The organism is Burkholderia sp. A2 (genome assembly GCF_001729305.1).
GTDB lineage: Bacteria > Pseudomonadota > Gammaproteobacteria > Burkholderiales > Burkholderiaceae > Burkholderia > Burkholderia sola.
Window position 1 is genome coordinate 113,112 of the sequence record NZ_LZXX01000091.1, and the last position, 57,671, is coordinate 170,782.

Consider the following 57,671-nt stretch of genomic DNA (forward strand, 5'->3'; position numbering starts at 1 on the left):
CACGCCGCGCCGCCCGTCGCCGCGCTGTCGCACGACGACGCGCTGGCCTGCCCCGGCACGCTGCTCGCGCCCGACGGCACGCTCGTCGCGCCGTACGACCTCGAATACGGCGACGTGCGCGCCGAAGGCTACGTGGCGGCGGCGCCGGCGCTCGGCCTGCTGCACGCCGCGCACCGGCCGTTCCGGCTCGATCACGGCGATAAGCGGCACGTGCACGTGATCAACGGGATGGGTGTCGCGCTCGGCGATTCGGTGATCGGGCTGACGGCCGTCGCCGCGCTGCGTGCGACCCATGCGGATCTCCGCTTCACGCTGTACCGGCCGGCGCGCGCGCCGCGCTACGTCGATGCGCTGTATGCGCTCGCGGCCGACGTGGTCGCGCCGTCACGCGCATTGCCGTGCCCCGCCGACGCGCTGCCCGCCGACGCGCACTGCATCGACGTCGGCAATCACCTGTACTGGCCCGCGTTCGCGCGGCTGCCGATGATCGATTTCTTCCTCGACGCGCTCGGCGTCGATCCAGACGCCGTGCCGGTCGCCGCGAAGCGCAATCGCTGGCTTGCGCGGCTATCGCTGCCCGCGCTGCCGGCCGGGTGGCAGCGGCCGTACGTGCTGTTCTGCCCGAATGCGAGCACCGCGGTGCGCAGCGTGCCGCCCGCGCTGCGCGTCGCGTTCGTGGAACGGCTCGCGCGGCGTTACGGGCTGCCGGTGGTGGGGTTCGGCCCGATCGCGCATCCCGCTTACGTGGATGTGAGCCGCGACGCGACCGACACCGCGCGCTTCATCGCGTGGGTCAAGGGCGCGAGCCTGCTGTTCGCGCCGGACACGGCGGCCGTGCACCTCGCCGACGGTTTCGACGTGCCGACAATCGCATGCTTCACGACGATCGGGCCGGCCTTGCGCGTGCGCGACTATCCGCATTGCGTGCCGGTCACGCTCGACGTGCCGGCCGCGTTGCACGGGCTGCATCGCAGCGAGCGGCCGGACGATCTCGCGGCGGTCGAAGCCGCGTATCGCGCAATCGACTGGGACGCGCTGGCGTGGCCCGCCCCGCGCGACGGGGCAGCGCCAACCATCTGAGCAAAGCGGCGCGGCGCAAGCGCGACGATCGAACCGGCGGCAGCCCGCACGCCGCGCCAGCACCGGTGCCGCTTCGCCCACCCGCCTGATCCCGCCAGGCTTTTACCGGCCACGCGAGCGAAGTGGGCGCGGCGGCAAGCGGAACGGTCGAACCGCCAACGCCGCTCCGGCCGCCCGGCTCACCGCGCCGCGCCCCTCACGCGCGATCGCGCAGCGTCTCCGACGGCCGCTTGCCGAACAGGCGCCGGTAATCGGTCGCGAACTGGCTCAGATGCCAGAAGCCCCACGCCTCCGCGACGTCCTGCACCGAGCCGGCCGCGCGCCCGCACAGGTCGCGCCGCGCGCCGTTCAGCCGCAGCGTGCGCAGGTAGGTCGCGGGCGCCATCCCGAGCACGTCCTGGAAGCAGTACTGCAGCGTGCGCCGGCTCACGTGCAACTGCTCGCACAGCTCGGGCACGCCGACCGGCCGCGTGCGGTGCGCGAGCACGTAGTCGCGCGCCTGGTCGACGATCCAGCGGCGCGTCGACGGCGCCGCGCCGCCGCCGTCGTCGGCCGGTTGCGCGCACGCATCGAACAGCGCGGCCAGCACTTCGGCCTGCAGGTCGTCGCGCTGCGCATCGGGCAGCGGGCCGGCCATCGCCACCGCGCCGTCGAGCCGGCGGCCGAGCAGCGCGCACAGGCGCGCGAGCCGCGCGTCGCCGACCTGCATCACGCGCTGCGTGAACAGCCGCTCGTCGAGCGCGCGGTGCTCGACTTCCTCCGCGTAGCGGCGCAGCACGTCGCCGCGCACGACGACGCCGTAGATCGAGAACTGCGCGGGCGTCACGAGTTCGAATTCGACGTTGCCGGGCCGGAACGCGAGCGCGCCGGGGCCGATGCGGCATGCATCGACGCGCGCCGAGCCGTCGCACACGAGCGGGATGCCGAACCAGTACGCGTCGCCGCGCACTTCGCACGCCTGGCGCAGCAGATGGCTGGTCGATTCGCGAAACAGCTTCATCGTATCGAGCGGCAGCTCGGTCAGCGTGCCGACGAAGCGGCCGGCCGCGAGCTGGTCGTAGGTTTGCCGCCAGCCGATCAGGTTGCGCGCCTGCTCGTCCGCATCGTGCGCGACGCTGACGACGGCCTGCCCGGCGAACGCGTCGTCGCCCAGCGCGCTGCGCCGCGTGTCCTCGGCGGTCGGTTCTTCCGTATACGCCACGTGTTGATTCATCGTGTCCTCCCTCACCTGCGCGGAACCCTGCGTGTCACGCAAGTCCCGTGCCGAACCGCACGGCCCGGCGAGCAAGCCGCCATTGCACGCTGTCCGGCCGATGCGCGCCATGCGGGCGCACCCGAAGGCGGCATGCCGCGCACGCCGCCGGTGCGATCCGCGCGGCGAGCGCGCACGCGCGCCGCCGCCCGCGCCCGGATACCGGCTACCGGGCCGGCTTCAGCCGCACGACCCGCGTGCCGCAATTGCCGTATGCCTGCGCGATCGCCAGTTCGACGATCGCGCTGCCCGCTGCCCACGGCGCCGCGTCCGCTTCCGGCAGATCGGCGCGCAGCGTGGCGCGACCGTTGATCCGGTAGCGCAGGCCGCGCACGACATCGACGAACAGCAATCCGACGCCACGGCCGTCGCAGGCGGCCGCGTCGATCCGGCCGCCGCCGCCGTCAGGCGCGGCCGGCAACGCGAACCGCAGCGTCTTCGTATCGATCACGCGCACCACGGGCAGCAGATCACCGTTCGCGTCGCGCCGGCTCTGCACGATGTCGCAGGTCATCGAGGCACCCGCGGCGGATGCCATGCCGACGAACATGAACGGCTGCGATTCGACGAACTGCCGCACACCGACGCTCAATCGGGTCGTCACGACGTCGCTCATGCGCTCGGCTTCGTCGGCGACGCCGAAGCGGTGTTGCGCGTCGAGTTCGCCCGGATGGAAGACCGGGTGACGCGGAAAGGATCGGGGCGGTTCTGCCATGCTGAGGGGGGCGTCGCATCGGCGCGCCGTGCCGCCACGCGTGCGCGGCGGCCGGCAGCGTTGCCGGCGCCCGCTGCGCAAGAACGCGCGACCGGCGCCGGCTGTCGAACAGGGAAATCGAACCGGGCGACATGCCGGGCCCGACCGGCCCCGGCACGTCGCCCCGGCTTCTGCGATCAGAAGAACCCGAGCGCCTCGGCCTGGTAGCTGACCAGCAGGCACTTCGTCTGCTGATAGTTCGACAGCGCCATCTTGTGCGTCTCGCGGCCGATCCCCGACTGCTTGTAGCCGCCGAACGCCGCATGCGCGGGGTACAGGTGGTAGCAGTTGGTCCACACGCGGCCGGCCTCGATCTCGCGGCCCATCCGGTACGCGCGCGTGCCGCTGCGAGTCCACACGCCCGCGCCGAGCCCGTAGAACGTGTCGTTCGCGAGTTCGATCGCTTCCTGCTCGTCCTTGAACGTCATCACCGACGCGACCGGCCCGAAGATCTCTTCCTGGAACACGCGCATCTTGTTGTTGCCGAGCAGCATCGTCGGCTTCACGTAGTAGCCCGTGCCGAGGTCGGCGGCCGGCGCCGTACGCTCGCCGCCCGTCAGGCATTGCGCGCCTTCGCCGCGGCCGATGTCGATGTACGACAGGATCTTGTCGAGCTGCTGCTGCGACGCCTGCGCGCCGATCATCGTCTGCAGGTCGAGCGGGTGGCCGGACTTGATGCGCTCGACGCGCGCGACGGCCTTCTCGATGAAGCGGTCGTAGATCGATTCCTGGATCAGGATGCGCGACGGGCACGTGCACACCTCGCCCTGGTTCAGCGCGAACATCGCGAGCCCTTCGAGCGCCTTGTCGAGGTACGCGTCGTCCTGGTCGAGCACGTCGGCGAAGAAGATGTTCGGGCTCTTGCCGCCCAGTTCGACCGTCGACGGAATCAGGTTGTCGGCCGCCGCGCGCAGGATGTGCTTGCCGACCGGCGTCGAGCCCGTGAACGCGATCTTCGCGATCCGCTTGCTGGTCGCGAGCGCTTCGCCCGCTTCCTTGCCGAAGCCGTTCACGATGTTGATCGTGCCGGCCGGGAACAGGTCGCCGATCAGCTCCATCAGCACGAGCACCGACGCGGGCGTCTGCTCGGCCGGCTTCATCACCACGCAGCAGCCGGCCGCGAGCGCCGGTGCGAGCTTCCACGCGGCCATCAGCAGCGGGAAGTTCCACGGGATGATCTGGCCGACCACGCCGAGCGGCTCGTGGAAGTGGTACGCGACGGTGTTGTCGTCGATCTCGGAGATGCCGCCTTCCTGCGCACGGATGCAGCCCGCGAAGTAGCGGAAGTGGTCGATCGCGAGCGGCAGGTCGGCCGCCATCGTCTCGCGCAGCGGCTTGCCGTTGTCGATCGTCTCGGCCACGGCCAGCAGCTTCAGGTTCTTTTCCATCCGGTCGGCGGCGGCGAGCAGCAGGTTCGAGCGCTCGGCCACGGACGTCTTGCCCCACTTGCGGCGCGCGGCATGCGCGGCGTCGAGCGCCAGCTCGATATCGTCGGCGCCGGAGCGCGGGATGCGGCAGAACGGCTGGCCGTTGATCGGCGACACGTTCTCGAAATACTCGCCCTTCACCGGAGGAACCCACTTGCCGCCGATGTAGTTGTCGTATTGCTGACGGTACGGGTATTCGACGTCGAGGCCCAGTTGTTTCAGGTCAAACGGGTTCATACATGTCTCCTGTTCATCGTGCTTGTGTGAGTACAGCGCCGGTTGGAATGCGCTGATCCCGTTCATGCAACATGCGTGCCAAACGGAACGGGCGGGAGCGGGCGCACGTCGATCGCGGCCGGCGCGGGTTCGCACCGCGCGGTGTTCACGCCCGCAACACGGCCGGTGTACCGATTCTGAACACCGCCAGTGCGCAGCAATGGGGCCGGTGTTCGGAATTTCCACAGTGCGCGCCGCCGCGCTGCCCGCGAACGCGCGCCGCGCCGCGTGGCATGTCGCTTGCGTGCGAATCGCGGATCCACACGCCACGGCGAACGCGCCGACCGACACCATGAACGATCGCGGCCCGCTGACCGACGACGCCATCGCATTCATCCGCGAACAGGCTTTCCTGATCGTCGCGACCGCCGATGCGGCCGGCAACGCCGACTGTTCGTACCGCGGCCGCCAGCCGCGCGCCGACGGCTCGTTCGCGCCGCTCGTCGATATCCCGGACCGTCGCACGCTGGTACTGCCCGACTTCGCGGGCAACAACCTGCTCAACACGATCGGCAACCTGCTCGTGAATCCGGCCATCGCGCTGCTGTTCGTCGATTTCGTGCGTCAGACGACCTGGCACGTGCAGGGGCGTGCGATGCTGGACGAGGATACGCAAGCGCGTACCCAGCTGTGGCCGGATGCGTTGCGCTATCTGGTGATCGATGTGGAATGTGCAGAAGCGCGCGCGGAGGCGGGGCTGCCGCCGCTCGTGCTGGCGTGACGCGCGGCGGGTGAGGCTTTACGAATGGGCAACGCGGGCGCGGCGGCTGCGTCGACCGAAATACCGAAATACCGAAGTACCCAAGCACCGAGCACCGAGCACCGAGCACCGAAAACATCGAAGCATCCGAGCGCCACGATGCAATGCTCGACGCCCGTGCGTCTCCACACACGCCGGTTCACGCCGACTGCCCGCCGACGCATCGGCTTGCGCATGCCCGTTCGCCTCAGCGCCCGTGCATCTCCGCACACGCCGGTTCGCTCCGGCGGCGCACCGACGTATCGGCCTGCGCGTGGCCGTCCATCTCGTCGCCCGCTTCGTCGACGGCCGGCCGCCCGCCGAGAAACCCGAACACCACCACCGCGCACAGCACCGTGACGACGGCCAGCGCGATCAACAGCCGGTCGAACGCGTGCGCGTAGCTCGCGATCAACGCCGCACGGCCGACGCCCGGCAACGCGGCAGCCGCGCCCGCGAGATCGCCGGTCGCGAGCCGCGCGGCGGCCCGCAGCGTCGCGTCCGGCGTGCCGGCGGCCCCCACCGCCCGCGCCAGCCCCGTTTGCGCGAGCGCGGCCAGCACCGCGCCGACGATCGCGAGCGCAATCCCCTCACCGGCCACGCGCGTCGTGCTGAAAATGCCCGTCGCCATCCCCGCGCGCTCCTTCGGCACGACGCTCACGGACAGCCCGTCCATCAGCCCCCACGGCATGCCGGCGCCGACGCCGATCGCGAGCATCGGCGCGATCGCCGCCGGCCCCGCGCCGCCGCGCAACGCGATGCCGAGCCACACGAGCCCCGCCGCGGCGACCAGCAACCCAAGCCCGGAAATCACGCCGGCCGACAGCCAGCGCGTGAGCGTCGCCGCGACGAGCGGCACGACCAGCATCGGCGCGGAGATCGCGAGCATCAGCCAGCCGGCGTCGATCTCGCTGAAGCCGTCGATGCCGATGAAGCGCAGCGGCAGCACGACGAGCAGCACGATATAGCAGCAACAGGTCGACACCGGCAGCACCTGGACGCCGACGAAGCGCGCGATGCGAAACAGCGACAGGTCGAGCATCGGCCGCGCGACGCGCGTCTCGATCGTCACGAACGCGCACGCGCCGAGCGCCGCGCCGGCCAGCAGCGCGATCACGAGCGGGCTCGACCAGCCGCGCGCGGGCGCCTCGATCACACCGAACGTGAACAGCGTCAGCGCGGCCGTGAACGCGGCCGTGCCGGGCCAGTCGAGCCCCGTCGCGTGCGGATCGCGCGACTCGTGCATGCGCGGCAGCCCGAACGCGAGCGACAGCACGCCGGCCACCGCGCTCGTCACGAAGATCGCACGCCAGCCGTAATGCCCGATCAGCCCGCCGGCGAGCACGGGCCCGAACGCGAGCCCGATCCCGAACGTCGTGCCGAGCAGGCTGAACGCACGCGTGCGCGCCGGGCCGTCGAATTCCTGCGCGAGCGCGGCCGTGCCGCCGGCGAGCGCCGCGGCCGCCGCGAGCCCTTGCGCGGCGCGCAGCAGATCGACCGCGAGTATCGACGGCGCGAACGCGAGCGCGACCGACATCAGCGTGAAGCCGCCGACGCCGATCGCGAACAGGCGCTTGCGGCCGAACTGGTCGGCCAGCGCGCCCGACGCCATCAGGAAGCTGCCGAACGCGAGCATGAACGCGTTGGTGATCCAGTTCATCGCGACCGGGCTGCCGTGCAGGTCGCGGCCAATCGCCGGCGTCGCGACCGCGCCGCCCGAAAACGACAGCGGCAGCGCGACGGCGGCCATGCAGACGGCGGCCAGCACCCATGCGCGCCGGCGCGCCGCGTGGGCAGAAACGGCTGAAACAGGGTGATCCATCATCGCTCCTCGAAAAAGCCGGCGCGGATGCGCCATCAGAGCGACAGAAGATAAATCGGATTCAATCCGCGAAAAACCACGCGAAGCTCCGCATATAACGGACTAAAATTCCGCAATTATCCCGCTAGCGTGCGTCGCCGCGCACCGTTCGATTCGATGGAAAACCTCACCGGCATCGTCGCGTTCGTCCGCACCGCCGAAGCGCTGAGCTTCGTCGCGGCCGGCCGCACGCTCGGCATCTCGGCGTCGGCGGTCGGCAAGACGATCGCGAAACTCGAGCAGTCGCTCGGCGTGCGCCTGTTCAACCGCACGACGCGGCGCGTGACGCTTACCGACGAGGGGCGGCATTTCTACGAGCGCTGCCAGCGGATCCTCGAGGATTTCCGCGACGCGGAGGCGACCGTGACGGCCTCCGCGCAGCGCCCGCGCGGCAAGCTGCGCGTGAGCCTGCCGGTGATCGGCTACCGCTTCCTGCTGCCGGTGCTGCCCGAGTTCCGGCAGCGCTATCCGGACGTCGAGCTCGATCTCGATTTCAACGACCGGATGGTCGATGTCGTCGAAGGCGGCTTCGACGCGGTCATCCGCAGCGGCCCGCTGTCCGATTCGAGCCTGATGTCGCGGCGGCTCGGCCCGTTCGCGTTCGTGCTGTGCGCGACGCCCGCGTATCTCGCGCGGGCCGGCACGCCGCGCACGCCGCGCGAACTCGAAGCGCACGACTGCGTGCGCTACTGCTTCCCGACCACCGGCAAGCTGCAAGACTGGGCGCTCGCGGCCGACGACGGCACGCCGCTCACGCTGCGCACCGCGATGACCTGCAACAACATGGAAGCGCTGCGCGGCGCCGTGCTCGCGGGGCTCGGCATCGGCTACATGCCCGACTTCCTCGCGCGCGACGCGCTCGAACACGGCGCGCTCGTCACCGTGCTCGACGCCTACCGGATCGCGCCGGGGCAATTCTCGATCGTGTGGCCGTCGAGCCGGCAGTTGTCGCCGAAGCTGCGCGTGTTCGTCGATTTCCTGTGCGAACGGCTGTTCACGTAGTCGCGCCGATCCGCTCCGCTTCCGCCGGCGGCAGCAGCGCGTCGCTGTCGTCCTTCAGCCCGACGCCCGTCAGCCCGAGACGGCGCGCGTGCGTCATCAGGTAATGCAGCTTGTGCGCGGCGGCCGCGTGCGGCAGCCCTTCGGGCCGCACGTTCGAGATGCAGTTGCGCAGCGCGTCGTGACAGCCGACCTTCGGCGCCCACGTCAGGTACACGCCGAGGCTGTCCGGCGAACTGAGCCCCGGCCGTTCGCCGATCAGCATCGCGACCACCTTCGCGCGCAGCAGCTCGCCGATCTCGTCGCCGAGCGCGACGCGCGCCTGCGTGGCGACCACCACCGGGCCGATCCGCCAGCCGTCCGCGTCGAGCCGCGGCCGCACGGCCTGCAACAGCGGCAGCGCCTGCTTCGCGGCCGCGAACGCCGACAGCCCGTCGCCGACCACGAACACGACATCGGGCGCGTCGTCGAGCGCCGCCCCGTAACCGGCCAGCAGCCCGCGGCTGTCGTCCGACAGCTTGCGGCCGAGATCGGGCCGGCGCAGGTAGTGGTCGCGGTCGGGCGCAGCGCTCTGCACGCGCAGCGTCGGCAGCATGCCGGCCGCCTCGATCTCGCGCCGCAGCGCATCCGCGTCGAGCGGCTGGTGCACCGCGTCGCGCGCTTGCGCATGCGACAGGTTGAAGGCCAGCAGCGGCGCGGTCGGCAGGCTGTTGCCCGCGCGGCCGAGCGCGATCCGCGCGTTCGTGAACGATTTCAGCTGCCCCCACGGATTCTTCTCGACGGCGTCGCTCATGCGGAAATCCCCATCCAGTCGTTCGCGCCCGCGAGCAGCGGCACCCGTGCCGACGCCGCGCGCAGCGCGCCGTGCGCGTCGGCGATCTCCATCGTCTCCAGCCATTCCTCGAATTCCGGCGCGCGGCGCAGGCCGAGCACCTCGCGTACGTAGAGCTGGTCGTGGAACGACGTGCTCTGATAGTTGAGCATCACGTCGTCCGCGCCCGGAATCCCCATGATGAAGTTGATGCCGGCCGCCCCCAGCAGCGTCAGCAGCGTGTCCATGTCGTCCTGGTCGGCTTCCGCGTGGTTCGTGTAGCAGATGTCGCAGCCCATCGGCACGCCGAGCAGCTTGCCGCAGAAGTGATCCTCGAGCCCTGCGCGGATGATCTGCTTGCCGTCGTACAGGTATTCGGGCCCGATGAAGCCGACCACCGTGTTCACGAGAAACGGCTCGAACTTGCGCGCGACCGCATACGCGCGTACTTCGCAGGTCTGCTGATCGACGCCGAAGTGCGCGTTCGCCGACAGCGCGCTGCCCTGGCCCGTCTCGAAATACATCAGGTTGTCGCCGACCGTGCCGCGCTTCAGCGCCAGCGCGGCCTCGCGCGCCTCGGCGAGCAGCGCGAGCGAGATCCCGAAGCTCGCGTTCGCCTTCTCGGTGCCCGCGATCGACTGGAACACGAGATCGACCGGCGCGCCCTTCTCGATCGCCGCGATCGTGTTGGTCACGTGGGTGAGCACGCACGACTGCGTCGGCACGCCGTAGCGCTCGCGGAAGCCGTCGATCATCGCGAGCAGCTTCACGATCGCCGCGAGGCTGTCGGTGGCCGGGTTGATGCCGATCATCGCGTCGCCGCAGCCGTACATCAGCCCGTCGAGCATCGACGCGGCGATGCCCTTCACGTCGTCGGTCGGGTGGTTCGGCTGCAGCCGCACCGACATCCGGCCGGCCAGCCCGACCGTGTTGCGAAAGCGCGTGACCACGCGGCGCTTGCGCGCGGCCGCGATCAGGTCCTGGTTGCGCATCAGCTTGGACACGGCCGCGACCATCTCGGGCGTGAGGCCGGGCGCGATCCGTTCGAGCGCCGCGCCGTCGGCCGCGGGCGACAGCAGCCAGTTGCGGAAATCGCCGACGGTGAGGTGCGAGATCTCCGCGAACGCGTGCGCGTCGTGATCGTCGATGATGAGGCGCGTGACCTCGTCGTCTTCATACGGGATCACCGCTTCGTTCAGGAACGCCTTCAGCGGCACGCCCGCGAGCGCGATCTTCGCGGCGACGCGCTCCTCCTCGCTCGCCGCCGCGACGCCGGCGAGCTGGTCGCCGGAACGCAGCGGGCTCGCCTTCGCGAGCAGCGTCTTCAGGTCCGCGAAGCGGTACGTGCGCGGACCGATCGTCTCCGTATAGGACATCGTGCGAATCTCCTTGCCAAAAGCCGACGGCGCGCCCGTTCGACGGGGCGCGCCGGATGCCGTCAGGAACGGCCTTTCTCGTTCACCGTCGTCACCCTGCTTACTCCTCCAGCAGCGCGTCGCCGGGCGCGCTCGCGCGCTGCGAACGGGTCGCGAGGAAGTACGCGTAGCCGACCGCGAGGAAGCCGACGAACACCAGCGCGACCAGCCCGTTGAAAACCACCATCGTCCCGAGGCAAACGAGCGCCGCCAGGATCGCGAAGGCCGGGAAGATCGGGTACAGCGGCGCGCGGAACGGCCGCGCCATGTTCGGCTGCGAGCGACGCAGCTTGAACAGCGCCGCCATGCTGACGATATACATCACGATCGCACCGAATACCGACATCGTCACGATATTCGCGGTGAGCGTCTGCCCGCCGAACTGGATCAGCTCGTCGCTGTAGATCGCGGCAATCCCGACCACGCCGCCCGCGAGAATCGCGCGATGCGGGGTCTTGAAGCGCGGATGCACCTTGCCGAGCCATTCGGGCAGGTAGCCTTCGCGGGCCAGCGCGAAGATCTGGCGCGAATAGCCGAGGATGATCCCGTGGAACGACGCGACGAGCCCGAACAGCCCGAGCCACACGAGCATGTGCATCCAGCCGCTGTTCGCGCCGACGATGTACTTCATCGCCTGCGGCAGCGGATCGTTGATGTTCGCGAGCTTGGTCCAGTCGCCCGCGCCGCCGGCGAACACCATCACGCCGATCGCGAGCGCGACGAGGGTCAGGATCCCGGCCACGTACGCGATCGGAATCGAGCGCTTCGGGTTCTTCGCTTCCTCGGCGGCCATCGCGACACCTTCGATCGCGAGGAAGAACCAGATCGCGAACGGAATCGCCGCGAACATCCCGTGGAACGCGCCCATGCTGAAGTGATCGGCGCCCGACCAGCCGCCCTTCGTGAAATTGCTCCACGCGAAGCCCGGCGACACGACGCCCATGAACACCAGCAGCTCGAAGATCGCGAGCAGCGTGACGACGAGCTCGAAGGTCGCCGCGATCTGCACGCCGACGATGTTCAGCGCCATGAACACGAGATACGCGCCCATCGCCGCGTGTTTCGGTTCGAGCCCCGGAAACTGCACGTGCAGGTACGCGCCGATCGCGAGCGCGATCGCGGGCGGCGCGAACACGAACTCGACCAGCGTCGCGGCGCCGGCCAGATAACCGCCGGTCGGGCCGAACGCGCGGCGCGCATACGCGAACGGGCCGCCCGCGTGCGGGATCGACGTCGTCAGCTCGGTGAAACTGAAGATGAAGGTGGTGTACATCGCCGCGACGAACAGCGCGGTGATCACGAAACCCAGCGTGCCCGCGCTGGCCCAGCCGTAGCTCCAGCCGAAGTATTCGCCGGAAATCACGAGGCCGACCGCGATGCCCCACAGTTGCCAGGTCCCGAGCGTCTGCTGCAGCGCGGGCTGGCCGGAGGACTTGACGCCGGCGGCGGGCCGGCCATTCGACTCTGCTTTCATCGGACTCTCTCCTCAAAGGCGCCGGACCTGCGGGCCCGCGCGACTGAGAATCGATGCTAGAGAGTCATTAAACGACGTGTTATCGAAATTCGGCAAAGATCGCGGCTGACATTTTGCTTGCGGAAACGCTCGCGGTAACGCCGGCCGCGCGCGTCGCCACGCCGCTCCGGCCCGCGCGATGCGGGCCGGAGCGGCCGTACCGGCCGGCGTTACTGGCCGCCGCCGCGCTGGTTGAACCAGCGGTCGAGCAGCTTGCCGGCCGCTTCCCGGCCGCCGAGGCCGAACGACAGCGCGACGGCCACCGCGATCGCGCCGAGCACGAGGCCGAACGCGAGCTGGACGATTTCGTTCGCGATGCCCATCGCGCGCAGCCCCATCGCGAACACGAGGCCGAGGATCGCGAATTGCGCGATGCGCGCGAACAGCACGCTGTGCTCGCGGTCGGCCTGCTCGATCACGCGGCGCGCGAGGCCCGCGAGCCACACGCCGATCACGAGGATCACGCCGCCCATCAGCACGTGGCCGCCGAATTCGATGAACAGCGTGACGACGTCGCGCACCTGCGTGAAGCCGAGCCGGTTCGCGGCCTCGACCGACGCGAACAGCATCGCGAAGAACACGATCAACCGCGCGACCAGCACCGACGGCTGCAGGATGCCCGAGAACACGCGCTCGACGCCGAGCACGGCCGGCAGCCCGTCGACGCCGGCGGCTTCCAGCAGCTTCTGCGCGAGCGACGCGACGAAGCGCGCGAAGTAGAACGTGACGAGCACGATCACGATCGCCGCGACGATGTCCGGCACCGCGCCGAGGAACTGGTTCAGCATGTTGGTCGCGGGGATCGAGATCGCGTCGATCTTCAGCGCGTCGAGCGCGGAGATCAGCGTCGGCACGAACACGAACACGTAGACGATCGTGCCGACCAGGCTCGACACGCGCACCGGCGTCGGGCTGTCGATGCCTTGCGTGAGGCGGTCGGCGCCGGCGGCGACCAGCAGGTTCGTCACGAGGCCGCGCAGCACGCGCGCGACGACCCAGCCGACGAAGCCGATCACCGCGGCCGCGAAGAGGTTCGGCACGATCGCGAGCAGCTTGTCGACCATGCCCTGCACCGGCGAGAGCAGGCCCGACAGCGCGAACGACGCGAGGATCGCCGGCAGGAACATCAGGATCACGAGCCAGAACAGCACGTCGCCGAGATAGCCGCTCATCGGCTGCATGCCGGCGCTTTCGGACAGCGTGGCGTCGACCTTGCTCGCCTTCAGCGCGCGGTTCGCGAGGCTGCGCAGCAGCGATGCGATCAGCCACGCGATCAGCGTCAGCGCCGCGCCGCCGATCAGGTTCGGCAGGTAGTTGACGATGTGCGTGACGAGCAGCGAGAACGGATTGGAGACCGCGTACAGGTTGAGCACGTTGAAGATGCCCACCGCGGTGACGAGCAGCACGAGCCAGAACAGGCCGCCGGCGATGATGCGTTCGACGCACGCGCCCTGGCCCGTGCTGTCGGTGATCCGCTGATCGACCTTCAGTGCACTGAGCAGCCGGAGCGCGCCGGCCCGCACCGCAACGGCGATCAGCCAGCCGATCACCAGGATGCCGATCGCGCCGGCGATCTTGGGCAGGTATCCGCCTAGCGTGGCCTGCAGCGACGTGATGAAGCTGGAAGCATCCATTTCTTCTTCTCCCGAAAACGTGGTGTGGCGATTGAACATCGACGAACGACCTGCGTAATTCGAAATGCGTGCTGCCCCGTCCGAGCAACTTACCCGAGAAAAATGACGCGTTCACCCGATTTCACCGTCTTTAACTTTAGTCCGAGATCCCGGAGGGGCAAGACCCCATTTCGTGGAAATCAAAAAGGGGCTGATCGTCGGGTGTCCGGCATTTCCGCAAGATTTGTCCATTCGGCCCGTGCTACCGTGGCGTCGGTTCCAGCCCGGACACATCGATGCCCCCAGCCGAAACGAAACCCGACCCGCCCGCATGGGTGCGCTACGCGGCCAGCGTGGCGCGCGTCCATGCGTACATCGGCGCGCATCTCGACGGCCCGCTCGACCTGAACCGGCTCGCCGAAGTCGCGTGCCTGTCGCCGTATCACTGGCAGCGCGTCTACCGCGCGCTGTACGGCGAATCGATCGTGCTGACGGTGCGGCGGATGCGGATCGTGCGGGCGTCCGAGGATCTGGTCTGTACCACGCGGCCGCTCGACGAGATCGCGCGGCGCGCGGGCTACGGTTCGACGCACGCGTTCGCGCGGGCGTTTCGCGACGCGTACGGCGTGCTGCCCGCGCAGCACCGGCGCACGGGCGTCCACCGGCCGATTTATCCACTACAGCGAGGAGAGGAAGACATGTTCAAGCACGAGGTCGAGATCCGGCGCCTGCCGGAACTGCGCGGCTAGGCGGTGACGCATACCGGCGCATACCTGAAGGTGGGCGACGCGTTCGGCCGGATCGGCGCGTGGGCCGCGCAGAACGGACTGTTCGGCCCGGGCGCGAAGATGATCGGGATTTTCTACGACGATCCGGACACGACGCCCGAAGCGCAGTTGTGCGCGAAAGCGTGCATCATGCCGGCCGACGGCGCGCCGGACGTCGCGCCCGCGCCGCCGGTCGAGCGTGCGACGATCGCAGGCGGCGACTACGCGGTGCTGCTGCATACCGGGCCGTATGCGGACCTGAAGACGGCCTACCAGTGGCTCTACGGCGACTGGCTGCGTCACTCGGGCCGCGAAGCCGCCGACGCGCCGCCGTTCGAGCTGTACCTCAATACGCCGATGGATACGGCGCCGGCCGACCTGCGCACCGAAATTCATCTGCCGCTGCGCTGAGCGACGGGTGTGTCGCGGCGCCGTGTATCTGGACGGACCGCGACGATATTGCGGGTGCGAGCATGCCCGGGACGGCATCGGGCAGGCCGGTGCGCCGGCCGTCGAGCGAAGCGTGCCGGCCTGTGCTGATGCGCAGCCGGCACGAACACGCGGATAGCTTCAAGCCACCTGCGTTCCGCAGCCGGGACAGAACCGCGCGTCGGCCGCCAGCGCCGCGTGGCAGCGGCTGCAGGCCTTGCCGCGTTGCGCCACGCCGCACTGCGCGCAGAAGCGTGCATCGGCCGCGTTGAGTGCGCCGCAGCCCGCGCACGCGAGCTGGCTCAGCGCCAGATTGCCGCCCTGACCACCGTTGCCCGCGTCGGCCGGCGCCTGCCGGCCCCAGCCGTGGCGATTGCGGCAGCCGTGCCCGCCCTGGCGCGGGCCGCCGTGATGCCCGCCGCCGTGGCCGCCGTTCCCGCTATTGCCGTGCCCGCTGCCATGGCCGCCGCCGTGGCCGCCGAGAATCCGTTTCAGAAAGCTCATCGCCCGCTCCTCAACGCGTGGCCTGGGCGCCACCGAACGCGCCGGAGGACGACAGCAGCCGCAAGCCGTTGGCCACGACGATCAGGCTCGCGCCCGCGTCGGCGAAGACCGCCATCCACATCGTGCCGAGCCCCGCGACCGTGAGGCCGAGGAATACGACCTTCACGCCGAGCGCGAAACCGATGTTCTGCACCAGCACGCGGTGCGTCGCGCGCGACAGCCGCACGAACGCGGGAATCTTGCGCAGGTCGTCGTCCATCAGCGCGACGTCGGCCGTCTCGATCGCGGTGTCGGTGCCCATCGCGCCCATCGCGAAGCCGATGTCGGCGCGCGCGAGCGCCGGCGCATCGTTGATCCCGTCGCCGACCATCCCGACCGCGCCCGCGCCGCCCGCCGACAGTTCGTCGACCGCCGCGAGCTTGTCTTCCGGCAACTGGTTGCCGCGCGCATCGTCGATGCCGGCCTGCCGCGCGATCGCCTGCGCGGTATGCGGGTTGTCGCCCGTCAGCATCGCGGTGCGGATGCCGAGCGCATGCAGATCGGCGATCGCATCGCGGCTCGTGTCCTTGATCGTGTCGGCCACCGCGAAGATGCCGAGCACGCGCGTTGCGTCGACCAGCACGACGACGCTCTTGCCCTGCCGCTCCAGCGCGTCGAGCTTCGCCTCGAGCGCCGCCGAGCAGCGCTGCAGCTCCTCGACGAGCCGGTGATTGCCGAGCCAGTAACGCGTGCCGTCGATCGTGCCGCGCACGCCGCGCCCGACAATCGCTTCGAAGTCCTGCACGTCGGCGAATGCCGTCGTGCCGGCGTCGCGGGCCGCCCCGGCAATCGCCTGCGACACCGGGTGATCGGAGCGCGCCGCGAGGCTCGCGCCGAGGTGCCGCACGCGCGCCGCATCGGCGTCGTCCGCATGCACGTCGAAGTCGGTCTGCACCGGCTTGCCGTGCGTGATCGTGCCGGTCTTGTCGAGTGCGAGCCACGCGAGCTTGCGCCCTTCTTCCAGATAGACGCCGCCCTTCACGAGAATCCCGCGCCGCGCCGCGGCCGCGAGCCCCGACACGATGGTCACGGGCGTCGAGATCACGAGCGCGCACGGGCACGCGATCACGAGCAGCACGAGCGCGCGGTAGATCCAGTCGTGCCACGCGCCGCCCATCGCGAGCGGCGGCACCACCGCGACCAGCAGCGCGACCGCGAACACGATCGGCGTATACACGCGGGCGAACTGGTCGACGAAGCGCTGCGTCGGCGCCTTCGCGCCCTGCGCTTCCTCGACCGCGTGGATGATCCGCGCGAGCGTCGAGTTCGCCGCGACGGCCGTCACACGGTATTCGAACGAACCCGATTCGTTGATCGTGCCCGCGTATACGGCGTCGCCGCTCGCCTTTTCGACGGGCAGGCTCTCGCCGGTGATCGGCGCCTGGTTGACCGTCGAGCGGCCGGCGACGACTTCGCCGTCCAGCCCGATCCGCTCGCCCGGCTTCACGCGCACGACCGCGCCGAGCGCGACCTGCGCGGCCTCGATCGTGCGCCACGCGCCGTCGGCCTGCTGCACGGTCGCGGTGTCCGGCGCGAGCTGCATCAGCCCCTGGATCGCATTGCGCGCGCGGTCGAGCGACTTCGCCTCGATCAGCTCGGCGATCGTGAACAGCACCATCACCATCGCGGCTTCCGGCCACTGGCCGATCGCCATCGCGCCCGTCACCGCGATGCTCATCAGCGCGTTGATGTTCAGGTTGCCGTTGCGGATCGCGATCCAGCCTTTCTTGTACGTCGTCAGCCCGCACGCGAGCACCGCGGCGAGCGCGAGCGCCGCCGACAGCCACACAGGCAGCCCGGCCCAGGTCGCGCCTTCGGACGCGATCGCGGCGACGCCGGCCAGCGCCAGCGGCCACCACGGTTTGGCCGGCGCGTCGGCGACGCGCGCCGCCGGGCCGCCGGCCGTGGCCGTCGTGGCGGCCTCAGGCGTCATCCCGAGCGTGCGGATCGCGCTTTCGATCGCCGGCTGCGCGCCGGCCACGTGCTCGACGGTCAGCATCCGCTGCATCAGGTTGAATTCGAGCGCCGATACCTGCTGCATGCCGCCGAGCTTCTTGCGGATCAGCGTTTCCTCGGTCGGGCAGTCCATCTGCATGATCCGGAACGCGGAGCGCACGTGGCCAGACGCGGTCGCCTGCGCGACCGGCAGCGGCGCGAGCGTCAGCGCGGCGGGCGCGCAGCAGTCGCCGGCCGCGTGGTCGTGGTCGTGGTCGTGGTCGTGGTCGTGGTCGGCATGGTCGGGCGAACACGCGGCGCCATGGCGATGCGTATCGCCGCCAGCTTCGTCGTGATCGTGATCGTGGTCATGATCATGGCCGTGCGCGCGCTCGCCGGCCGCCGGCGCCGCATCGGCCACGGTCACCGTCTGCGCGTCGCGCGCATCGGCGCAGCAGGCATCGGCGCCGCCGGCATGACGGTGTCGTGGGTCGTGGGGACGCTGGGCGTCGGTCATGACAACCTCCTTTTGTGGCTTGACGGTGTAGAGTTAACACCCTGAAGCCACTACAAGGTCAACCCTTACACGGGAGCACGACATGAAGATCGGCGAACTGGCCAAAGCAGCCCGCTGCACGCCCGAGACGATCCGTTTCTACGAGAAAGAGGGCCTGATGCCCGATGCGGAGCGCACCGATTCGAACTATCGCAACTACACCGACGTGCACGTCGAACGGCTGCGCTTCATCCGCAATTGCCGCGCGCTCGACATGGCGCACGACGAAATCCGCGCGCTGCTTCGGCTCACCGACACGCCGGCCGACCGCTGCGATTCGATCAATTCGCTGCTCGACGATCACATCGGACACGTCGATGCGCGCCTCGCGGAACTCACGCATCTGCGCGACCAGCTGACTGAATTGCGCCGCCAGTGCGTCGGCGAGCACTCGGTCGAGGATTGCGGCATCGTGCACGGTCTTGCGACGATGGAAACCGTCGCCCCGGCCGCGAAGCGCTCGCATCTCGGCTGAAAACCTTGTCAAACAAGATAGTCTGGCTGAGAATAGTTATATTATTACTAGATATATCTTAACTATTCATGTCTACGAGCCGCCCGTCCCCGCTCGCGCTGGCCGTCCTCGCGACGCTCACCGAAACGCCGATGCATCCGTACGGGATGCTGCAGCAACTGAAGGCCCGCGGCTACGACGAAGTCGTCAACGTGCGGCAGCGCACGAGCCTCTACCAGACGATCGACAGGCTGCTGCGCGACGGGCTGATCGTCGTGCACGACACCGAGCGCGACGGCGCGTTTCCGGAGCGCACGCTGTATGCGCTGACGGAAGCCGGGCACACGGCGGGGCAGGCGTGGCTGCATGCGCTGCTCGCGGAGCCCGCGCGTGAATTTCCGGCGTTCGGCGCCGGCCTCGCGTTCCTGCCGCTGCTCGATGCGGAAGATGCGCGTCGCCAGCTCGAGCTGCGCATCGCACGGCTCGACGCCGAGCGCGAGCGGCTCGAAGCGCTGCGCGCCACCGCGCAGGCCGACCAGGTGCCGCGCTTGTTCCTGCTGCAGAACGAATATGCGCTCGTGCTGCTCAATGCGGAGCTCGACTGGGCGCGCAGCGTCGTCGAACACCTGAAGATCGGCGCGCTGCGCTGGGTGGACGGCTGATGCATCGCGCCGGCCGTTTCCCGTCGGCGACGGGCGTCGGTCGCGTCAAAGCACCTTGCCGGGATTCAGGATGCCGCGCGGGTCCAGCGCGTCCTTCAGGCGCCGCATCAACCCGATTTCCGCGTCGCTGCGCGTGTGCGCCAGATAAGGACGTTTGAGTACGCCGATCCCGTGCTCGGCCGACACCGAGCCGCCCATGTCGCGCACCACCGCATACACGCAGCGATCGAGCGCATCGGCATCCGCGTCGTTCATCCCGGCCAGCGACACGCCGATGTGCACGTTGCCGTCGCCGACATGGCCGAAGAACAGGCACGCGAGCGCCGGCCAGCGCGCCCGCAACGCCGCCTCGCAGCGTTCGGCGAACGCGCCGAGTTCGCCCGTCGGCAGACTCACGTCAAAGTTGACGAGATGGGGCAGCGCATCGATCGCAAGCCCTTCGCGCAGCGTCCACAAATCGCGCGCCTGCCGCTCGGAGGTCGCGAGCACCGCATCGTCGACGAGCGCAGCATCGAATCCGGCGGCCAGCCCCATTTCGAGCGCCCGGTGCGCATCGCCGCCCGGCGCGCTCGTCGCGCATTCGATCAACACCGCGAAACCGCCATCGCCGACAAATGGCGCAGACACGCCGGGCGTATGGCGCGCGACATAGTCGTAGAACGCCGGCCACATCGCCTCGAAGCTGACGACTTCCGGCAGCATGCGCACGCGGTTCCACAGCGCGACCACCGCGTCGTAGTCGCGCACGCGGCAGAGCGCCGTGGCCGGCGCCGCGAGCAACGGATGCAGCCGCAGCACCGCGCGCGTGACGACGCCGAGCGTCCCTTCGCTGCCGATGAAGAGCTGCTTCAGGTCGTAGCCCGCGTTGTTCTTCAGCATCCGGTTCATCGACGACACGACCGTGCCGTCCGCGAGCACGGCCTCGAGCCCGAGCACCTGCTCGCGCATCATCCCGTAGCGGATCGCGCGCGTGCCGCCCGCGTTGGTCGCGAGCATGCCGCCGATCTGGCACGAGCCGCGCGCGCCGAGATCGACGCCGAACGTGAAGCCCGCCGCTCCCGCGGCTTCCTGCACCGCCCGCAGCGGCGTGCCCGCGCGCACGGTGATCGTGCCGGCCGCCGCGTCGAGCGCCTCGATGCCCGCGAAGCGCTCCATCGACAGCACGACCTCCCCGCCCAGCGCGACCGCGCCGCGCGCGAGCCCCGTCAGTCCGCCTTGCGGCACGACCGGCTGACCGAGCCGCATGCATAACGCGAGCGTGCGCGACACGTCGTCGACGCTGCGCGGACGCACCAGCGCACGCGGCCGCACGCCGGCCGGCTCGTTGTACGCGGTGAAGTAACGCGGATCGATATCGGCCGCGCGCGTGACGAGCGCGTCGCCCAGTTCGGCGGCCAGCACGGCATCGACGGCATCGTCCGGCAGCGGCCTGTCGTCCGGTTCGCTGCCCGCGGCGCTCGGGTTCGGAGTCGGCATCGTGCGCGGCCCCGCTTACTTCGTCGAGATGTCGATATCGCCGAAATACTTCAGGCCGAGCGACTTCACCGTGCCGTCCGCCTTCAGCTTGTCGATCGCCGCGTCGAGCTTCGCCTTCAGCGCGTCGTCGCCCTTGCGCAGGCCGAACGCGATGCCGCTGCCGAGGATCTTGTCGTCGTGCACCGGCTGGCCGACGAACGAGAAGCCCTTGCCGTCCGGGCGCGACAAGAAGCCGCGCTGGCCGGACGGCGCGAGCACGAGCGTCGCGTCGAGGCGGCCCGCGACCAGATCCGCATACGCCTGGTTCTGGTCCTGGTACGGCACGACCGCGACGCCGGCCGGCTCCCAGTGCGCCTTCGCGAAGGTTTCCTGGATCGACGCCTGCAGCACGCCCACGCGCTTGCCCCTCAGCGATTCGGGCGTCGGCAGCAGCCCGCTGCCGGTGCGCGCGATCAGCTGGGTCGGCACGCGATAGATGATCGTCGTGAAGTCGATCGCCTGGCGCCGCTGCTCGGTCGCATTCATCGCCGAGTTGATCGCGTCGAACTTGCGGCCCTTCAGCGCCGGAATCAGCCCGTCGAACGACGTCTCGACCCATTTGCACGACAGCTTCGCCGTCTGGCAGACGGCATTGCCGACGTCGATGTCGAAGCCCTGCAGGTCGCCGTTCGGCGCCTTCGATTCGAACGGCGGGTATTGCGCTTCGAGGCCGAAGCGCAGCGTCGGCGCATCGGCGAGCGCCGCGCCGGCGCCGATCGCGCACGCGAGTGCGAACGCGAGTTTCAGGGTAGCCGTGTGTTTCATCGTGATCTCCAAGTGTCCGGTCGATGCGACGTCCCCGTCGCCGGTTGTCTTACAGCGAACGCAGCCGCCGCGCGCCTTCGACCAGCGTCGCGTCGTCCTTCGAAAAACTGAGCCGGATCACGCCGGCGTCGGTGCCGTCGGTATAGAACGCCGACAGCGGAATCGTCGCGACACGCGCGTCGCGGATCAGGCGCAGCACGAAATCGCTGTCGCTTTCGTCCGAGAAGTGGCGAAAGCGCGCGAGCATGAAGAACGAGCCTTCGCTCGGCAGCAGCTCGAAACGCGAATCGGCCAGCTCGCGCGCGAGCAGGTCGCGCTTGGCCTGGTAGAACGCCGACAGGCCGAGATAGCTGTCGGGCCGCGCGAGGATCTCCGCGAACGCGACCTGCATCGGCGTGTCGGCCGAGAACACCATGAACTGGTGCACCTTGCGGATCTCGTCCATCAGCTCGGCCGGCGCGAGGCAATGGCCGACCCGCCAGCCGGTCACGTGGAACGACTTGCCGAACGACGACACGATCACGCTGCGCTCGGCCAGCTCGCGGTGGCGCGCGACGCTCTGGTGCTGCGCGCCGTCGAACACGACGTGCTCGTAGACTTCGTCGGACAGCACCACGATGCCCGTGTCGCGCGTGAGCTGCGCGAGCCGCTCGAGATCGTCGGCGGAGAACACCGTCGCGGTCGGGTTGTGCGGCGTGTTGACGATGATCATCCGCGTGCGCGGCGTGATGGCCGCGGCCACCTCGTCCCAGTTCACGCGGAAATGCTCGGGCGACAGCTTGATCGCGACCGGCGTCGCGCCCTGCAGCCGCACGATCGGCGCATAGCTGTCGAACGACGGCTCGAAATAGATCACCTCGTCGCCCGGATGCACGAGCGCGCTGATCGCCGCATACAGCCCCTCGCTCGCGCTCGCGATCACCGTGATCTCGGTCGCCGGATCGTAGCGCGCGCCGTACAGCGCCTCGGTCTTCTCGGCGAGCCGCTCGCGCAGCGCGATCACGCCGGCCATCGGCGCGTACTGGTTGTGACCGTCGCGCATCGCGCGCGCGACGCCTTCGACGAGCGCCGGATCGGGCGCGAAATTCGGCGCGCCCTGCGACAGGTTCAGCGCGTCGTGTTGAGCAGCCAGTTGGCCGATCACCGTGAAGATCGTCGTCCCGACGTCGGGCAGTTTCGAACGGGGCGCGGTGGCGCTTCGCATGACTCCTCCTCCTGATGTCCTTCGGGCGGGGCGCGCCCTGCGCAACCCTGCATCTGCCGCATGATTTAGCCCGAGCCAATATCGGCGGACAATCGAAAGTTCGTCATGGCGGCCATGCATTTTTCTCATGACCCGCCGGGAGAAGCACGCCACGGCAAGGCCGGCTAGACCGGCCGGCATGCAAATCGGGCATTTTCCCTACGAAAGGCTAGGCGTCCGCCGCCGCGAGGTACGCGAGTAGCACGGCCCGCAATTCGCGGCGTTGCGCGGCGAAATCGAGCGCGGGCCCGAGCGTCAGCAGCGCCTGCGACAGTCCGCCGTAGCAGATCGTGTGGGCCATCCGCGCGAGCCCGTCGAGCCGCGCGGCCGGCGGCGGATCGGCCGCGTGGGCCAGCGCGTCGCGCCACAGCGCGACATAGGCGTCGTAATGCCGGCGATAGGCGGCCAGCGGCGACACCTGCCGCTCCAGTGCGAACAGCGCGCCCCACAGCGCCGCGTCGGCGGCGATCGTATCGACCTGCAGATCGACCAGCGCGCCGGCGAGCGCGGCCCGCGGCGCGCCGCGCAACCGCTGCACCGTGTCGCGCAGCCGGTCGGCCAGTGCCAGCACGCGGCGGTGGATGCAGAGCGCCGCGAGGCTCTGCTTGTCGCCGAAATACTCGTAGAAGGTGCCGATGCTGACGCCCGCGACGGCCGCGATCTCGCGGATCGTCGCCTTCGCGTAGCCGCGTTCGAGCAAAAGCTGAACGAACGCCTGTTGCAGCGCGTCGGAGCTCGCCTGCGCGCGCGACTGGCGCGGCCGGCGGCGCAACGCGGGCGCGGGTTGCGCCGCCGGCGAGCCGGGCGGCGCCGGAACCTGAACATGTCGCGGCGGCATATTTGCTACTCTGAATTCAGCAGGGAATACGTTTTACCGGAAGCCGGAACCCGCGCCGACGCGCCCTTTCGCGCGGCATGACGCCGGCTGACCGCGCAGCACGAGACCGGAGGCAACCGCGATGACCGACTCGACTCACGCCGTCACGAACCAGTTCGACGAACTCGTCGACTATAACCTCTTCGCGACGGATCTCGCGCTGCGCGACGCGCTCGCCCGGGCGGGCGCCGACTGGGCCGTGCCGCAGCTGGACGCGTACGGCGCGCGGCTCGGCAGCGCCGACACCGCGCGGCTCGCCGACGAAGCGAACCGCCACACACCGGAACTGAACGCGTTCGACCGGCGCGGCCGGCGCATCGACCGCGTCGATTTCCATCCCGCCTGGCACGCGCTGCTGGGCCAGTATCGCCACGAAGGCTTCGTGTCGCTCGCGTTCCGCGAGTCGCGCCGCGGCCGCTGGGCCGCGACGGCCGCCGGCTTCTACCTGCACGGCCAGATCGAGGCCGGCACGCTGTGCCCGGCGACGATGACGCAGGCCGCGATTCCCGTGCTGCAGAAAGAGCCCGCGCTGTGGGAGCTGCTGCGCGACAAGCTCTACAGCGACGACTACGACCCGCGCGACGTGCCGATCGCCGACAAGCGCGCGATCTGGTTCGGCATGGGCATGACCGAGAAACAGGGCGGCTCCGACGTGCGCGCGAACACGACGCTCGCCACGCCGGCCGGCGCGGGCGGCCGCGGCGGCGAATACCGGCTGCGCGGCCACAAGTGGTTCTTCTCGGCGCCGATGTGCGACGCGCACCTCGTCGTCGCGCGCACCGAAGCCGGCGGCCCGTCGTGCTTCTACGTGCCGCGCTGGCGGCCGGACGGCACGAAGAACGCGGTCGAGATCCAGCGGCTGAAGAACAAGGTCGGCAACCGCAGCAACTCGAGCAGCGAGATCGAGCTGAACGACGCGTGGGGGATCATGCTCGGCGACGAAGGCCGCGGCATTCCGACCATCATCGAGATGGCCACCTACACGCGGCTGAACTGCGTGCTCGGCAGCGCGGCGATGCTGCGCCAGGGCGTCGTGCAGGCGATCGCCTACACGCGCCAGCGCCACGCATTCGGCCGCGCGCTCGCCGAGCAGCCGCTGATGCGCACCGTGCTCGCCGATCTCGCGCTCGAAAGCGAGGCGGCGCTGTCGCTCGCGATGCGGCTCGCCGACGCGTTCGAGCGCGACGACTCGCCGCGCGAGCGCGCATGGAAGCGGATCGTCACGCCCGCCGCGAAATTGTGGGTCTGCAAGCGCGCGGTCGAGCTGACCGGCGAGGTAATGGAAGTGTTCGGCGGCAACGGCTACGTCGACGACGGCCCGATCGCGCGCCTGTTCCGCGAGGCGCCCGTCAACTCGATCTGGGAAGGCTCGGGCAACGTGATGTGTCTCGACGTGCTGCGCGCGGTGTCGCGCGAGCCCGACGCGGCCGCCGCGCTGTTCGACGAACTCGCCGACCTCGGCGCGGGCGAGCCGCACATCCGCGCGGCGCTCGACGCGTTGCGCGCGATGCTCGCCACCCCGGCCGACACGCTCGAAGCGTCGGGCCGCGTGTTCGCGCAGCGGCTCGCGCTCGTCGCGCAGGCGTGCCTGCTGCGTCGCGATGCGCCGGCAGCGGTCGCCGACGCGTTCGTCGCGACGCGACTCGCCGCGCCCGACTGGGGCCGTATCGCGGGCGGCTTCGATCCGCGCGCGATCGACGTGGCCGCGCTGCTGCAGCGCGCGTACCCGGCCTGACGCCGGCCCGTTCACCCGAATTCCCGTTCGTTCGCCCGCCCGGAGCCTCGATGAACCTCGTCGCCGCCCTCGACCGCGCCGCCCGTGCGACGCCCGACAAACCGTTCCTCGTCAGCGAATCCGCGACGATCACGTATGCGGCCGCGCGCCTGCGTTCGCACCGCGCGGCGGCCGTGCTGAGCGCGCTCGGCGTCGCGGCCGGCGACCGCGTCGCCGCGATGTGCTTCAACACGCCGGCCTTCGTCGACCTGATGTTCGGCGCATGGCGCCTCGGCGCGGCGTTCGTGCCGGTCAACCACAAGCTGCAGGCGCCGGAAGTCGACTACGTGCTCGAACACAGCGGCAGCACCGCGCTGCTGTTCGACGTGGCGCTCGCACCGGTGGTCGAGCGGATCGTGCATCCGGCGCGGCGGCTCGTGACCGAAGGCGAACTCGACGGCGTGCCGAACTTCGACACGATGTGCGCGACGATGGACGGCCTCGCGGGCATCGAACCGGCCGACGACGACGTCGCGCAGATCCTCTATACGTCCGGCACGACCGGCCGCCCGAAGGGTTGCGTGCACAGTCATCGCACGGTGACGCTCGCCGCGATGCAGGCGGCGCTCGCGATCGGGATCGACCGCAACGAGCGCACGCTGATGGCGATGCCGATCTGGCATTCGTCGCCGCTGAACAACTGGTTCGGCGGCACGCTGGTCGCGGGCGGCACCGTCGTGCTGCTGCGCGACTACCATCCGCTGCGCTTCCTGCAGACCGTCGAACGCGAGCGCGTGACGCTGTATTTCGGCGCGCCGGTGTCGTACACGCTGCCGCTCGACACGGTCGACGGTTTCGCGGCGTTCGACCTGTCGAGCGTGCGCGCGTGGCTGTACGGCGGCGGCCCGATCGGCGCCGCACAGGCCGAACGGCTTGCGCGGGCGTATCGCAGCCGCGCGTTCTTCCAGGTGTACGGGATGACCGAAACCGGGCCGGCCGGCACGACGCTGTATCCGGACGAGCAGATCGCGAAGGCCGGCTCGATCGGCCGTCACGGCGGCCCGGGCGTCGACCTGCGGGTCGTGCGGACGGACGGCGTCGATGCGCTGCCGGGCGAAACCGGCGAGATCTGGCTGAAGACCGGCAGCATGATGCTCGGCTATCTCGACGACGCGGCCGCGACGCGCGCCGCGTTCGCGCCGGGCGGCTGGTATCGCACCGGCGACCTCGCGCGGATCGATCAGGATGGCTATCTGTTCATCGTCGACCGGCTGAAGGACATGATCGTCACCGGTGGCGAGAACGTTTATTCGAAGGAAGTGGAGGACGTGCTCGGTGCGCACCCGGACATCGCCGAGGCGGCCGTGGTCGGCGTCGCGCATCCGGACTGGGGCGAGACGGTCGTCGCGCACGTGGTGATGCGGGCGAACGCGACGCCCGATGCGGATGCGCTGCGCGCGTTCTGCGGCGAGCGGCTCGCCGCGTACAAGGTCCCGCGCGAATTCACGTTCGTGCAGGCGTTGCCGCGCACGCCGACGGGCAAGTTGCAGAAGTTTCTGCTGCGCGGGCGCAGCGAGTAGCGCCCGGTCATGGGTCAACGCCAATAAAAAACCACCGGGCCGCGACGGCCCGATGGCTTTATCTGCATGCACGATCGGCCGGACAACGATCTTCGCCGCCGCCGGTGCGTCACGTCACGCCAGGCTGCTTACTTCCCGCCGATGCTCTTCAGCGGCTTCCAGTCGCCCTTCTCGACCTTGTACATCGTGATGCCGCCGTTCTTCAGGTCGCCCTTCGCGTCGTACGCGACGTGCGTCGACGTGACGCCGGCCATGTCGGTCTTCGCGAGCACCGGCAGGTACTTCGCCGGATCGGTCGAATCGGCCTTCTTCATCGCGTTCAGCATCGCCATCGCGCCGTCGTACGCGTACGGCGAGTACGTCTGCACGTCTTCGCCGAAGCGCTTCTTGTACTTGTCGGCGTAAGCCTTGCCGCCCGGCATTTCTTCCAGCGGGAGGCCGGCCAGCGAGGCGATCGTGCCTTCGGCCGCGTTGCCCGCGATCTTCAGGAACGTCGGCGTCTTCACCATTTCGCCGCTCATCAGCGGTGCGGTGATGCCGAGCGCCTTCATCTGCTTGACCATCGGCGCTGCCTGCGAATCCGCGCCACCGTAGTAGACGAGGTCCGGCTTCGCCGCCTTCAGCTTCGTCAGGATCGCCTTGAAGTCGACAGCCTTGTCGTTCGTGAATTCACGGTCGACGATCGTCGCGCCGCCAGCCTTCGCGGCCTTCTCGAACTGGTCGGCGAGACCCTGGCCGTAGGCCGTGCGGTCGTCGACGATCGCGATCTTCTTCATCCCGAGATCCTTCGACGCGAACGTGCCGGCCACCGAGCCCTGCTGCGTGTCGGACGTCATCATGCGGAAGGTCGTCTTGTAACCCTGCTGCGTGTATTCCGGCGCCGTCGCCATCGCGATTTCCGGAATGCCCGCGTTCGCGTAGATGCGCGAAGCGGGAATCGTCGTGCCCGAGTTGAAGTGGCCGAGCATGCCCTTGATGCCGTCGTCGACCAGCTTCTGGGCGACCGTCGTACCCGTGCGCGGGTCGGCCTGGTCGTCCTGCGTGTCGAGCACGAACTTCACGGCCTTGCCGCCGATCTTCGGGTTCGTCGCGTTGAAGTCTTCCAGCGCGAGCACGATCCCGTTCTGCATATCCTTGCCGTAGTGCGCCTGCGCGCCCGTCATCGGCCCTGCGTAACCAATCTTCACGTCGTCCGCATGGGCCGTCCCCGCCAGCGACATGACCGCGACGAACGTCGCGCCTGCCACTTTTTTCATCGTGTGTTGCATAGCATCTCCTTGGTACCAGGGTAAATGGAGCGGCTTCGGGATCGCCTGGCCGCTTCCTTTGTTTGATCCGAACGGCAAGGATGATCAGCCGATCGTCATCAAATTCGCATTGCCGCCCGCCGCGGCCGTATTCACGCTCACCGAGCGCTCCGTCAGCAACCGCTCGAGCGCGTAGTCTTCCGCGTCGCCGTTCTCGAACGCGCCCGCCGACACGCCCTGCACCGATACGATCGGGCCCGGGCGCTGCGCGACGTCCTTCACGAGCGTCTGCAGCTCGTCGCTGTCGCCCTCGAACAGCACCGCGTCGAACGGCGCATCGGCCTGCTTGCGCACGGCCGCGTGCACCTTCAGCGACGCCGGCAGCGCGGCCACCAGCGCCTCGCCCGCCGCGCCGGCGAACAATGCGCGGTTGCCCGTCGCCAGCACCGCCGCGAACTGCGCACGCGCGCCGCCCGGCGTGGCCGCGACACACAGCACGGTGCCGCGCGGGCCGAGTGTATACGTGTTTCGCTCGCCCGTCGGGCCGCTCAGCACCGCGGTCGCGCCGGCCGGCACCTGTGCGAGGTAGCCGTCGCAGCGCGCAGCGAGCGCCGGTTCGCGCTGCTCGATCAGCCAGTCGCGCAGCGCGGTGAGCGCTGCCGCCGGATTGCCGCGCGCATCGCCATCGACCGCGCCGTCCGCGATCAGCGACGCCGCGAGCGAACGCGGCAGGCCCGACGGACGCGTCGCGAGCAGGCGCTGCAGGTACAGCGCGCCGCCGGCCTTCGGGCCCGTGCCCGACAGCCCTTCGCCGCCGAACGGCTGCACGCCGACCACCGCGCCGATCACGTTGCGGTTCACATAGATGTTGCCCACGTGCGCATTCGAGATCACGTGCGCGATCGTCTCGTCGATCCGCGTGTGGATGCCGAGCGTCAGCCCGTAGCCGGTCGCGCGGATCTGTTCGAGCAGCTTGTCCAGCTGGCTGCGGCGGTAGCGCACCACGTGCAGCACCGGGCCGAACACTTCACGCTTCAACTCGTCGATGCTGCCGATCTCGATCAGCGTCGGCGGCACGAACGTGCCGTGCGCGCACGCGTCGGGCATCGGCAGTTGCGTGACCGCATGGCCCTTGTCCTTCATCGCCGCGACGTGCGTGTCGATCGTCTGCTTCGCTTCCGCGTCGATCACCGGGCCGACGTCGGTCGACAGCCGGTCCGGGTTGCCGAGCGCCAGCTCGTGCATCGCGCCCTTCAACATCGTCAGCGTGCGATCCGCGACGTCGTCCTGCAGACACAGAACGCGCAGCGCCGAACACCGTTGACCGGCCGAGTCGAACGACGACTGCATCACGTCCGCGACCACTTGCTCCGCGAGCGCCGACGAGTCGACGATCATCGCGTTCTGGCCGCCCGTTTCGGCGATCAGCGGAATCGGCTTGCCGTCCGGATCGAGGCGCGCGGACAGCGTCTTGTTGATCAGGCGCGCGACTTCGGTCGAGCCCGTGAACATCACCGCACGCGTGCGCGGATCGGCGACCAGCGCCGCGCCGACGGTTTCGCCCGTGCCCGGCAGCAATTGCACCGCGCCGGCCGGCACGCCGGCCTCGCGCAAGAGGCGCACGGCCTGCGCGGCGATCAGCGGCGTCTGTTCGGCCGGCTTCGCGAGCACCGTGTTGCCGGCGGCGAGCGCCGCGGCCACCTGGCCCATGAAGATCGCGAGCGGGAAGTTCCACGGGCTGATACAGACCACGGGGCCGAGCGGACGGTGCGTGTCGTTCGAGAATTCGCCGCGGATCTGCGCCGCGTAGTAGCGCAGGAAGTCGACCGCTTCGCGGATCTCGGCGATCGCGTTCGGCAGCGACTTGCCGGCTTCGCGCACGATCAGGCCCATCAGCGTGTGCATCTGCGCTTCGAGCAGGTCGGCCGCGCGCACCAGGCAATCGGCGCGCGCATCGACCGGCGTCGCCTGCCAGATCGGCGCGGCGGCCACCGCGTGCGCGAGCGCCGCGCTCACGTGTTCGGCCGTCGCTTCGCTGACCGTGCCGACCACGTCGCGCTGGTCGGCCGGGTTGCGCACGTCGCGCGCCGCGGTGTCGGCGAGCGCGTCGTCGGCGAGCATCGGCGCCGCGCGCCACGGGTGGTGCGCGCTCGCGAGCAGCGCGGACGACAGCGACGCGAGACGGTGCTCGTTCGACAGGTCGAGGCCCATCGAATTGGGACGCTCGTCGCCGTACAGGTTACGCGGCAGCGGAATCTTCGCGTGCGGCGCGCCGAGCGGCACGACCTTCGACGCTTCGTCGACCGGATCGGCGACCAGCTCCTTCACCGACACGGTCTTATCGGCGATGCGGTTCACGAACGACGTGTTCGCGCCGTTTTCCAGCAGGCGGCGCACGAGGTATGCGAGCAGCGTCTCGTGCGTGCCGACCGGCGCGTACACGCGGCACGGACGGTTCAGCTTGTCGCGGCCGGTGACTTCCTCGTACAGCGGCTCGCCCATTCCGTGCAGGCACTGGAATTCGTACTGGCCCGGGTAGTAGTTCTGGCCGGCCAGATGATAGATCGCGGCCAGCGTGTACGCGTTGTGCGTCGCGAACTGCGGATACACGGCGTCAGGCGCCGCGAGCAGCTTCTTCGCGCACGCGAGGTACGACACGTCGGTGTAGATCTTGCGCGTGTAGACCGGATAGCCTTCGAGGCCGTCGACCTGCGCCCGCTTGATCTCGGTATCCCAGTACGCGCCCTTCACGAGGCGGATCATCAGGCGGTGACGGCTGCGGCGCGCGAGATCGATCAGGTAGTCGATCACGAACGGGCAGCGCTTCTGGTAGCCCTGCACGACGAAGCCGATGCCGTTCCAGCCCGCGAGATCCGGGTCGAAGCACAGCGCTTCCAGCAGGTCGAGCGACAGTTCAAGACGGTCGGCTTCCTCCGCGTCGATGTTCAGGCCGATGTCGTAGCGGCGCGCGAGCAACGCCAGCGCGCGCACGCGCGGCAGCAGCTCGCTCATCGTGCGGTCCTGCTGCGAGCGCGAGTAGCGCGCATGCAGCGCCGACAGCTTGATCGAGATGCCCGGGCCTTCGTAGATGCCGCGGCCGCCGGCCGCCTTGCCGATCGCGTGGATCGCCTGTTCGTACGATGCGTAGTAACGCTGCGCGTCCTCTTCGGTCGTCGCCGCTTCGCCGAGCATGTCGTACGAGTAGCGAAAGCCGCGCGCTTCGTACTTGCGGCTGTTCGCGAGCGCTTCGGAAATCGTTTCGCCGGTGACGAACTGCTCGCCCATCAGGCGCATCGCCATGTCGACGCCCTTGCGGATCAGCGGCTCGCCGCCGCGGCCGATCAGGCGCGTGAGCGCCGACGACAGGCCGGCTTCGCTGTTGGTCGTCACCAGCTTGCCGGTGATCATCAGCCCCCAGGTCGCCGCGTTCACGAACAGCGACGGCGCGTGGCCGACGTGCGAGCGCCAGTCGCCCTTGCTGATCTTGTCGCGGATCAGCGCGTCGCGCGTCGCGCGGTCGGGAATGCGCAGCAGCGCTTCGGCGAGGCACATCAGCGCGACGCCTTCCTGGCTCGACAGCGAGAACTCGTGGATCAGCCCTTCGACGCCGCCGCCCGAGCTCTTCTCGCGCAGCGCCTCGACCAGCTTCGTCGCGAGCGCCTGCACGTCCGCCTGCAGGTTCGCGGGCAGGCGCGCCTGGCCGAGCAGGAACGGCACGCATTCCGGTTCCGGACGGCGGTATGCGGCCGTGATCGCCGCGCGCAGCACCGATTGCGGCTGCACGTTCTGCGCGAACTCGAGGAACGGATGCGGCGAGTTGTCGTCGTCGCCGTCCGCGGCCTGGCCGTCGGCGAGCTCCGTCACGCCGCTGTGGCCCGACAGCTCGGGCGGCAACTGGCCGTGCTCGATCCGCTCGAGATACGCGAAGATCGCCTGCTTGATCAGCCAGTGGGGAGTGCGCTCGAGACGCGTTGCCGCGTCTTTCAGGCGCGAGCGGAGAAGGTCGTCGACTTTGACGCCGAGAGTCGTGCTTGCCATGGTGGGTTCGTGCGCCGGTGCGAGCCCGGCAGTGTGGTGTAAGAGGATGCGCGAAATCCTACGGCACGCAATAAAAAGGTGCAACCAAATTGAGCGGTGGGTTGCACCCAGAAGTTAGTCAATATAATCAGCCACTTATGAGGTTGCAACCTAGGGGTTGCCCGTGGTCGAGGGCTCGGTGTTTTCCCTGATCGGCCGGCCCGGCACGCGCGTGCAACCCTCGGCATGCGCGGAAGCGGCCGAAAATGGGTTGCACTGGGGTGACGTAGCGAGGGGCCGGCGGCGGGTACGCGACGGGGAGAAAGGTTGGGCACCGACGGCGCCGGTGGCCCGATCCGGCACGCGCCGGACGTTTGCGCGCCGGGCGAGGGTTCGGCTATCCGGCGGCCCGATATCCGGCGACGCCGCGCGGCGCCCGCGCGGGCGCCGCTCAGATATCCAGCGGATCGACCTCGACGCTCCACCGCAGCACGCCCTTCAGCGCGCGCAGCTCCGGCTGCCATGCGCGCAGCGCATGCTGCAACGCCGCCCGCGACGCGCTTTCGAGCAGCAACTGCGCGCGGTGGACGTTCGCGACCTTGACGATCGTCATCGGCACGGCGTCGTACACGGTCACGCGATCGGCGCCGGGCAACCCCGGCAATGCGGCCGCGGCCTGCAGCAGGAACGCGAGCGCCGCATCGAGCGTGCGCCCTTCGGCGCGCAGCAGCGCCTGGTAGACGAACGGCGGCAGGTGGGCGTCGCGACGCTCGCCGAGCTGCGAATTCGCGAAGCCCACATAGTCCTGCCGTCCGAGCGCGTGGTACAGCGCGTGGCGCGGGTAGCGCGTCTGCACCATCACCTCGCCCGGCAGGCCGGCGCGCCCCGCGCGGCCGCTCACCTGCATCAGCTGCGCGAACAGCCGCTCGCTCGCGCGGAAGTCGTGCGAGAACAGCGCGGTATCGGCATTGAGCACGCCAACGAGCGACACGCGCTGAAAGTCGTGCCCCTTCGCGATCATCTGCGTGCCGACCAGGATGTCGACCTCGCCCGCGTGCACGTCGGAAAAAAGCGCCTGCGCGCTGCCCTTGCGGCGCGTGCTGTCCGCGTCGATCCGCAGGATCCGCGCGCCCGGCACGGCCTCCGCGAGCGCCTCCTCGATGCGCTGGGTGCCGCGCCCGAGCGGCGCGATGTCGACGTTCCCGCACTCGGGACACGAGCGCGGAATCCGCGCTTCCCAGCCGCAGTGATGGCAGCGCAGCGCATGCTCGGGCTTGTGCAGCACGACGTACGCGCTGCAGCGCGGGCAACCGGCCACCCACCCGCATGCGTCGCACGCGAGTTGCGGCGCGTAACCGCGTCGGTTCAGGAACACGAGGCTCTGTTCGCCGCGTTCGAGCCGCGCCTTCAGCGCCGCGACGAGCGGCCCCGACAGCCCGCCCATCGACGCGCGCCCGCGCCGCCGCTCCTCTTCGAGATCGATCAGCCGCACGGTCGGCAGCGTCGCGTCGGCCACCGCGCGGCGCGACAGCGTGAGCCGCGTGTAGCGGCCCTGCTCGGCCTGCCACCAGCTTTCGAGCGACGGCGTGGCCGAGCCGAGCACGATAGTGATGCCGAGCTGCTTCGCGCGCCACACCGCCAGGTCACGCGCCGAATAGCGCAATCCTTCCTGCTGCTTGTACGCGGGCTCGTGTTCCTCGTCGACAACGATCAGCGCGAGCGTCGGCATCGACGCGAGCACCGCGAGCCGCGTGCCGAGCACGATCCGCGCGCGGCCCGTGTGCGCGGCGAGCCAGTTGCGCGCCCGCTCGCCCTCGGCGAGCCCGCTGTGCAGCGTGACGATCGCATCGTCGGCGAGCGCGCCCGCGAAGCGCGCGCGAAACGCGGCCTCGAACTGCGGCGTCAGGTTGATTTCCGGCACGAGCACGAGCGCCTGCGCATTCGGCCGCGCGTCGAGCAGCGACGCAAGCGCATGCAGATAGACCTCGGTCTTGCCGCTGCCCGTCACGCCGTGCAGCAGGAACGGCGCGAAGCCCTGCGCCGCGCGGATCGCATCGAGCGCTTCGGCCTGCTGGTCCGTCAACGCCGGCGGCACAGCGCGTCCACTGCTTGTCGACAGGTTATCCACAGGGTTGACCACAGGCGCATCGGCCCAGCCGATCTCCTCGACGTCGACCCAGCCGCGCGCCGCCCAGTCGTCGAGCGTCGCGGCTGCCTTCGGATGCAGCGCACGCGCGTCGGGCAGCGCCAGCGAACCGGTATCGACCAGCGCCTGCGCGAGCCGGCGCAGCGCGGCGCCGCGCGCGGGCAATGCGTCGGGCAGCGCCGCGCGGCCGGCTTCGGTCGGCCGGTAGCGCACTTCCGGCGCGAGCAGCCGCCCCCAGCGCCCGGCATCGCGCAGCGCCTGCGGCAGCGCCGGTAACGCGACTTCGCCGCGCCCGCGCTGATAGTAGTCGGCGGCAAACGACACGAGCGCGAGCCAGTCCGCCGACAGCGGCGGCAGCTCCGTGCAGATCGTATCGACCGCGCGCAGCCGCGACGGCGGTACATCGGTATGAGTGGTGACTTCACAGACGAGCCCGACGGCCTGCCGCTTGCCGAACGGCACCTGCACGAGCGTGCCGGGCACGGGTGCCGGCTGCGCGTCGCAGCGATAGTCGAACAGCGTCGCGAGCGGGTGGTCGAGCGCCACGCGCAGGTAGGTGTCGCTCATCCACGCGCTCCGGCAGCGGCGGTCCGCAGCATACGGACGACCTGCAGCCGCGCCCGTATCGCGACGGCGAACTTAAAGTAAAACGTCAGATTCGGCGCTAAGTTTTGGATTCGCATTAGGAATCGCCGTATACCCTGCCCAGCCTGTGGATAACTTTGTTGAGAACTCGCCGTTCAATGGCCGCAACGCGCGCCGGGCTGTGCTTTCCGCTGTTTTTCGCCGCTTCCGGCGGTGCCCCGCGAAGCCTTATTCCATAAGGCTGCTATTCAAATTACCCCACCATAGCGAGACAAATTGACCGATACGGGGCTCTACCGCGCTGCAACGTGGAAAATGTGTATAAGTCAAGTCTTGACAAGCACCGAATCGCCAACAGGAGCGGGGTTGCGTCCTGTTTAGTTTCAAAAACGAAACATCGTCATCCCGCAGTGCAACATGACGGCGCTTGCGTTCAGCGCGCCGCTCCGCTACGGATCGCGCGGCTGTGGGTATGTACTTCGTCGACGAGTTCGGCGACGTGATCGGGCGACGTGAATTGCGAAATGCCGTGCCCCAGGTTGAACACGTGGCCCGGATGGTTGCCGTAGCTGTCGAGCACCGCGCGCGCCTGTTCGCGCACCGCGGCCGGCGGCGCAAACAGGATCGTCGGGTCGAGATTGCCCTGCAGCGCGACGCGCCCCGCGACGCGCTCGCGCGCGGCGCCGAGGTTGACGGTCCAGTCGAGCCCGACCGCGTCGACGCCGGTCGCCGCGATCTCTTCGAGCCACAGCCCGCCGCCCTTCGTGAACGTGATCACCGGCACGCGCTCGCCGTCGTGCTCGCGCTTGAGCTGCGACACCACGCGGCGGATATAGTCGAGCGAGAAGCGCTGGTACGCGCCGTCGGCCAGCGCGCCGCCCCACGTATCGAAGATCATCACCGCCTGCGCGCCCGCTTCGATCTGCGCATTCAGGTACGCGGCCACCGCCTGCGCGTTCACGTCGAGAATCCGGTGCATCAGGTCCGGGCGCGAATACGCCATCGACTTCACCGTTCGGAAATCGTCCGAGCCGCCGCCTTCGACCATGTAGCACGCGAGCGTCCACGGGCTGCCCGAGAAGCCGATCAGCGGCACGCGCTGCCGTCCCTGGCCGTCGATGAGCGCGCGACGGATCTCGCGCACGGCGCCGGTCACGTAGCCGAGCGTCTCCTCGATGTCCGGCACCGCGAGCTTCGCGACGTCGGCCTCGGTGCGCACCGGATGCGCGAACTTCGGCCCTTCGCCGGCCTGGAAGTCGAGGCCGAGCCCCATCGCGTCGGGAATCGTCAGGATGTCCGAGAACAGGATCGCGGCGTCCAGCGGGAAGCGCTCGAGCGGCTGCAACGTCACTTCGGTCGCGTAGTCGGGATTCTTCGCGAGACCGAGGAAGCTGCCGGCGCGCGCGCGCGTCGCGTTGTATTCGGGCAGGTAGCGGCCCGCCTGGCGCATCAGCCAGATCGGCGTGTAGTCGGTCGGCTCGCGCAGAAGCGCACGCAGGAAGGTGTCGTTGAGCAGGTTATGGGCCACGGTAGGAGCGACGATGCGAAGGCAAACCGGCATTTTACCGGACAGCCGTGCTCGAGCTGCGCATGCCGATGCGATGGCGGCCATATGACGCGCGCGATGGCTCCGTTATGATCGGACGCTCATATCGAACGAAACGAAGGAGGAGACCGATGAAGACATCCGTCACGCTTGCCGCGCTCGCCACCGCCGCCGCGTTTTGCTGCGCTGCCGCGCACGCGCAGGGGGCGACCCCGGCCACGCCCGCGAGCGCCGCGGCCGCCGGCTCGCGGCTCGACGACGTGCTCGCGCGCGGCACGCTGCGCGTGTGCACGACGGGCGACTACAAGCCGTATTCGTACTACCGCGCGGACGGCCGCTTCGAGGGCATCGACATCGACATGGCGGAATCGCTCGCGAAATCGCTCGGCGTGAAGACCGACTACGTGAAGACGAGCTGGCCGAACCTCACCCACGACTTCGTCGCGAAGTGCGACATCGCGGTGGGCGGCGTGTCGACGACGCTCGAGCGCCAGAAGCGCGTGTTCTTCACGCAGCCGTACGTCGTCGACGGCAAGACGCCGATCGTGCGCTGCGCGGATGCAGACAAGTACCAGACCGTCGCGCAGATCGACCGGCCCGACACGCGCGTGATCGTGAATCCGGGCGGCACCAACGAGCGCTTCGCGAAGCAGTTCTTCACGCATGCGAACCTGAGCGTCTATCCGGACAACGTGACGATCTTCAAGCAGATCCTCGCGGGCAAGGCCGACGTGATGGTGACGGATGCGTCCGAGACGCTGCTGCAGCAAAAGCTGAATCCGGGCCTCTGCTCAGTGCATCCGGACAAACCGTTCCAGTTCGGCGAGAAGGCGTACATGGTGCCGCGCGGCGACGTCGTGTTCCAGCAATACGTCGACCAGTGGCTGCATCTCGCGCTGTCGACGGGTGAATACCAGGCAATTGCCGACAAGTGGCTGAAGTAAGCGGACCCGCGCCACGGCGGCCGATCACGGGCATCGCCCCGCGGCCGCTGGGTCCCGACATCCCGCATGGAGCGGCGGTCGGCATGCCGCCGTTACACATTGCCGTCGCTGCGCCGGGCCTTCCGGTGGCGCGAAACCCGCCGAATTGGCCGAATGGCCGACTTCCACGCATTCCGATCACGTTTCAAAATCTTTCTGACGAATGAATCGTCATGCGCGGTATCGGTCGCGCCATGCACTTTCTCGCGTGAAAATCGGCAATTCATCGCGTCCGATACGCGTGAAAAACGCATCGCGCGCATACCTTGAAAACGCAGCGGAAAAGATGGGTAAATATGACCTTTTTCAGGACCCCGAAAACAGCAAAAAATCCCGGAAAGCCTTATCTGGCGGGCGTTACAACCTGAAACACTTTGTTACCGCCACGGGTCATTAATTCGCCCACAATGGGCCTCAACGGTTTCAACACGGATGCGGTCTCGTGTGCCAAGTGTGAGCGGACGCGAAGCGCTGCGAGCCAGTCGGTCACGTACCGAAGCCCTTCCGAGGGGCATCCCTGTTGGAGTCGTTTCCGGCCCCCCGCCGGATCCGGTTTCATCTTTGGTCTCCTCGCGCTAACCCCGTAGCGTGTGGTTTTTAGCGGGCTAATAAGCCCGCTTTTTTTCGTCCGTCGAAAACGTAGCCGGCTACACGGGACGGCCCGCAGGCCGCCACGTTTTTCCCGCGCTGTCCCGCTTCAAGCGGTCTTCTGCACGTCGAGCTTCAGTTCCTCGATCATCCGCTCGCGCATCACGAACTTCTGCACCTTGCCCGTCACCGTCATCGGCAGTTCGTCGACGAAGCGGATATAGCGCGGAATCTTGTAGTGCGCGATCTGCCCGTTGCAGAACGCGCGCACGTCGTCCTCGGTCATCTGCTCGTCAGCGCGCAGCACGATCCACGCGCACAGCTCCTCGCCGTACTTCGCATCGGGCACGCCGAATACCTGCGCGCTCTGGATCTTCGGATGCCGAAACAGGAATTCCTCGATCTCGCGCGGATAGACGTTCTCGCCGCCGCGAATCACCATGTCCTTCAGGCGGCCGACGATGTTGCAATAGCCGTCCTCGTCGAGCGTCGCGAGGTCGCCCGTATGCATCCAGCCGTCGACCAGCACCTCGCGCGTCTTCGCGTCGTCGTCCCAGTAGCCGAGCATCACCGAATAGCCCTTCGTGCACAGCTCGCCCGTCGCGCCGACCGGCACGATGTTGCCGCTCGGATCGACGATCTTCACTTCGAGATGCGGCTGGATGCGGCCGACCGTCGTCGTGCGCTTTTCAAGCGGATCGTCGGTCGAGCTCTGGAACGACACGGGGCTCGTTTCCGTCATCCCGTACGCGATCGTGATTTCGGACAGATGCATCTGCGCCACCACGCGCTTCATCGTCTCGATCGGGCACGGCGAGCCGGCCATGATCCCGGTGCGCAGCGTCGACAGGTCGAATGTCGCGAATTCCGGGTGATCGAGCTCCGCGATGAACATCGTCGGCACGCCATGCAGCGCGGTGCAGCGTTCTTCGGCCACCGCCGCGAGCGTCGCCACCGGGTCGAATGCTTCGCCGGGAAACACCATCGCGGCGCCCGTCGACACGCAGGCGAGCACGGCCAGCACCATCCCGAAGCAGTGATAGAGCGGCACCGGGATGCAGAGCGAATCCTGTTCGGTGAAACGCATCGCCATCGCGATCGAGCGCGCGTTGTTGACGACGTTGCGGTGCGTGAGCGTCGCGCCCTTCGGGCTGCCGGTCGTGCCGCTCGTGAACTGGATGTTGATCGGATCGTTGGCGTCGAGCGTCGCGCCGATCGCATCGAGCAGCGCCGGATCGACGGCCCGGCGGCCGCGCGCCATCACGTCCGCGAAGCGGAACATGCCGGCGGGCGCCGTCTCGCCCATCGACACGATCGTACGCAGGCTCGGCACGCGCGCCGCGTGCAGCTCGCCCGGCGTCGCGGTCGCGAGCTCCGGCGCGATGGTTTGCAGCATCTCGACGTATGCGGAACGCTTGAAGCGCTCGGCCGCGATCACGGCCTTGCAGCCGACCTTGTTCAGCGCGTATTCGAGCTCCGACAGCCGGTAGGCCGGGTTGATGTTGACGAGCACCGCGCCGATCCGCGCGGTCGCGAACTGCGTGAGCAGCCATTCGCTGCGATTCGGCGACCAGATGCCGACGCAGTCGCCCTTCACGATCCCGAGCGCGGCGAGCCCCGCGGCCAGCACGTCGACCTCGTGTGCGAATTCGCACCAGGTCCAGCGAATCTGCTGTTCGCGGAACACGACGGCCGGACGATCGGGAAAACGGCCGGCCGTGTCGAGCAGGAACCGGCTGATCGTCGCTTCGGATAGCGGCACGTCGGTCGCGCCGCGCACGTACGACAGTCCGTTTTCGGGCGCGATCAGCGCCCCCTTGCCAAGGTCTGCTGCCATCGATGTCTCCGTCCGTTTTCGTCTGATCGGCCCGACACGCGGGTCCGCTCCGCCGCCGTCGCGACGGATAGCCTCTCCGCGGATGATGCCGTGCGCGGCTGACGACACTCTGACATCGAATCGCGGCGGCCGGGTGGAATAGCACGACCGGACGATACGGTCCGGCCCGCAAAAAAACAGACGAAAACGACGGGCGAAAAAAAAGCAGCCCGAAGGCTGCTTTCTTTCGCGGGATACGCGCGCGGCTCAGTGCCGGCTGCGGATCTTCGCCAGACGCTGGATCGCTTCGAGCTGCGCCATCGCGGTCGCGAGCTCGGATTGCGCCTTTGCGAGGTCGAGGTCCGACTTCGCGTTCTGCAGCGTTTCCTCGGCACGCTTGCGCGCTTCCTCGGCTTTCGCCGCGTCGAGGTCCTTGCCGCGGATCGCGGTATCGGCGAGCACCGTCACGGCGCCCGGCTGCACTTCGAGAATGCCGCCCGCGACGAACACGAATTCGTCGTTGCCGCCCTCGACTTCGATGCGCACCGCACCCGGACGAATCCGGGTGATGAGCGGCGTGTGGCCCGGCAGAATGCCCAGCTCACCCGTTTCGCCCGGCAGCGCGACGAATTTCGCCTCGCCCGAGAAGATCTGCTCTTCCGCGCTGACGACGTCTACTTTGATGGTTGCCATATCGACTCCAATCTCATCCACGGGTTGAGCGTATTGCGGCCGGCGCGGGCGGCCGGCATACAAGTCATTGCTGACTTATTGCTCCGGCCGGCACACGCCGGCTTGCGACTCACTCAAGCCGTTACTGGATCTTCTTGGCCTTTTCGAAGGCTTCGTCGATCGTGCCGACCATGTAGAACGCCTGTTCCGGCAGGTGGTCGCACTCGCCGTCGACGATCATCTTGAAGCCACGGATCGTTTCCTTCAGCGGCACGTACTTGCCCGGCGAGCCCGTGAACACTTCTGCGACGTGGAACGGCTGCGACAGGAAACGCTGGATCTTACGCGCACGTGCGACCGACAGCTTGTCTTCCGGCGACAGTTCGTCCATGCCCAGAATCGCGATGATGTCGCGCAGTTCCTTGTAGCGCTGCAGCGTCTGCTGAACGCGACGGGTGATCGAGTAGTGCTCTTCACCGATCACGTTCGGGTCGATCTGGCGCGACGTCGAGTCGAGCGGGTCGACCGCCGGGTAGATACCCAGCGAAGCGATGTCACGCGACAGAACGACGGTTGCGTCCAGGTGGCCGAAGGTGGTCGCCGGCGACGGGTCGGTCAAGTCGTCCGCAGGGACGTACACGGCCTGAACCGACGTAATCGAGCCCTTCTTGGTCGACGTGATGCGCTCTTGCAGCTTGCCCATTTCTTCAGCCAGCGTCGGCTGATAGCCCACTGCCGACGGCATACGGCCGAGCAGTGCCGACACTTCGGTACCGGCCAGCGTGAAACGGTAGATGTTGTCGACGAAGAACAGCACGTCGAGGCCTTCGTCACGGAAGTGCTCGGCCATCGTCAGGCCGGTCAGCGCGACGCGCAGACGGTTGCCCGGCGGCTCGTTCATCTGGCCGTACACCAGCGCGACCTTGTCGAGAACGTTCGAGTCCTTCATTTCGTGGTAGAAGTCGTTCCCTTCACGGGTACGCTCGCCCACGCCCGCGAACACAGAGTAACCGCCGTGTTCCTTCGCGATGTTGTTGATGAGCTCCATCATGTTGACGGTCTTGCCCACGCCGGCACCGCCGAACAGGCCAACCTTGCCGCCCTTCGCGAACGGGCAGATCAGGTCGATGACCTTGATACCCGTTTCGAGCAGTTCGGTCGACGGCGACAGTTCGTCGAACGCCGGAGCCTTCTGGTGGATCGAGCGCGTATGTTCGCTTTCGATCGGGCCGGCTTCGTCGATCGGACGGCCGAGCACGTCCATGATTCGGCCGAGGGTCGGCTTGCCGACCGGCACCGAAATCGGCTTTGCCGTGTTCTTCACGGTCAGGCCGCGGCGCAGGCCGTCGGATGCACCCAGACAAATGGTACGGACCACGCCGTCGCCCAGCTGTTGCTGGACTTCGAGCGTCAGTTCCGAGCCATCGAGAATGAGCGCGTCGTAGATCTTCGGCATGCTGTCGCGCGGGAATTCCACGTCGATAACGGCGCCGATGCACTGTACGATCTTGCCTTCTACCAAAGCAGCAGTACTCATCGCTTTTCCTTTAAATACCTGATTCTTTACTCGCGCAAAGGCGCAGTTGTCGTCCCGGGCGCGCGCTTAAACAGCGGCTGCGCCGCCGACGATCTCCGACAGTTCTTTCGTGATCGCGGCCTGACGGCTCTTGTTGTATACGAGCTGCAGTTCGCTGATCACCGTCTTCGCGTTGTCGGACGCGGCCTTCATCGCGACCATGCGCGCCGATTGCTCGGACGCCATGTTTTCCGCGACGGCCTGGTACACCAGCGCCTCGACGTAACGCACGAGCAGTTCGTCGACGACTGCCTGCGCGTCCGGCTCGTAGATGTAGTCCCACGACGTCGCCGGCGTACCGTCATCGGCTTCGAAGTGTTCCGACGACAGCGGCAGCAGCTGCTCGATCACGGCTTCCTGCTTCATCGTGTTGACGAAGCGCGTGTAAGCGATATAAACCGCCGACAGCTTGCCTTCCGAGTACAGATCGAGCTGCGTCTTCACGGCGCCGATCAGCTTGTCCAGGTGCGGGGTGTCGCCGAGGTGCACGACCTGCGACATCACCTTCGCGCCGAAGCGGTTCAGGAACCCGAGACCCTTGCCGCCGATCGCGGTGGCTTCGACTTTCTGGCCCTTCTCTTCCAGCTCCTTGAACTTCTGCACCGTCGCACGCAGCACGTTGGTGTTCAGACCACCGCACAGACCCTTGTCCGTCGTGACGAGGATGATGCCGGCCGTCTGCGCGCCGTCGTTCGCCACCATGAACGGGTGGCGGTACTCCGGGTTCGCACGGCTCATGTGCGCGGCGATGGCACGGACCTTGTCTGCATACGGACGAGCGGCGCGCATGCGTTCCTGCGCGCGACGCATCTTCGATGCAGCGACCATCTCCATCGCCTTCGTGATCTTGCGCGTGTTCTGCACGCTCTTGATCTTGCCGCGAATTTCCTTCATTCCAGCCATAGCTTGCTCCTTTGCGCCCCGAGTTAGCGCTTTCGCGCTTACTCGGGGCTCATGCATCGCTCACCGAAGCGGCGCGGGCACATCAGCCCCCGCGCGGCCTCGGTGTGTCACTCGCGGATCAATAGGCACCGGACTTCTTGAAGGATTCGATCGCCGCGCGCAGCGCGCCTTCGTCGTCCTTCGAGAGATCCTTGGTGTCTTCGATGCGCTTGATGAGGTCAGCGTGGCTGGTCTTCAGGTTGTCGCGCAGGCCCTTCTCGAACGACAGCACTTGCTTGACGTCGAGATCGTCGAGGTAGCCGTTGTTCGCGGCGTACAGCGACACGGCCAGTTCCCAGACCTGCAGCGGCTGGTACTGCGGCTGCTTCAGCAGTTCCGTCACGCGGCGGCCGCGCTCGAGCTGCTTGCGGGTCGCTTCGTCGAGGTCCGATGCGAACTGCGCGAATGCGGCCAGTTCACGGTACTGCGCGAGGTCGGTACGGATACCGCCCGACAGCTTCTTCACGACCTTCGTCTGAGCGGCGCCACCGACGCGCGACACCGACACGCCGGCGTTGATTGCCGGGCGGATGCCTGCGTTGAACAGGTCGGTTTCCAGGAAGATCTGGCCGTCGGTAATCGAGATCACGTTCGTCGGAACGAACGCGGTCACGTCGCCCGCCTGCGTTTCGATGACCGGCAGTGCCGTCAGCGAGCCGCTCTTGCCCTTCACTTCGCCGTTCGTGAACTTCTCGACGTACTCTTCCGACACGCGAGCCGCACGCTCGAGCAGACGCGAGTGCAGATAGAACACGTCGCCCGGGTATGCTTCACGGCCCGGCGGGCGGCGCAGCAGCAGCGAGATCTGACGGTATGCCCAAGCCTGCTTGGTCAAGTCGTCATAGATGATCAGCGCGTCTTGGCCGCGGTCGCGGAAGTATTCGCCCATCGTGCAGCCGGCGTACGGAGCGAGGTACTGCATCGCTGCCGAATCCGAAGCCGAAGCGGCGACGACGATCGTGTATTCCATCGCGCCCGTTTCTTCGAGCTTGCGAACCACGTTCATGATCGACGAAGCCTTCTGGCCGATCGCGACGTAGATACAGATCAGGTCCTTGCCCTTCTGGTTGATGATCGCGTCGAGCGCCACCGCGGTCTTGCCGCACTGACGGTCGCCGATGATCAGCTCACGCTGGCCACGGCCGATCGGCACCATCGCGTCGATCGACTTGATGCCCGTCTGCACCGGCTGCGACACCGACTTACGCCAGATCACGCCCGGGGCGATCTTTTCGATCGCGTCGGTCAGCTTCGCGTTGACCGGGCCCTTGCCGTCGATCGGGTTGCCGAGCGCGTCGACCACGCGGCCGACGAGTTCCGGACCAACCGGGACTTCGAGAATGCGGCCCGTCGTCTTGACGATGTCGCCTTCCGAGATGTGTTCGTATTCGCCGAGAATCACCGCGCCGACCGAGTCGCGCTCGAGGTTCAGCGCGAGGCCGAACGTGTTGCCCGGAAACTCGAGCATTTCGCCCTGCATCACGTCCGACAGGCCGTGGATACGCACGATACCGTCGGTCACGGAGATCACGGTGCCCTGGTTGCGAACGTCTGCGCTCGCTTCAAGGCCCTGGATCCGGCTCTTGATCAGCTCGCTGATCTCAGAGGGATTGAGTTGCATTATTCGCTCCTGATAGTCAATTCTGTTGCGTGCCGGCGTGGCGCTCAGGCGGTCAAGGCAGCCTGCATCGATGCGAGGCGCGCGCGAACCGAGGTGTCGAGCACTTCGTCGCCGACCGTCACGCGCACGCCGCCGATCAGCGACGAATCGACTTCGACCGTCGGTTTCAGCTTGCGCTTGAACTTGCGTTCGAGGCCCGAGACGAGACTCTCGAGATCCGCGCCGTTCAGCGGGAACGCGCTCACGATCTCGGCGTCGGCTGCACCTTCACGTTCGTTCTTGAGCGCCTCGAACTGCTCGGCAATTTCCGGCAGCAGCGCGATGCGATGATTGTCGACCAGCATCTGCACGAAGTTCTTCGCTTCGGCGCCGGCCGCGACGGGCGACTTCACCGCAGCAAGCAGCAGCTCGGCCACTTGCGTGCGCGTCACCTTCGGGCTCGACGCGACCGACAGCACTTCCGGCAGACGCGCAACCTGGGCCAGCTCTTGCACGAGCGTGGACCAGGCGGCGATGTCACCGCCCTCGGCCACGCGGAACAGCGCTTCTGCGTAAGGGCGGGCGATGGTTGCAAGTTCGGCCATGATCAGAGCTCGGCTTTCAGTTGATTCAGCAGTTGGGCGTGGGCCGTTTGATCGACTTCGCGCTTCAGGATCTGCTCGGCGCCCTTCACGGCCAGCGCGGCGACTTCGCCACGCAGCGCTTCGCGCGCCTTCACGATTTGCTGTTCTGCTTCCGCCTTCGCCTGGGCGACGATGCGGGCGGCTTCAGCCTGGGCGTTGGCCTTGATTTCCTCGGCGACCGCCTGGGCACGCTTTTCAGCGTCGGCGATGCGCTGCTGGCCGTCGTTGCGGGCCTGCGCGAGTTCCTGGTCCACGCGCTTGTGCGCTGCGTCGAGTTCCGCCTTGCCCTTCTCCGCGGCGGCGAGGCCGTCGGCGATCTTCTTCGAACGTTCGTCGAGGGCGTTGATCAACGGCGGCCACACGAATTTCATCGTGAACCACGCGAGGACCAGGAACACGACCATTTGCGCAAACAGAGTTGCGTTGAGATTCACGGTGTTTCCTTATCTGCTATTCCGGAAAAATGAAACGGTAAGGCGCTCATCGAGTTGCATTCGATCAGCGCCCCAAGTCTCCGTTCCGCCCTGCGCCGGCTCACGCCGGACGCATATTTCCGAGGAACCTTAGCCTGCGAGCTTCGACAGGAGCGGGTTCGCGAACGCGAACAGCATTGCGACACCAACGCCGATCAGGAATGCAGCGTCGATCAGACCAGCCAGCAGGAACATCTTCGTTTGCAGCGGGTTGATGAGTTCCGGCTGACGTGCGCAGGCTTCGATGTACTTGCCACCCATCAGCGCGATACCGATACAGGCGCCGATTGCACCCAGGCCGATGATGATGCCGATACCGATGGCGGTCAGACCCTGGATGTTGGCGATGTAAGCTTGCATGATCACTCCTTTGTGAAAAGACTTGGAACTGAGATTTAAAAAACTAAAACGAAGACTCTTTGTTGCACGTCGCGCTTAGTGCGTGTCGTGCGCCTGGCCGAGATACACCAGCGTCAGCATCATGAAAATGAATGCCTGCAACAGAACAATCAGGATGTGGAAGATTGCCCAGACGCTACCCGCGATCACATGACCAACGAAGCCGAGGAACGTTGCGTCGCCACCGAAGCTCCACATGCTGCCGAGCAGGGCGATCAACAGGAACAACAGCTCACCCGCGTACATGTTGCCGAACAGCCGCATGCCGAGCGAAACGGTCTTTGCAACGTATTCGACGATGTTGAGCGCGAGGTTCGGGATCCACAGCGCCGGGTGGCCGCCGAACGGGGCCGACAGCAGCTCATGCGCAAAGCCGCCCGCGCCCTTGATCTTGATGCTGTAGTAGATCATCAGGACGAACACGCCGAGCGCGATGCCGAGCGTGCCGTTCAGGTCGGCCGTCGGGACGATGCGATGGTGGGAAATCACGTCCGACAGACCGAGCAGGCCGATCACGCGGCCCGGCAGGTCGACCGGGAGGAAGTCGAGGGAGTTCATCAGCGCGACCCACACGAACACCGTGAGGGCGAGCGGCGCGATGAAGGTGCGATTGCCGTGGACGATGGCCTTCGACTGGTCTTCGACCATTTCGACGAGCATTTCGATCGCGCACTGGAAACGGCCCGGCACGCCCGACGTCGCCTTGCGGGCGGCCAGACGCAGCAGGACGATCGTCACGATGCCGCAAACGATCGACCAGAACAGCGTGTCGAGATTCCAGACGTGGATGTCGAAAATCGACGTCTGATGCGAGGTGGAGAAATTCTGCAAGTGGTGCGCAATGTACTCGGACGGATCCGGACCGCGCGTGCCTTCGCTAGCTGCCATATCGTTAATGCCACCCAAATTGTCGAAAATCGTTTTGCCCCGTTCCGCAACACGCTATTGCGGGAACGGGCCGGTGCGGTTCGTTGTCGAAACCGCACGCTGCTTGTTCCTTACCGCCAGGCCAGCGCGATCCAGTACGTCTTCAGCACGACGAGGTACGTGACGAGGAACGGCACCCAGTGCACGCCGGCCCAGCCGAACGCCACCGCGGTGAACATCCCGATCGTCAGAGCGAGTTTCAGGGCTTCGCCCATCACCCAGCTCATCACGGTGGCCGAGCCACCTGCCTTCAGTCGCGCCACGAATACCGCACTGGGCACCCAGCCGATCGCTCCGCCCAGAAACGCGGATTGCGCAGCGGCGCCCGGCGACTTCGAAAACAGCCACCACGCCAGCGTTGCAACCAGGGACAGGACCACTTGCGCGAACACCACCTTGTAGGGGGTCACGCGCGAGGGCTTGCTCACGTTCGGGCCGAACAGCCTTTCGGCCTCGGCCCGCGTCAGCGGAACGATGTTGTTATCTTGCTGCTCGACATCCCAGTCATCGTCGGATTCACGCCGCTCGCCGGCCGCCGAAGCGGTGCGTTGCGTGCGCTGATCATCGTGCCTGTCGTCCGGCGCCTGACCCGCCATCGCAATCTTCCGCTGAAATCCTTGAACCCGACCCCAAGCTTTCTGAAAGCTTTCAGGGGTGCCTAGCTAACAAATCCGGGCGATTGTAAGCGATAGTTGCAAGTGATTCAAGGCTTTAGACGCGACAAAAACCTGCGTAAAACGACGCCTCATGATGTGAAAAAACGCCCGATTCGACGACGTACGATGACAGTTGTAAGGTCGGGTTCTTGCAGCGGTATTTCTTGCGCGAAAAAGTCCGGCGACGGGGCAAATGGCGGGGAAACGATGCCCGAGGCGGGCCAGGAGGACGCGCACGATGGACGCCGGAAATCCGGTGCAATGCCGCAATCGGGAACGACTCGGCGCGACGCTCCGGAACAAGCACCGCGCGGCGACCGGATCACCGCACGCGACGCGCGAAATTCGACCGGATGTTCGCGCATCGATTCATCCAATCAGTTGTCGCGCCGCCACAGACGTTCGACTGTGGATGACAACACTTGTCCACAACGCTCGATCACCACGGACGCTGTGCGCCCCGCACCGCACCCGAACGGCACGCCTGTGCCGCATGCACCGGCCTCGCTCAACCGTGCATGAGCAGCCACGCGCCGAGCGCCGCGCTCACCAGCGCGAACGGAATCGAAACGACGTGGAACGGCAGCCACATGCGCGGCTCCTTCGCGAGACGCACCGCGATCAGGTTCGCGAGCGAACCGATCGCGAAACCGAAGCCGCCGACCGACACGCCGAAGGCAAGCGCGCGCCAGTCGTGCGTGAATTCCGACAGCAGGATCGCGGCCGGCACATTGCTGATCACCTGTGACAGCACGGCGCCGGCGGCATAGACGCGCAGCGGCGAATCGAGCTGCGCGTGCGCGATCGCGTCGTGCACGACGGGCAGCGCAGCCGCGCTGCGCAGCACGACGAACATCAGCACGAAGATCAGCAGCAGCAGCCAGTCGATCTTCAGGACTGCGTCGCGTTTGACGGCGAGCAGCACGATCGCGACTCCGACGAGGCCCGGCAGCGGATGATGCGCATCGGCGAGCAGCACGAACGCGGCGAACAGCACCGCCGCGATCAGCGCGTGCATGCGTTGTACGGGAAAGGCCGCCGCGTCGCCGGACAGGTCCAGCGGCTTCGCGCGGAACATCACCGCGGTCAGCGCCAGCAACAGCGCCATCAGCGCGACGGCGAGCGGTCCGAGCGTAACGACGAAGCGGCCGAACGACACGCCGCTCAATTGCCACAGGAAAAGATTCTGCGGATTGCCGAGCGGTGTCGCGACGGACCCCGCATTGACGGCCAGCGCGACGACGATCACGAGCCGTCGGAACGGCAGCGGCGTCAGCGCGCGCAGCGACACCATCAACGGCACGACGACGAACAGCGCGACGTCGTTGGTGAGCCACATCGACAACACCGCGGCGAAGCCGACAAGCAGCATCGCGAGCCCGCGCTCGGAATGCACGTGATGCACGATGCGATGCGCGAGCCACATCAGGCAGCCGGACAGCTCGAGCGCCTTCGTCAACATCAGCAAGCCCGCGAGCGTCGCGACCGTCTGCCAGTCGACGCGTTCGGCGAGGACCGAAAATGGTTGCGGACGCACCCATTGCAGCACGATCAGCCCAAGTGCGAGCACCGCCAGTACCGGTTCCTGCGCAAGCCAGCCGAGCCACCGGCGCGGCGCCGGTGCGCCCGTTTCCTGCATACCTGCCCCGTTATTCTTCTGTTGCGACGTTACCGCGCAATCGCGCGAGAATGCCCTCGAGCGCATCGAGGTTGCCGAAGTCGATCAGCACCTGCCCTCGCCCGCGGCGGCCGAGCTTGATCTTCACCGTCGACGCGAGCAGGTCGGACAACTCCTCTTCGAGGCGACGCGTATCGCGACCGCCATCGTCCTTCGCACGCGCCTTCACGGCCGGCGCTTCCTTCGTCGTGTGTGCGACGAGCTTCTCGGTCTCGCGCACCGACATGCGCTTGTTGACCACCTGGTGCGCGAGCGCGATCTGCGTGGCCGCATCGACGGCGAGCAGCGCGCGTGCGTGCCCCATGTCGAGATCGCCGGCCAGCAGCATCGTCTGCACCGGCGACGCGAGGTTCAGCAGGCGCAGCAGGTTCGACACCGCACTGCGCGAGCGTCCGACCGATTCGGCGGCCTGTTCGTGCGTGAAACCGAACTCGTCGAGCAGGCGCTGGATGCCATGCGCCTCTTCAAGCGGATTCAGGTCCTCGCGCTGGATGTTCTCGATCAGCGCCATCGCGGCGGCGGCCTGATCGGATACGTCCTTCACCAGCACGGGTACTTCATCGAGGCCGGCCAGGCGCGCCGCGCGGAACCGCCGCTCGCCCGCGATGATCTCGTATTTGTCTGATGAAATGGGCCGTACCAGGATCGGCTGCATCACGCCCTGCGCGCGAATGCTTGCCGCAAGCTCCTGCAGGCTGCCCTCGTCCATCCGCGTACGCGGCTGGTACTTGCCGGCTTGCAGCTTGCCGAGCGCGAGCGTGTTCGGTGCGCCTTCGATCTTCACCGCTTCGGTGATATCGGCACTGCCGCCGAGCAGCGCTTCGAGGCCACGTCCCAAGCCCTTCTTCTTTGGTACCGCGTTCATGTCTTTCTTCCTCGCTTCGCTCATGTCCGGATCACGACACCTCGAACGCGCGCACGCGTTCGATCATCTCGGCACCGAACTGGATATACGCCTGCGCGCCACGCGAGCTGCGATCGAACACCACGCCCGGCAACCCGTAACTCGGCGCTTCCGCCAGGCGCACGTTGCGCGGAATCACCGCGTCGAACACCTTGTCGCCGAAGTGCGCTTTCAGTTGATCGGAAACTTGCTGCTGCAGCGTGATGCGCGGATCGAACATCACGCGCAGCAAGCCGATGATCTTCAGGTCGCGGTTCATGTTCGCGTGAACCTGCTTGATCGTGTTGACGAGATCCGACAACCCTTCCAGTGCGAAGTACTCGCACTGCATCGGGATCACGACGCCATGCGCCGCGCACAGGCCGTTCAGCGTCAGCAGCGACAGCGTCGGCGGGCAATCGATCAGCACGAAATCATAGTCGTCGGCCACGTGCTCGAGCGCGGCCTTCAGCCGGCGCTCGCGGTTGTCGATACTGATCAGTTCGATCTCGGCGCCGGACAGTTCACGGTTCGCGGGAAGCACGTCGTACGTGACGCCTTCCGGACGCACACGCGCGTCGGTGACCGACACGCCGTCGACCAGCACTTCGTACACGGTTGCTTCGCAGGCGGCCTTGTCGATCCCGCTGCCCATCGTCGCGTTGCCCTGAGGGTCGAGATCGATCAGCAGGACTCGTTGCTCCTGCGCTGCAAGGCTTGCGGCGAGATTGACCGATGTCGTCGTCTTGCCGACGCCCCCCTTCTGGTTCGCAACGCAGAAGATCTTTGCCATCGTTGGTGTGTTCCCTTTACCTTCAAACAAACGGCGCGCTACCGCGCGCCTTCAATTCGCGTCGTCGACGGCCACTTCGAACAGATGCCGCTCCGCATCGAGCATCGGCACCGCCAGCCGGATCGTCTGCTTCACGCGGCTGCCTTCCGGCAACCGTGCAATCTCGTCGTCCGGGTGAACGCCCTTCATCGCCCAGATTGATCCGCCTGGCGCGACCAGATGTCGAGCAAGTTTAACGAAGTCGGACAGGTCCGCGAAAGCGCGCGATACGATCATGTCGAATTTTTCCGGCACGTCGACACCCGGCTGCAGCGATTCGACCCGGCCGGTAACGACCGACAGGTTCGCGAGCTTCAGCTCCGCGCGCATCTGCGTCTGGAACGCCGATTTCTTTTGCACGATGTCGTTCAGCGTGACCTGCCAGCCCGGCTCGACGATCGCCAGCACGATACCGGGCAGCCCGCCGCCCGAGCCGACGTCGAGCACACGCGCGGACGCACGGCCGCGCAGATGCGGAACGATGGAAAGCGAATCGAGGATGTGCTGGATCAGCATCTGCTTCGGATCGCGGATCGCAGTCAGGTTGTAGACCGCGTTCCACTTGCCGAGCAGCGCGACATAGTTGAGCAGCTGGTTGCGTTGCGTATCCGTCAGCGTAAGGTCGAGTGCCGCCGTACCTTCGACGAGCATCTGTTCCAGTACGTCCCGATTAACCGCCGGCGCGCGACGCGCCGTCATTGTTGCGTCGGGACGGTGTCGTCCCCCTGCTCCGCGGCCGTAGCGGCCTCTGCAGCCGTGCCGCTACGGCGGCCCAGGCCGCGACGCTTCAGGTGCACCATCAGCAACGAGATTGCCGCCGGCGTGACGCCCGAGATGCGGGACGCCTGCCCGATCGTTTCCGGCCGGAACTCGTTGAGCTTCTGGCTCACCTCGAACGACAGACCGCGAACCTCGCGGTAATCGATACCGTCCGGCAGGCGCGTGTTCTCGTTCGCATCGTTGCGCTCGATCTCCGATGCCTGGCGCTCGATATAGCCCTGATACTTGATACCGATCTCGACCTGCTCCTTGATCTGCTCGAGCAGCACCGGATCGTCGGTCAACGGCTCCGCAGGGCCGCACTCGCCGTCCTTCAGCCCGCACACGCCGTCGTAGCTCACACCGGGGCGGCGCAGCAGCTCGGCGAGGCTGTACTCGTGGTCGATCGCCTTGCCGAGCAGCGCGGTCGCATCCTCGGCAGGCAGCGTCTTCGGCGTAACCCACGTGGACTTCAGGCGTTCGGTTTCACGTGAAACAGCGTCGCGCTTCCGGCTGAAGGCGTCCCAACGTGCATCGTCCACCAGCCCAAGCTCGCGGCCGATTTCGGTCAGACGCATGTCGGCATTGTCTTCGCGCAGGCTCAGGCGATACTCGGCCCGGCTCGTGAACATCCGGTACGGCTCCGCCACGCCGCGCGTGACGAGATCGTCGACCAGCACGCCCAGATACGCCTGGTCACGACGCGGGCACCACGCATCCTTTTCCTGCACGTAGCGGCCCGCATTAAGGCCGGCCAGCAGACCCTGCGCCGCCGCTTCTTCGTAGCCGGTCGTCCCGTTGATCTGACCCGCAAAGAACAGTCCGTTGATCGCCTTCGTCTCGAGCGACGCCTTCAGTGCACGCGGATCGAAGTAGTCGTACTCGATCGCGTAACCGGGACGCAGGATGTGCGCGTTTTCGAGGCCGCGCATCGAATGCACGAGCTCCAGTTGAACATCGAATGGCAAGCTCGTCGAGATCCCGTTCGGGTAGAACTCATTGGTCGTCAGCCCTTCCGGCTCGAGGAAGATCTGATGCGATTCCTTCGATGCGAACCGGTGGATCTTGTCCTCGATCGACGGGCAATAGCGCGGCCCGACGCCTTCGATCACGCCTGTATACATCGGCGAACGGTCGAGACCGCCGCGAATGATGTCGTGCGTGCGCTCGTTCGTATGCGTAACCCAGCACGGCAGCTGCTGCGGATGCTGCTCCGCGCGGCCCAGGAACGAGAACACGGGAATCGGATCGAGGTCGCCCGGCTGCTCGTCGAGCTTCGAGAAGTCGATCGTGCGGCCGTCGATACGAGGCGGCGTACCGGTCTTCAGCCGGCCCTGTGGCAGCTTCAGCTCCTTCAGGCGCGACGACAGCGACACGGCCGCCGGATCGCCCGCGCGACCGCCGGTATAGTTGTTCAGGCCGACGTGGATCTTGCCGTCGAGGAACGTACCGGCCGTCAGCACGACTGCACGCGCGCGGAAGCGGATACCAATTTGCGTGACGGCGCCAACCACGCGGTCGCCTTCGACCATCAGATCGTCGACGGCCTGCTGGAACAGCCACAGGTTCGGCTGGTTTTCGAGCCGGTGGCGGATCGCGGCCTTGTACAGGATGCGATCGGCCTGTGCACGCGTCGCGCGCACGGCCGGCCCCTTCGACGAATTGAGGATCCGGAACTGAATACCGCTTTCATCCGTCGCGGCGGCCATTGCACCGCCCAGCGCGTCGACTTCCTTGACCAGATGGCCCTTGCCAATGCCGCCGATCGACGGATTGCAGCTCATCTGCCCAAGCGTTTCGATGTTGTGGGTCAGCAGCAGTGTCTTTGCGCCCATACGGGCGGACGCCAGCGCGGCTTCCGTGCCGGCATGGCCGCCACCGACGACGATGACGTCAAATTCTGTGGGAAAAAGCATGGTGGATTCCGTACGCGGAGCTGCGCACGAACCTATCTGAGAAATGTATGGGCCGAATTATAGCGGGTTCGCTTTTCGCCCGAAGGCCGTCCGAATGGTAGGGCCTGTGCATTTCGGCGATTTTTTAGTCGGGAACACGCAAATTTGCCGTCGCAGGTCCGGTTCAGCGTGGCCGATGAACGATTCAACGCACATCGCCGGGCCTGTGCAAAGCATGTGTGCCCCAGCCGAACCGCCCAATGTCTGTGGGCCGGCCCCGCACTCCGGACCCGAGACCCGGTGCCCTTATCCACACAGCATTTCCGTCGCTTGTCCCGGCCCTTGTCCACAGAAGTGCGACGCACCGTCGACCAGTGGAACCGACCTGCGCGGCACCGCACAGCGCTTCCACCTGTTCCCGCCCGACTTATCCCCGGCCTTGAACCGTAGACGCGAAACTGCGCCCGGCTCGCAAACAAAAACGGCGTGTTTCACGTGAAACACGCCGCCCGTTTTGCGTCCACCGCACCAGCAATTAAGCCGTCTTCTTCGCTAACCCAAGATACGTCTCGATCACACGCGGATTCTGCGCAAGCTCGGCCGCCGGCCCTTCCAGTGCAAACTCGCCCGTTTCCAGCACATAGCCGTAGTCGGAGATTTGCAGCGCCGCCCGTGCATTCTGCTCGATCAGCAGCGTCGCCACGCCGGTGCCGCGCAACGCGCTGATGATATGAAAGATCTCCTTCACGATCAGCGGCGCCAGCCCGAGGCTCGGCTCGTCGAGCATCAGCAGGTCGGGCTTGCCCATCAGCGCACGGCCGACCGCCAGCATTTGCCGTTCCCCACCGGACAGCGTGCCAGCCGCCTGCCTGCGGCGCTCTTTGAGCCGCGGAAACAGCGCGAACACGTGATCGATCTGATCGAGGAAGTTCGATTCCCCCGCCTGCTTGCGTCGGTACGCGCCGAGCACGAGGTTGTCTTCGACCGTCATCGTGCTGAACAGCTCGCGCTTTTCCGGTACGAGGCACATCCCGCGCGCGACGCGCTGCTCGACCGGCAACGCGCTGACGTCGTTGCCGCGATACACGACCGCGCCCGACGCGTGCCCCGTGACCGGCAGCGCCCCCATGATCGCGTTCAACAGCGTCGATTTACCGGCGCCGTTCGGGCCAATCACGCTGACGATCTGCCCCGCCCCGACCTTGATTGCCGCACCGTGCAGCGCTTCCACCTTCCCGTACCGCACCGCCAGCCCGCGCACTTCGAGAATCGGCATCGTCGTGTCCGTCATCACTCCACCCCGCCCAGATACGCTTCAAGCACGGCCGGGTCCTGCTGCACATCCTGTGGCAGCCCTTCCGCGATCCGCGTGCCGAACTCCATCACCACCAGTCGATCGGTGAGGTTCATCACGAAATCCATGTCATGTTCCACGAGCAACACGCTCATCCCTTCGGCCTTCAGCCGCCGCAGCAGGTCGGCGAGTTGCTGCTTCTCCTGGTAACGCAGCCCTGCGGCCGGCTCGTCGAGCAGCAGCAGCGTCGGATCGCAGCACAGCGCCCGCGCGATTTCGAGAATCCGCTGCTGACCAAGCGCGAGACTCCCCGCTTCGTCGTACATGTGCGTCTCGAGTCCGACACGGCGGATCTGGCGTGCGGCTTCGGCCAGCAGCTGCGCTTCCTCGTGCGCATTGAGCCGCGCAATGCTGCGCCACACGCCGGTATGACCGCGCAGATGCGCGCCGATCGCGACGTTCTCGAGCACCGTCATCGTCGGCAGCAGCTTCACGTGCTGGAACGTGCGGCCGATGCCGCGGCGGACGATCTGACGCGACGTCAGCCCGTCGATGCGCTCGCCGCGGAACGTGATTGCGCCACCGGTCGGCTTCAGCACGCCGGTCACGAGGTTGAACGTAGTCGACTTGCCCGCCCCGTTCGGGCCGATCAACCCGATGATCTGCCCGGCTTTCACGTCGAAGCTGACATCGTTCACGGCCACGAGGCCGCCGAATTGCTTGCGTGCGTTGTCGACGACGAGCAGCGGCTCGCCGGCCACCGGCTTCGCGCGCTGCGGCAGCGGGTCGGCCTGCTCCGGCACATGCGCGCGCGGCCCGCGCGGGAACAGCCTCGCGACGAACGGCCATACGCCCTGGCGCGCGTACTGCAGCAGCAGCACCATCAGCACGCCGAACACGATGATCTCGAAGTTGCCTTCCGAGCCGAGCAGCTTCGGCAGCAGCGTCTGCAGGTAATCCTGCAGCACGGTCAGGATCGCCGCGCCGAGCACCGCGCCCCATACGTGCGACACGCCGCCCACCACGGCCATGAACAGGAATTCGATCCCGTGGTTCAGGCCGAACGGCGTCGGGTTCACCGCGCGCTGCAGGTGCGCGTACAGGAAGCCCGATACCGCCGCGAGCACGGCCGCGTAGACGAAGATCACCACGCGCATCCACGCGGTGTTCACGCCCATCGCCTCGGCCATCACGCCGCCGCCGCGCAGCGCGCGGATCGCGCGGCCGGGCCTGCTGTTGAGCAGGTTCTGCACCGACACGATCGCGGCCAGCACCACGGCCCAGATCAGGAAATACAGGCTGCGGCCGCTTTCGAGCACGATGCCGAAGAGGTTCAGCGCCGGAATGCCGTTGATCCCGTCGTACTTGCCGAGCAGTTCGAGGTTGCCGAACAGGTAGAACAGCGCAAGGCCCCACGCGATCGTGCCAAGCGGCAGGAAGTGCCCGGACAGCCGCATCGTCACCGCGCCGAGCACGAGCGCGACGAGCGCCGTCAGCACGACGCCGACGATCAGCGCGAGCCACGGCGATACGCCGTAGCGCGTCGTCAGGAACGCGGTCGCATACGCGCCGATGCCGACGAACGCGGCCTGCCCGAAGCTGGTCATCCCGCCGACGCCCGTCAGCAGCACGAGCCCGATCGCGACGATCGCGTACAAGCCGATGTAGTTCAGCAGCGTGATCCAGTATTCGGGCACCTGCAGCGCGCCGGGCAGCACCGGCAATGCGAACAGCACCACGAGAAACAGCCAGAAGGTCTTGTTGCGTACCATCGTCTTCATCGCGTCACTCCTCTTCCTCTTCCGCATGCGGCGTCACGAAGCTCCGCCACAGCAGCACCGGAATGATCAGCGTGAACACGATCACCTCCTTGTAGGCGCTCGCCCAGAACGACGAATACGATTCGAGCACGCCGACGAGCAACGAGCCGGCGGCCGCGAGCGGATAGCTGACGAGCCCGCCGATGATCGCGCCGACGAAGCCCTTCAGGCCGATCAGGAAGCCCGAGTCGTAGTAGATCGTCGTCAGCGGGCCGACGAGGATCCCGGACAGCACGCCGAGCCCCGCCGCGAACGTGAACGCGAGCCGCCCGGCTTCGGTCGTGCCGATGCCGACGAGCCGTGCACCGAGCCGGTTCACCGACGTCGCGCGCAGCGCCTTGCCGGCGATCGTGCGGCCGAAGTACACGTAGAGCGCGCCGATCAGCACGAGTGCCGTGACGACGACCAGGATGCTCTGCACCGACACCGTCATGCTGCCGATCGCGAGCGACGCGTCCGAGAACCCGTTGGTGCGCGAGCCTTCCGCGCCGAACATCACGAGGCCGAGGCCGACCATCGCGAAATGGACGGCGACCGACACGATCAGCAGCAGCAGCGTCGTGCCTTCGGCGATCGGCTGGTACACGAGCCGGTAGACGAACGGCCCCATCGGCACGACGATCGCGAGCGTCAGCGCGATCTGCGCGAGCATCGGCATCGGCTGCGCGGCAAAACTGCGCGTGATCGCGAACACCGCGAGCGGCAGCAGGATATAGCGGCTGCCGAGCGTCGCGAGCGTGCGGCCGAGCTGATGGCGGCGTTCGCGATGCCGGATCAGGCCGCCGGCTTCGAGCAGGAAGCATGCGATGCCCATCACGAACAGCAGCCAGCAGGTGGCGGGAAATTTCTGCGCCTGCAACGCGGCCAGCGTGAGCGCACCGTAGGCGACGAATTCGCCCTGGGGAATGAAGAT

The 57,671-nt window shown here is 67.5% G+C and carries 44 protein-coding genes and 1 pseudogene (2 of these 45 cut by a window edge); 9 read left to right on the top strand and 36 right to left on the bottom strand.

Annotated elements, in window-relative coordinates; translation table 11 throughout:
* A protein-coding gene (locus A9Z05_RS14870) for an ADP-heptose--LPS heptosyltransferase (RefSeq protein ID WP_069618760.1) crosses the window boundary here: on the top strand, nucleotides 1–1,080 show its 3' portion. It extends 18 nt beyond the left edge of the window; 1,080 of the gene's 1,098 nt are visible here — the last part of the coding sequence; its start codon lies off the left edge, out of view; it ends in the stop codon at nucleotides 1,078–1,080.
* Nucleotides 1,081–1,276: 196 nt separating this feature from the next.
* Here A9Z05_RS14870 and A9Z05_RS14875 read toward each other — a convergent pair whose 3' ends face one another.
* From A9Z05_RS14875 to A9Z05_RS14885, 3 genes are all read right to left on the bottom strand, one after another.
* Complete coding sequence (locus A9Z05_RS14875) at nucleotides 1,277–2,293, bottom strand: helix-turn-helix domain-containing protein (RefSeq protein WP_069618761.1); 1,017 nt, start codon at nucleotides 2,291–2,293, stop codon at nucleotides 1,277–1,279.
* Between the two features lie 205 nt (nucleotides 2,294–2,498).
* The gene (locus A9Z05_RS14880) at nucleotides 2,499–3,047 is read right to left on the bottom strand and encodes a hypothetical protein (RefSeq protein ID WP_069618762.1); all 549 of its coding nucleotides are present in this window, start codon (nucleotides 3,045–3,047) and stop codon (nucleotides 2,499–2,501) included.
* A gap of 176 nt (nucleotides 3,048–3,223) precedes the next feature.
* Entirely contained in the window at nucleotides 3,224–4,750 is a 1,527-nt protein-coding gene (locus A9Z05_RS14885) for an aldehyde dehydrogenase family protein (RefSeq protein WP_069618763.1), read from the bottom strand.
* A 331-nt stretch (nucleotides 4,751–5,081) separates the two neighbouring features.
* Here A9Z05_RS14885 and A9Z05_RS14890 point away from each other — a divergent pair, with 331 nt between their 5' ends.
* Complete coding sequence (locus A9Z05_RS14890; RefSeq protein WP_069618837.1) at nucleotides 5,082–5,510, top strand: pyridoxamine 5'-phosphate oxidase family protein; 429 nt, start codon at nucleotides 5,082–5,084, stop codon at nucleotides 5,508–5,510.
* A 226-nt stretch (nucleotides 5,511–5,736) separates the two neighbouring features.
* Here A9Z05_RS14890 and A9Z05_RS14895 read toward each other — a convergent pair whose 3' ends face one another.
* Complete coding sequence (locus tag A9Z05_RS14895; RefSeq protein WP_069618764.1) at nucleotides 5,737–7,350, bottom strand: MFS transporter; 1,614 nt, start codon at nucleotides 7,348–7,350, stop codon at nucleotides 5,737–5,739.
* Between the two features lie 156 nt (nucleotides 7,351–7,506).
* Here A9Z05_RS14895 and A9Z05_RS14900 point away from each other — a divergent pair, with 156 nt between their 5' ends.
* Nucleotides 7,507–8,391 (top strand): LysR family transcriptional regulator, encoded by an 885-nt coding sequence (locus A9Z05_RS14900; RefSeq protein ID WP_069618838.1) that lies wholly within the window; start codon nucleotides 7,507–7,509, stop codon nucleotides 8,389–8,391.
* Here A9Z05_RS14900 and eutC read toward each other — a convergent pair.
* From eutC to A9Z05_RS14920, 4 genes are all read right to left on the bottom strand, one after another.
* Nucleotides 8,384–9,181 (bottom strand): ethanolamine ammonia-lyase subunit EutC, encoded by a 798-nt coding sequence (eutC, locus tag A9Z05_RS14905; RefSeq protein WP_069618765.1) that lies wholly within the window; start codon nucleotides 9,179–9,181, stop codon nucleotides 8,384–8,386. The two genes, A9Z05_RS14900 and eutC, sit on opposite strands and share 8 nt — an antisense overlap.
* A complete protein-coding gene (locus A9Z05_RS14910) occupies nucleotides 9,178–10,575 on the bottom strand; it encodes an ethanolamine ammonia-lyase subunit EutB (RefSeq protein ID WP_069618766.1) in 1,398 nt (465 codons plus the stop codon). The genes eutC and A9Z05_RS14910 overlap by 4 nt, the downstream gene beginning before the upstream one ends.
* A 100-nt stretch (nucleotides 10,576–10,675) precedes the next feature.
* On the bottom strand, nucleotides 10,676–12,088 hold the full coding sequence (gene eat, locus A9Z05_RS14915) for an ethanolamine permease (RefSeq protein WP_069618767.1): 1,413 nt from the start codon (nucleotides 12,086–12,088) through the stop codon (nucleotides 10,676–10,678).
* 209 nt (nucleotides 12,089–12,297) lie between these two features.
* A complete protein-coding gene (locus A9Z05_RS14920; RefSeq protein WP_069618768.1) occupies nucleotides 12,298–13,761 on the bottom strand; it encodes a mechanosensitive ion channel in 1,464 nt (487 codons plus the stop codon).
* 275 nt (nucleotides 13,762–14,036) lie between these two features.
* Between A9Z05_RS14920 and A9Z05_RS38435 the strand changes: the two are divergent.
* Nucleotides 14,037–14,918: pseudogene (locus tag A9Z05_RS38435) on the top strand (GyrI-like domain-containing protein).
* 159 nt (nucleotides 14,919–15,077) lie between these two features.
* Here A9Z05_RS38435 and A9Z05_RS14930 read toward each other — a convergent pair.
* A complete protein-coding gene (locus A9Z05_RS14930; protein WP_069618769.1) occupies nucleotides 15,078–15,440 on the bottom strand; it encodes a zinc ribbon domain-containing protein in 363 nt (120 codons plus the stop codon).
* Between the two features lie 10 nt (nucleotides 15,441–15,450).
* Nucleotides 15,451–17,931 (bottom strand): heavy metal translocating P-type ATPase, encoded by a 2,481-nt coding sequence (locus A9Z05_RS14935; RefSeq protein WP_069618770.1) that lies wholly within the window; start codon nucleotides 17,929–17,931, stop codon nucleotides 15,451–15,453.
* An 82-nt stretch (nucleotides 17,932–18,013) separates the two neighbouring features.
* Between A9Z05_RS14935 and cadR the strand changes: the two genes are divergently transcribed.
* A complete protein-coding gene (cadR, locus tag A9Z05_RS14940; RefSeq protein WP_006477300.1) occupies nucleotides 18,014–18,445 on the top strand; it encodes a Cd(II)/Pb(II)-responsive transcriptional regulator in 432 nt (143 codons plus the stop codon).
* Between the two features lie 68 nt (nucleotides 18,446–18,513).
* Nucleotides 18,514–19,086 (top strand): PadR family transcriptional regulator, encoded by a 573-nt coding sequence (locus tag A9Z05_RS14945; protein WP_069618771.1) that lies wholly within the window; start codon nucleotides 18,514–18,516, stop codon nucleotides 19,084–19,086.
* Between the two features lie 45 nt (nucleotides 19,087–19,131).
* On the opposite strand, the gene A9Z05_RS14950 is transcribed toward A9Z05_RS14945, so the two are convergent.
* The 4 genes from A9Z05_RS14950 to A9Z05_RS14965 all read right to left on the bottom strand — a co-directional run bounded on the left by A9Z05_RS14950 (nucleotide 19,132) and on the right by A9Z05_RS14965 (nucleotide 23,447).
* On the bottom strand, nucleotides 19,132–20,562 hold the full coding sequence (locus tag A9Z05_RS14950; RefSeq protein WP_069618772.1) for an FAD-binding oxidoreductase: 1,431 nt from the start codon (nucleotides 20,560–20,562) through the stop codon (nucleotides 19,132–19,134).
* 15 nt (nucleotides 20,563–20,577) lie between these two features.
* Nucleotides 20,578–21,366, bottom strand: a complete 789-nt coding sequence (locus tag A9Z05_RS14955; protein ID WP_069618839.1) for an ABC transporter substrate-binding protein — start codon at nucleotides 21,364–21,366, stop codon at nucleotides 20,578–20,580.
* 49 nt (nucleotides 21,367–21,415) lie between these two features.
* Nucleotides 21,416–22,570, bottom strand: coding sequence for a pyridoxal phosphate-dependent aminotransferase (locus A9Z05_RS14960; RefSeq protein ID WP_011694020.1), 1,155 nt, complete (start codon nucleotides 22,568–22,570; stop codon nucleotides 21,416–21,418).
* A 208-nt stretch (nucleotides 22,571–22,778) separates the two neighbouring features.
* Nucleotides 22,779–23,447, bottom strand: coding sequence for a TetR/AcrR family transcriptional regulator (locus A9Z05_RS14965; RefSeq protein WP_069618773.1), 669 nt, complete (start codon nucleotides 23,445–23,447; stop codon nucleotides 22,779–22,781).
* A 121-nt stretch (nucleotides 23,448–23,568) separates the two neighbouring features.
* Between A9Z05_RS14965 and A9Z05_RS14970 the strand changes: the two genes are divergently transcribed.
* Both A9Z05_RS14970 and A9Z05_RS14975 read left to right on the top strand, forming a co-directional pair.
* The gene (locus A9Z05_RS14970) at nucleotides 23,569–25,221 is read left to right on the top strand and encodes an acyl-CoA dehydrogenase family protein (protein ID WP_069618774.1); all 1,653 of its coding nucleotides are present in this window, start codon (nucleotides 23,569–23,571) and stop codon (nucleotides 25,219–25,221) included.
* A gap of 50 nt (nucleotides 25,222–25,271) precedes the next feature.
* On the top strand, nucleotides 25,272–26,780 hold the full coding sequence (locus A9Z05_RS14975; protein ID WP_069618775.1) for a class I adenylate-forming enzyme family protein: 1,509 nt from the start codon (nucleotides 25,272–25,274) through the stop codon (nucleotides 26,778–26,780).
* 128 nt (nucleotides 26,781–26,908) lie between these two features.
* Here A9Z05_RS14975 and A9Z05_RS14980 read toward each other — a convergent pair whose 3' ends face one another.
* From A9Z05_RS14980 to hemE, 4 genes are all read right to left on the bottom strand, one after another.
* The gene (locus tag A9Z05_RS14980; protein ID WP_050015844.1) at nucleotides 26,909–28,048 is read right to left on the bottom strand and encodes a branched-chain amino acid ABC transporter substrate-binding protein; all 1,140 of its coding nucleotides are present in this window, start codon (nucleotides 28,046–28,048) and stop codon (nucleotides 26,909–26,911) included.
* A gap of 84 nt (nucleotides 28,049–28,132) precedes the next feature.
* On the bottom strand, nucleotides 28,133–32,065 hold the full coding sequence (putA, locus tag A9Z05_RS14985; protein WP_069618776.1) for a trifunctional transcriptional regulator/proline dehydrogenase/L-glutamate gamma-semialdehyde dehydrogenase: 3,933 nt from the start codon (nucleotides 32,063–32,065) through the stop codon (nucleotides 28,133–28,135).
* 430 nt (nucleotides 32,066–32,495) lie between these two features.
* Nucleotides 32,496–34,757 (bottom strand): primosomal protein N', encoded by a 2,262-nt coding sequence (locus A9Z05_RS14990; RefSeq protein ID WP_069618777.1) that lies wholly within the window; start codon nucleotides 34,755–34,757, stop codon nucleotides 32,496–32,498.
* Nucleotides 34,758–35,208: 451 nt separating this feature from the next.
* A complete protein-coding gene (hemE, locus tag A9Z05_RS14995; RefSeq protein WP_305143982.1) occupies nucleotides 35,209–36,303 on the bottom strand; it encodes a uroporphyrinogen decarboxylase in 1,095 nt (364 codons plus the stop codon).
* 149 nt (nucleotides 36,304–36,452) lie between these two features.
* Between hemE and A9Z05_RS15000 the strand changes: the two genes are divergently transcribed.
* On the top strand, nucleotides 36,453–37,265 hold the full coding sequence (locus A9Z05_RS15000; protein ID WP_069618779.1) for a transporter substrate-binding domain-containing protein: 813 nt from the start codon (nucleotides 36,453–36,455) through the stop codon (nucleotides 37,263–37,265).
* 736 nt (nucleotides 37,266–38,001) lie between these two features.
* Here the strand turns inward: A9Z05_RS15000 and A9Z05_RS15005 are convergent.
* The 18 genes from A9Z05_RS15005 to A9Z05_RS15090 all read right to left on the bottom strand — a co-directional run.
* Nucleotides 38,002–39,729 (bottom strand): AMP-binding protein, encoded by a 1,728-nt coding sequence (locus tag A9Z05_RS15005; RefSeq protein WP_069618780.1) that lies wholly within the window; start codon nucleotides 39,727–39,729, stop codon nucleotides 38,002–38,004.
* Nucleotides 39,730–39,975: 246 nt separating this feature from the next.
* Entirely contained in the window at nucleotides 39,976–40,401 is a 426-nt protein-coding gene (locus A9Z05_RS15010; protein ID WP_006477288.1) for a F0F1 ATP synthase subunit epsilon, read from the bottom strand.
* A 121-nt stretch (nucleotides 40,402–40,522) separates the two neighbouring features.
* Nucleotides 40,523–41,917: a F0F1 ATP synthase subunit beta gene (gene atpD / locus A9Z05_RS15015; RefSeq protein WP_034188169.1), complete on the bottom strand. Its 1,395-nt coding sequence runs from the start codon at nucleotides 41,915–41,917 to the stop codon at nucleotides 40,523–40,525.
* A 66-nt stretch (nucleotides 41,918–41,983) separates the two neighbouring features.
* A complete protein-coding gene (gene atpG, locus A9Z05_RS15020; RefSeq protein WP_034209645.1) occupies nucleotides 41,984–42,859 on the bottom strand; it encodes a F0F1 ATP synthase subunit gamma in 876 nt (291 codons plus the stop codon).
* Between the two features lie 118 nt (nucleotides 42,860–42,977).
* Complete coding sequence (atpA, locus tag A9Z05_RS15025; RefSeq protein ID WP_006756467.1) at nucleotides 42,978–44,519, bottom strand: F0F1 ATP synthase subunit alpha; 1,542 nt, start codon at nucleotides 44,517–44,519, stop codon at nucleotides 42,978–42,980.
* A 44-nt stretch (nucleotides 44,520–44,563) separates the two neighbouring features.
* Entirely contained in the window at nucleotides 44,564–45,103 is a 540-nt protein-coding gene (locus tag A9Z05_RS15030) for a F0F1 ATP synthase subunit delta (protein ID WP_014895498.1), read from the bottom strand.
* A 2-nt stretch (nucleotides 45,104–45,105) separates the two neighbouring features.
* Nucleotides 45,106–45,576: a F0F1 ATP synthase subunit B gene (locus tag A9Z05_RS15035; protein WP_006477283.1), complete on the bottom strand. Its 471-nt coding sequence runs from the start codon at nucleotides 45,574–45,576 to the stop codon at nucleotides 45,106–45,108.
* A gap of 129 nt (nucleotides 45,577–45,705) precedes the next feature.
* On the bottom strand, nucleotides 45,706–45,975 hold the full coding sequence (atpE, locus tag A9Z05_RS15040; protein WP_006482730.1) for a F0F1 ATP synthase subunit C: 270 nt from the start codon (nucleotides 45,973–45,975) through the stop codon (nucleotides 45,706–45,708).
* 75 nt (nucleotides 45,976–46,050) lie between these two features.
* Nucleotides 46,051–46,902: a F0F1 ATP synthase subunit A gene (gene atpB, locus A9Z05_RS15045; protein ID WP_006477281.1), complete on the bottom strand. Its 852-nt coding sequence runs from the start codon at nucleotides 46,900–46,902 to the stop codon at nucleotides 46,051–46,053.
* Between the two features lie 110 nt (nucleotides 46,903–47,012).
* Entirely contained in the window at nucleotides 47,013–47,537 is a 525-nt protein-coding gene (locus A9Z05_RS15050) for an ATP synthase subunit I (RefSeq protein ID WP_050015828.1), read from the bottom strand.
* A gap of 568 nt (nucleotides 47,538–48,105) precedes the next feature.
* Nucleotides 48,106–49,236 (bottom strand): SLC13 family permease, encoded by a 1,131-nt coding sequence (locus A9Z05_RS15055; RefSeq protein WP_069618781.1) that lies wholly within the window; start codon nucleotides 49,234–49,236, stop codon nucleotides 48,106–48,108.
* A gap of 10 nt (nucleotides 49,237–49,246) precedes the next feature.
* On the bottom strand, nucleotides 49,247–50,140 hold the full coding sequence (locus A9Z05_RS15060; RefSeq protein WP_069618782.1) for a ParB/RepB/Spo0J family partition protein: 894 nt from the start codon (nucleotides 50,138–50,140) through the stop codon (nucleotides 49,247–49,249).
* Between the two features lie 31 nt (nucleotides 50,141–50,171).
* Entirely contained in the window at nucleotides 50,172–50,951 is a 780-nt protein-coding gene (locus A9Z05_RS15065) for a ParA family protein (RefSeq protein ID WP_050015824.1), read from the bottom strand.
* A 51-nt stretch (nucleotides 50,952–51,002) separates the two neighbouring features.
* A complete protein-coding gene (rsmG, locus tag A9Z05_RS15070; RefSeq protein WP_069618783.1) occupies nucleotides 51,003–51,689 on the bottom strand; it encodes a 16S rRNA (guanine(527)-N(7))-methyltransferase RsmG in 687 nt (228 codons plus the stop codon).
* Nucleotides 51,686–53,665, bottom strand: coding sequence for a tRNA uridine-5-carboxymethylaminomethyl(34) synthesis enzyme MnmG (gene mnmG, locus A9Z05_RS15075; RefSeq protein ID WP_069618784.1), 1,980 nt, complete (start codon nucleotides 53,663–53,665; stop codon nucleotides 51,686–51,688). The genes rsmG and mnmG overlap by 4 nt, the downstream gene beginning before the upstream one ends.
* 514 nt (nucleotides 53,666–54,179) lie before the next feature.
* Entirely contained in the window at nucleotides 54,180–54,935 is a 756-nt protein-coding gene (locus tag A9Z05_RS15080; protein ID WP_069618785.1) for an ABC transporter ATP-binding protein, read from the bottom strand.
* Complete coding sequence (locus tag A9Z05_RS15085) at nucleotides 54,935–56,719, bottom strand: ATP-binding cassette domain-containing protein (protein ID WP_084044263.1); 1,785 nt, start codon at nucleotides 56,717–56,719, stop codon at nucleotides 54,935–54,937. Before A9Z05_RS15085 ends, A9Z05_RS15080 begins: the two co-directional genes overlap by 1 nt.
* A gap of 4 nt (nucleotides 56,720–56,723) precedes the next feature.
* On the bottom strand, nucleotides 56,724–57,671 hold the 3' portion of the coding sequence (locus A9Z05_RS15090) for a branched-chain amino acid ABC transporter permease (protein ID WP_069618786.1). The gene runs 108 nt beyond the window's last position; 948 of the gene's 1,056 nt are visible here — the last part of the coding sequence; its start codon lies beyond the right edge, outside the window — the gene reads right to left on this strand; the stop codon is at nucleotides 56,724–56,726.

Bases quoted from the DNA above. Each gene is read 5' to 3' on its own strand.
- A9Z05_RS14875 (WP_069618761.1), bottom strand. From the start codon at position 2,293: ATGAATCAACACGTGGCGTATACGGAAGAACCGACCGCCGAGGACACG.
- A9Z05_RS14880 (WP_069618762.1), bottom strand. From the start codon at position 3,047: ATGGCAGAACCGCCCCGATCCTTTCCGCGTCACCCGGTCTTCCATCCG.
- A9Z05_RS14885 (WP_069618763.1), bottom strand. From the start codon at position 4,750: ATGAACCCGTTTGACCTGAAACAACTGGGCCTCGACGTCGAATACCCG.
- A9Z05_RS14890 (WP_069618837.1), top strand. From the start codon at position 5,082: ATGAACGATCGCGGCCCGCTGACCGACGACGCCATCGCATTCATCCGC.
- A9Z05_RS14895 (WP_069618764.1), bottom strand. From the start codon at position 7,350: ATGGATCACCCTGTTTCAGCCGTTTCTGCCCACGCGGCGCGCCGGCGC.
- A9Z05_RS14900 (WP_069618838.1), top strand. From the start codon at position 7,507: ATGGAAAACCTCACCGGCATCGTCGCGTTCGTCCGCACCGCCGAAGCG.
- eutC (WP_069618765.1), bottom strand. From the start codon at position 9,181: ATGAGCGACGCCGTCGAGAAGAATCCGTGGGGGCAGCTGAAATCGTTC.
- A9Z05_RS14910 (WP_069618766.1), bottom strand. From the start codon at position 10,575: ATGTCCTATACGGAGACGATCGGTCCGCGCACGTACCGCTTCGCGGAC.
- eat (WP_069618767.1), bottom strand. From the start codon at position 12,088: ATGAAAGCAGAGTCGAATGGCCGGCCCGCCGCCGGCGTCAAGTCCTCC.
- A9Z05_RS14920 (WP_069618768.1), bottom strand. From the start codon at position 13,761: ATGGATGCTTCCAGCTTCATCACGTCGCTGCAGGCCACGCTAGGCGGA.
- A9Z05_RS14930 (WP_069618769.1), bottom strand. From the start codon at position 15,440: ATGAGCTTTCTGAAACGGATTCTCGGCGGCCACGGCGGCGGCCATGGC.
- A9Z05_RS14935 (WP_069618770.1), bottom strand. From the start codon at position 17,931: ATGACCGACGCCCAGCGTCCCCACGACCCACGACACCGTCATGCCGGC.
- cadR (WP_006477300.1), top strand. From the start codon at position 18,014: ATGAAGATCGGCGAACTGGCCAAAGCAGCCCGCTGCACGCCCGAGACG.
- A9Z05_RS14945 (WP_069618771.1), top strand. From the start codon at position 18,514: ATGTCTACGAGCCGCCCGTCCCCGCTCGCGCTGGCCGTCCTCGCGACG.
- A9Z05_RS14950 (WP_069618772.1), bottom strand. From the start codon at position 20,562: ATGCCGACTCCGAACCCGAGCGCCGCGGGCAGCGAACCGGACGACAGG.
- A9Z05_RS14955 (WP_069618839.1), bottom strand. From the start codon at position 21,366: ATGAAACACACGGCTACCCTGAAACTCGCGTTCGCACTCGCGTGCGCG.
- A9Z05_RS14960 (WP_011694020.1), bottom strand. From the start codon at position 22,570: ATGCGAAGCGCCACCGCGCCCCGTTCGAAACTGCCCGACGTCGGGACG.
- A9Z05_RS14965 (WP_069618773.1), bottom strand. From the start codon at position 23,447: ATGCCGCCGCGACATGTTCAGGTTCCGGCGCCGCCCGGCTCGCCGGCG.
- A9Z05_RS14970 (WP_069618774.1), top strand. From the start codon at position 23,569: ATGACCGACTCGACTCACGCCGTCACGAACCAGTTCGACGAACTCGTC.
- A9Z05_RS14975 (WP_069618775.1), top strand. From the start codon at position 25,272: ATGAACCTCGTCGCCGCCCTCGACCGCGCCGCCCGTGCGACGCCCGAC.
- A9Z05_RS14980 (WP_050015844.1), bottom strand. From the start codon at position 28,048: ATGCAACACACGATGAAAAAAGTGGCAGGCGCGACGTTCGTCGCGGTC.
- putA (WP_069618776.1), bottom strand. From the start codon at position 32,065: ATGGCAAGCACGACTCTCGGCGTCAAAGTCGACGACCTTCTCCGCTCG.
- A9Z05_RS14990 (WP_069618777.1), bottom strand. From the start codon at position 34,757: ATGAGCGACACCTACCTGCGCGTGGCGCTCGACCACCCGCTCGCGACG.
- A9Z05_RS15000 (WP_069618779.1), top strand. From the start codon at position 36,453: ATGAAGACATCCGTCACGCTTGCCGCGCTCGCCACCGCCGCCGCGTTT.
- A9Z05_RS15005 (WP_069618780.1), bottom strand. From the start codon at position 39,729: ATGGCAGCAGACCTTGGCAAGGGGGCGCTGATCGCGCCCGAAAACGGA.
- A9Z05_RS15010 (WP_006477288.1), bottom strand. From the start codon at position 40,401: ATGGCAACCATCAAAGTAGACGTCGTCAGCGCGGAAGAGCAGATCTTC.
- atpD (WP_034188169.1), bottom strand. From the start codon at position 41,917: ATGAGTACTGCTGCTTTGGTAGAAGGCAAGATCGTACAGTGCATCGGC.
- atpG (WP_034209645.1), bottom strand. From the start codon at position 42,859: ATGGCTGGAATGAAGGAAATTCGCGGCAAGATCAAGAGCGTGCAGAAC.
- atpA (WP_006756467.1), bottom strand. From the start codon at position 44,519: ATGCAACTCAATCCCTCTGAGATCAGCGAGCTGATCAAGAGCCGGATC.
- A9Z05_RS15030 (WP_014895498.1), bottom strand. From the start codon at position 45,103: ATGGCCGAACTTGCAACCATCGCCCGCCCTTACGCAGAAGCGCTGTTC.
- atpE (WP_006482730.1), bottom strand. From the start codon at position 45,975: ATGCAAGCTTACATCGCCAACATCCAGGGTCTGACCGCCATCGGTATC.
- atpB (WP_006477281.1), bottom strand. From the start codon at position 46,902: ATGGCAGCTAGCGAAGGCACGCGCGGTCCGGATCCGTCCGAGTACATT.
- A9Z05_RS15050 (WP_050015828.1), bottom strand. From the start codon at position 47,537: ATGGCGGGTCAGGCGCCGGACGACAGGCACGATGATCAGCGCACGCAA.
- A9Z05_RS15055 (WP_069618781.1), bottom strand. From the start codon at position 49,236: ATGCAGGAAACGGGCGCACCGGCGCCGCGCCGGTGGCTCGGCTGGCTT.
- A9Z05_RS15060 (WP_069618782.1), bottom strand. From the start codon at position 50,140: ATGAACGCGGTACCAAAGAAGAAGGGCTTGGGACGTGGCCTCGAAGCG.
- A9Z05_RS15065 (WP_050015824.1), bottom strand. From the start codon at position 50,951: ATGGCAAAGATCTTCTGCGTTGCGAACCAGAAGGGGGGCGTCGGCAAG.
- rsmG (WP_069618783.1), bottom strand. From the start codon at position 51,689: ATGACGGCGCGTCGCGCGCCGGCGGTTAATCGGGACGTACTGGAACAG.
- mnmG (WP_069618784.1), bottom strand. From the start codon at position 53,665: ATGCTTTTTCCCACAGAATTTGACGTCATCGTCGTCGGTGGCGGCCAT.
- A9Z05_RS15080 (WP_069618785.1), bottom strand. From the start codon at position 54,935: ATGACGGACACGACGATGCCGATTCTCGAAGTGCGCGGGCTGGCGGTG.
- A9Z05_RS15085 (WP_084044263.1), bottom strand. From the start codon at position 56,719: ATGAAGACGATGGTACGCAACAAGACCTTCTGGCTGTTTCTCGTGGTG.